This is a genomic window from Bradyrhizobium sp. CCBAU 45389 (assembly GCF_028128625.1).
GTDB lineage: Bacteria > Pseudomonadota > Alphaproteobacteria > Rhizobiales > Xanthobacteraceae > Bradyrhizobium > Bradyrhizobium liaoningense_B.
Map to the genome: position 1 here is coordinate 55,558 of NZ_LBIY01000085.1, position 56,092 is coordinate 111,649.

A 56,092-nucleotide genomic window follows, 5' to 3' on the forward strand; every position below is an offset into this window, starting at 1 on the left:
GCCGAGGTCAAGCGCGACAAGCCGCAGCTTCCCGACGTCATTCCCGGCGGCTCGCCGCGCAATCCGATGGGCGTTGCCGCAATGACGCTGGCCGGCGGCGAATATGCCATCCACGGCACCAACGTGCCGGGCTCGGTCGGCGGCTTCGTCTCCTACGGCTGCATCCGCATGCTCAACGACGACATCACCGATCTCTACAGTCGCGTCTCGGTCGGCACCACGGTGGTCGTGACGCGCTGATCGTCAAAATCAAAGAGAATCGAAAAGGCCGCGTCGTTCGACGCGGTCTTTTTGTTACCAGAAGCGCCTGCTTCGCGCGCACCAGCCGTCGCGGTGCCCGCCATTGTAGCTCCGCACGTAACCGCCGGCGAGCAGCGCCGCCGAAACGTTGGCGGTTCGCCGGGTCGCGACGTCGGCGAGAACGCGCCCGTATTTGTCGGCGCCGAGATTGGTGAGCGTGACGTCGCCCTGGCCGAGCAGCCCACGCAGCGCGTCGGTCGCAGCTTCAGCCTTGGTCAACTCTTCCTGACAGGATGCCTTCATCTCGGGTGCATCGATGCCGCGCAGGCGAACGCGCACGACGAGATCGCGGCCGCCCTGCTGATGCACACGCGCAAGAAAGGTGTCGCCGTCGACGGTGCGGATGACATCGACCGGCTGACGTGCATCGGCGTTGGCGGATTGCTGCAGGATGATCTCGGCGTCTCGTGAGCGGCCGTCATCAGCATGCGGAATGGGCCAATTGGTTCCGTGCCGGAACGTAAGCACGATCGCAACCGCGACGCCGACCACGAACATCCACGGGAGCAAGCCGGAGAAGCGCCGGCCGAAAGGCGAGCCGCGGTAGGACGGCCGGTATGGATGGCTGGGATCGAAGCGCGGCATCCGCGCACGCTAGGGCTGAGTCGGCTGAACCGGCAAGAGAGTGGAGAACCGGCGCCTCAAAAGTCCGAGGCGATACCTTTGCGCTCCCAATCCCCGTAACGGGTGGGCTCGGGTCCCTTCGGTCCCTGCAATTCCTTCGCCGCCGTTTCGGCATGAGCCGCAGCAGCAGCCTGCCGGCGCGCTTCGGCCTCGGCCAACGCGCGCTGGGCGGCCGGCGAGAGCGGCTTGCGCTCGGGAAGGGGAGGCTGGTCACTCATGGTCCGGCGCTTCTAGCGCAGGACGAGGCGCAACGCGACGTCCAATATCGCATTCCTGAAATCAGGCCCGGAGGGCTGAAAAAACCGAAAGCGATTCTTACATTTGGCATATTCGCGTGCCACAGATCGAACTCTCTAGGCATGCGCCCATAGCGGCGGAACTGCCGCTCGCTCAGAACCTTGCTTCCGCATGCCATCTCAACGTTTCGCCCCTCCGTCCGAAGTGCCTGGTCTCGCGGCGCGGCGGATTGCCGCCGACATCGTCGACGGCGTCCTGCACAAGCACCGCACGCTTGACGACCAGCTCGACGGCGGTGGCGCCCATCCCGGACTGAAGACGCTGGCCGACCGCGACCGCGCGCTGATGCGCCGACTGGTTGCGACCGTGCTGCGCCGGCTCGGCACGCTCGGCCATGTGCTGTCCCGCCTGCTCGACAAGGGCATTCCTTCCGACGCGCCGCGCGCGCAAAGCGCGCTGCTGATCGGCGCCGCCCAGATCCTCTGGATGGACGTGCCCGATCACGCCGCCGTCGATCTCTCCGTCCGCCTCGTGCAATCCGACCGGCGCGCCGCCCGCTATGCCGGCCTCGTCAACGCCGTGCTGCGCCGCTGCGCGCGCGAGGGCAAGGCGCTGGTCGACGAGGTCGCCACGCAATCGCTCGACTTGCCGCCCTGGCTGCTGGCGCGCTGGAGCGCGCATTACGGCGAGGCGACCACGAGGGACATGGCACTGGCGCTCGGCCATGAGCCGTCGCTCGATCTCACCGTCAAGTCGGACGCCGAACAATGGGCGAGCCGCCTGCATGGCGAGACGCTGCCGACCGGAACGGTGCGGATGCTGCTGCACGGCTCGGTGACCATGCTGCCCGGCTTCGCCGAGGGACAATGGTGGGTGCAGGATGCCGCCGCCGCGCTGCCGGCCCGGCTGTTCGGCGACATCAAGGGCAAGTCCATTGCCGATCTCTGCGCCGCGCCGGGCGGCAAGACCGCGCAACTGGCGCTATCGGGCGCGCATGTCACGGCGATCGACCGCTCGCCCGCCCGTGTGTCGCGGCTGCGCGAGAATCTGGCGCGGCTGTCGCTCCAGGCCGAGACCGTCGTCGCTGACGCCGTGGAGTGGGCCGGCCCGCCTGAAGGTTTCGACGGCATCCTGATCGACGCGCCCTGCACCTCGACCGGCACCATCCGCCGTCATCCCGATGTTGCCTGGCTCCGTCAGGAATCCGACATCGCCGCCCTGACCGCGCTCCAGCAGCGACTGCTGAAGAAATCCGTCTCGCTGCTCAAGCCGGGCGGCACGCTGGTCTACTGCACTTGTTCGCTGGAACCCGAGGAAGGCGAGCACGCCGTGGCTGCGCTGCTGGCCGCAGAGCCCGCGCTTCGCCGCGTCCCGATCGCGGCGTCGGAGGTCGCGGGCCTCGCCGAAATCATCACCGCAGATGGCGACCTGCGCACCCTGCCGAGCCATCTGCCGAACGCCGATCCCAAGCTCGGCGGGCTCGATGGATTCTTCGCAAGCCGGCTCGTTAAATCCTGATTTTGCACTGGTTTTTGCAATCCCGACGCCGATTCGCGCCGTTCAGGGTGGTGTCAGCCGGCCGATTTTGGGATTAATAAGGATTCGTCGGAATCCTCTCTCCCCCTTCAAGGCAAGGCGTGTCGGTCGCTCAACGCAGACGTATCTCGACGCTGGTCATGAACCGCTTCGCGCGGAACATGCTCGCGCGCGCGAGCGGCGGCTCGGTTGCGCTGTCGCGGGTCTGGCCTGGCCGTACCGACCGGCTGATCATCGCGCCGCATGACTTACGCACGGCGGATGCGACCCGCGCCGCCGAGATCTACGCCGGCCGCTTCGTCTTCGCCGGCAAGATCGTCAATTGCCACGGCCGCTCGATCTTCGATCTCGAGCCGCCGTCGGAGGATTGGGAGGTCGCGCTGCTCGGCTTCGGCTGGCTGCGCCACTTGCGCGCCGCCGACACCGCGCTGACGCGGGCCAATGCGCGCGCGCTGGTCGAGGACTGGATCGCCAACCCCGCCAACAAGCGCCGTCCCGTGGCGCGACGCGCCGACGTGCTGGCGCGGCGCGTGATCTCGCTGCTGTCGCAGGCGCCCCTGGTGCTCAACGACACCGACAACAAGTTCTACCGCCGCTATTTGCGCGCCCTCGCGCGCGAGATCCGCTTCCTGCGCTACACCATGGTCGACATCCCCGACGGGGTGCCGAAGCTGCAGGTGCTGATCGCGCTGTGCTATGCGGCGCTGTGCCTCGCCAACCAGGCGCGTCACATCCGGAGCGTTTCGAAAAAGCTCTCGGACGAATTGCAGCGGCAGATCCTGCCCGATGGCGGCCACATCTCGCGCAACCCGGGCGCGCTGATCGAGCTCCTGATCGACCTCTTGCCGCTGCGGCAGACTTTTGCTGCGCGCAACATCGCGCCACCGCCGGCGCTGCTCAACGCCATCGATCGCATGATGCCGATGCTGCGTTTCTTCCGCCACGGCGACGGCAATTTCGCGCTGTTCAACGGCATGAGCGCGACGCCGTCAGATTTGCTCGCGACGCTGCTCGCCTATGACGACACCCACGGCGCGCCGATGGCGAACATGCCGCACACCGGCTTCCAGCGCCTCGATGCCGGCCAGACGACGCTGATCATCGACACCGGTCCGCCGCCGCCGGCCGGCGTCAGCCACGACGCGCATGCGGGCTGCCTGTCGTTCGAATTGTCCTCCGGCATCAGCCGCATCGTCACCAATTGCGGCATGCCGACCACGGGCCGCGACAATTGGCGGCCGTTCGCGCGCGGCACCGCGGCGCATTCGACGCTGACCTATCACGACACATCCTCGTGCCAGTTCGTCGAGATGTCGGCGATGAAGCGCCTGCTGCATGGCTCGCCCGTCACCAGCGGCCCGGTCGAGGTCGAGAGCTATCGCGAGGTCGTGCAGAACGGCACGCTGCTCACGACCTCGCATGACGGCTATCTCTCCAAATTCGGTGCGATCCATCGCCGTGTGCTGATGATCGCCAATGACGGCGCGCGCATCGACGGCGAGGACACGCTGTCGCCGCCGCAGGGCGGACGCTTCAAGGGCGCCGATGCCGATTTCGCGCTGCGCTTCCATCTGCATCCGGCCGTGAAGGCGAGCCGGTTGTCGGATGCCCGCGGCGTCATGCTGGTGCTGCCGAACCGCGACGTCTGGACCTTCGAGGCATTGGACGACAAGGTCGACCTCGAGGACAGCGTGTTCCTGGCCGGCAATGACGGCCCGCGCCGCACCGCGCAGATCGTGATCCGCCAGGACGCGCGGCAGGCACCTTCGATCCGCTGGAGCTTCATCCGCTCTACCGCCTCGCCCGCAGTCACCAATGCCCGCCGCAACGCTCGCCGCGAGCCGGAACTTCCGCTGTAAACGCACGAATTCGGCCCCATCTCGTCGTTGTGAAAACGGCCAAAAGCTGCTATCGAGCCCTCGCTCGCGCGACTGGCGACCTTGGATGGAGCACCATCGGGAAGCGCGGGACACATCCGCCGCGCGCCTGGGCATAGACACTCCCTTAGCAGAGGATCTTGCTCATGACTGACCATCCCCGCCGCGTCACCCGCGCCCTTCTCTCCGTCTCCGACAAGACCGGCCTGATTGAGTTCGCCAAGGCGCTTGCCGCGCACGACGTCGAGCTGGTCTCGACCGGCGGCACCGCCAAGGCCATCGCCGCCGCCGGCCTCAAGGTGAAGGACGTCTCCGACCTCACCGGCTTCCCCGAGATGATGGACGGTCGCGTCAAGACGCTGCACCCAAAGGTGCATGGCGGCCTGCTCGCGATCCGCGACAACAAGGAGCATGCGGAGGCGATGAAGGCGCACGGCATCGCGCCGATCGACCTGCTCGTCGTCAATCTCTATCCGTTCGAGGCGACCGTCGACAAAGGCGCGGGCTTCGAGGATTGCATCGAGAACATCGACATCGGTGGCCCCGCGATGATCCGCGCCGCCGCAAAGAACCATGACGACGTCGCCGTCGTGGTCGAGGCCGAGGACTACAAGGCCGTACTCGACGAGCTCGCCGCCAACAAGGGCGCGACCACGCTGAAGCTGCGCCGGCGCCTCGCTGCGAAGGCCTACGCGCGCACCGCGGCCTACGATGCCGCGATCTCGAACTGGTTCAACCGGCAGCTCGAGATCGATGCGCCCGACTTCCGCGCCTTCGGCGGCAGACTGATCCAGTCGCTGCGCTACGGCGAGAACCCGCACCAGACCGCGGCGTTCTACGCGACGCCGGACAAGCGCCCGGGCGTCTCGACCGCGCGGCAGCTCCAGGGCAAGGAGCTCTCCTACAACAACATCAACGACACCGACGCGGCCTATGAGTGCATCGGCGAGTTCGACACCAAGCGCACCGCGGCCTGCGTCATCGTCAAGCATGCCAATCCGTGTGGCGTCGCGGAAGGCTCGAATCTTGTCGAGGCCTATCGCAGGGCGCTGGCCTGCGATTCCACCTCGGCGTTCGGCGGCATCATCGCGATGAACCGCGCGCTCGACGCCGACACCGCGCGCGAGATCACGAAGATCTTCACCGAGGTGATCATCGCGCCCGACGCCAGCGAGGAAGCGATCGCCATCATCGGCGGGAAGAAGAACCTGCGCCTGCTGCTCGCCGGCAGCCTGCCCGATCCGCGCGCGCCCGGCCTCACTGCCAAGACGGTCGCCGGCGGCCTGCTGGTGCAGAGCCGCGACAACGCCGTGGTCGACGACATGACCTTCAAGGTCGTGACCAAGCGTGCGCCGACGGATGCCGAGATGCGCGACCTGAAATTCGCGTTCCGGGTCGCAAAGCACGTCAAGTCAAACACCATCATCTACGCCAAGGATCTCGCCACCGTCGGGATCGGTGCGGGCCAGATGAGCCGGGTGGATTCGGCCCGGATCGCGGCGCGCAAGGCGCAGGATGCGGCAACTGAGCTGAAGCTCGCCGAGCCGCTCACCAAGGGTTCGGTCGTGGCATCGGATGCGTTCTTCCCCTTCGCCGACGGCATGCTCGCCTGCATCGAAGCCGGCGCCACCGCCGTGGTGCAGCCCGGCGGCTCCATGCGCGACGACGAGGTGATCAAGGCCGCCGACGAGCACGGCATCGCCATGGTGTTCACGGGCACGCGGCACTTCAGGCACTGAAGTTTGGTGCGCTGAACTCTCAACGGGGTCGTCCCGGCCTAGCGCGCAATTGCGCGCGGGGGCCGAGACCCATGCGCCGCAGCAATAGTTTTGCGAAGACTCGGAGTTACCAGCTCGTCCGGCAACCACTCCCTGTGGTTATGGGTCCCGGCCTACGCCGGGACGACAGCGGAGTTTTATCGCTCCCGCACCCGCATCAACAGACCCAACCCGGCGACGAAAAACACCACCAGCACGGCCATGCCGGCCTTCTGGCTCGCCGTCGCGGCGGTGATCATGCCGATCAGCAGCGGGCCGATGAAGGACGTGACCTTCCCGGTCAGCGCGAACAGGCCGAAGTACTGCGCGATGCGGTCCTTCGGCGCGAGGCGGATCAGCAGCGTGCGCGAGGCGGCCTGGAGCGGGCCGCCGGCGGCACCGATGAGACAACCCAGCACGAGATAGGCGCGCTCGGCCGCGCTCGAGAACAGGGGAGCGCCTGCCTGCGGCGGCGCCACCTTGACGAACAACACACTGTCCTTGTCGACCAGAAGGATCGCCGCCACCGACAGCAGCAGGACCAGCAGGCTGCCGGCAATCACGCGCTTCGGCCCGAGACGATCATCCAGCTTGCCGCCGAGCCATGCGCCGAACGTGCCAGCAATCGCGAGCATGATGCCGAAGGTGCCGATCTGGATCGTGTGCCAGCCGAACGTGCCGGCGGCATAGATGCCGCCGAACGCGAACAGCGACACCAGACCGTCGGTGTAGATCATGTTGGCAAGCAGGAACGCCGCGAGCGACTTCTGCTGCGGCAGACTTTTGATCGATTGCTTGAGCTCCAGCAGGCCCTCGCGCAGCGCCTCACGCACCGGCAGCTTCGCCGGATAGTCCGGCGTGAACAGGAACAGCGGCGTCACGAAGATGATGAACCACAGGCCGGTCAGTGGTCCGACGATGCGGTCGCCCTGATGCGTGACGGGATCGAGCCCGAACAGCGGCGTAAATCCGAGCAGCGTGCGTCCGGTCTCGGGATTGGCGGCGAGGAAGCCGAGCACGATGATCAGGCTGACGATGCCGCCGATGTAACCGGTGGCCCAGCCGGTGCCGGAGAGCCGGCCGATGCGCTCCGGCGGCACCAGGGTCGGCATCATCGCATTGTTGAAGACGGTGGCGAATTCCGCACCGACGCTGGCAAGCGCCACCGCCGTGAGCAGCGGCGGAATGACCGAGGGATCGCCGGGCTTGCCGATCCACAGCGTGCAGGACGCCAACACCAACAGCGTGCCGAACCCTGCAATCCAGGGCTTCCTGCGGCCGGACGCATCCGCGATGGCGCCGAGCACCGGCGACAGCAGCGCGATGGCGAGGCCCGCAGCCGCCATCGCAAAGCCCCACAGCGATTGGCCCGTGGCCGGATTCGGCGCAACGCTGGTCGCGAAATAGGGCGCGAACACGAAGGTCGTGATCAGCGTGAAATAGGGCTGCGCGGCCCAGTCGAAGAAGATCCAGCTGACGACAGCCGCGCGCGGCGGATAGGTCCGCTGCACGCCGGCCATGCGCACATCGGGGGCGATCGTCGTCATTCCGAAGTCCTCATCACGAACAGTTTTGTCTCTCTTAGCGCAAACGGTATAGCATTGAGGAGAGGCGTGTGAACCGGCCCGAGGCCACGGCGGAAATTTGATAATGTCGTCATACTGGACCCGGCGGACATTTGTCGCCTTCCTCGCCACTCTAGCGTTTGGTCTAGCACCTGCGACAGCGCAGGATGCCCGGCGGGCCTATGTTCCGCCGCCGCTCGATACGGTGCGCGCCGTTGCCGCCGAGCACGGCATGGTGGTGGCGCAGGAGAAGATCTCCGCGCAAGTCGGCGCCGACATCCTGCGACGGGGCGGCAATGCGGTCGATGCCGCGGTCGCGACCGGCTTTGCCATGGCGGTGACCTATCCGCGCGCCGGCAATATCGGCGGCGGCGGCTTCATGGTGATCCATTCCACTGGCCGCAACGAAGACATCGCGATCGACTATCGCGAGACCGCGCCGGCAGCGACCACGCCGCAGATCTTCCTCGGTCCCGACGGCAAGCCCGATGCCGCGAAGTCGCGCGATTCCGCGCTCGGCGTCGGCGTGCCCGGCACCGTCGCAGGCCTTGCGCTGGCATTGGAGAAATACGGCTCGGGCCAGTTCACGCTGGCGCAGCTGCTCGAGCCGGCGATCGTGCTCGCCCGCGACGGATTCGTCGTCAGCGACGACATCGCCGACAGCCTGCCGGGCTGGCACCGGCGCCTCGCGCGCTGGCCGTCCTCCGCGAAAATCTTTTCGCGTCCTGACGGCACGTCTCTCGTCGAAGGCGATCGGCTGGTGCAAAGCGATCTTGCCGAAACGCTGTCGGCCGTCGCCGCACAGGGACCACGCGGCTTCTACGAGGGCCCGGTCGCGGAGAAGCTCGCCAAGGCACTGTCCGATGCCGGCGGCATCATGACGACGGCCGACCTGAAGGCCTATCAGCCGGTAATCCGCACCCCGGTGCGCGGCAGCTATCGCGGCTACGACATCGTCTCGATGCCGCTGCCGTCCTCCGGCGGCGTGGTGCTGGTCGAGACGCTCAACATCCTCGAAGGCTTTCAACTCGGCGATCTGAAGCAGGGATCGCCGGCATCGCTGCATCTCCTGATCGAGGCCATGAAGCGCGCCTATGCGGATCGCGCGCGCTATCTCGGCGATCCCGCTTTCGTCAACGCGCCGATCGAGACCCTCACGTCAAAGGATTATGCGGGCAAGCTGCGCGCGGGCATCTCCACCGATCGCGCCACGCCGTCGAAGCAGCTGGCCTCCGCCGCCGAGGCGCCGCGTGAGGGCAGCAACACCACGCATTTTTCGGTCGTCGACAGCCGCGGCAACGCCGTCAGCAACACGTACACGCTGAACTTCAGCTACGGCGTCGGCCTCGTCGCCGAAGGCACCGGCGTGCTGCTCAACAACGAGCTCGACGATTTCACCGCGGCGGTCGGTGCTTCCAACGCCTACGGCCTCGTCGGCTACGAGCCCAATCTGCCCGGGCCCGGCAAGCGGCCGCTGTCCTCGATGTCGCCGACCATCGTTCTGAAGGACGGCAAGCCGGTACTGGTCACGGGTTCGCCCGGCGGTAGCCGCATCATCTCCACCGTGCTCCAGGTGGTCGTCAACGTCCTCGATTACAAAATGGACGTCGCCGCCGCCGTCACCGCGCCGCGGCTGCATCATCAATGGCTGCCGGACGAAGTGCGCATCGAGCGCGGCTTTCCCGACCAGGTCCTGTCCGAGCTGAAGACCATGGACCACGCCATCGTCGAGCCGATGGGACAGACGTCCGCCAATTCGATCCTCGTGACGCCGAACGGTCCTCTCGGCGCGCCCGATCCGCGCACGCGCGGTGCGGAAGCCGCGGGACAGTAGTCTCGTCGTTGCATCGGCGCGTTGTTTCCCGGGAGGTCGACGGGTCCGCGTGAACCCGAAATGTCGGTGAGATAACTACCGTCCCACCTGATACGGCCCGCCCTTCTCCAGCGCGCGCGCATAGGCCGGCCGCGCATGGATGCGCTCCAGGAACGCCATGGCCTTGGGGTGGCCCTGCTCGAGCCCGCCGCGCGCTTGGGCGGCTTCGAGCGGAAAGCTCATCTGGATGTCGGCGGCGGTGAACTCGCTGCCGGCGAACCACTCGCTCTTCGCAAGCTCGCCTTCCCAATAATCCATGTGCTGCTTGAGCTGCGGATTGACCAGCGCGGTCAGCGCCTGGTTGCAGACCTTGCGCACCAGCGGGCGCAACAGCGCCGGCGCCCGCTTCGGCATCAGCGTGAACAGCAGCTTCAGCAGCAGCGGCTGCATCGCCGAGCCCTCCGCATAGTGCAGCCAGTAGGTGAAGCGCAGCCGCTCCGGCGTGTTCGGCGGCGGGATCAGCCGGCCGTTGCCGTAGGTGGCGATGAGATATTCGATGATCGCACCTGATTCAGCGATGGTGTTGCCGTTGTCGGTGATGACAGGCGACTTGCCGAGCGGATGGATCGCGCGCAGCTCCTTCGGCGCGCGCATGTCCGGCTGGCGCTGATAGCGCACGATCTCGTAGGGCACGCCCAGCTCTTCGAGCAGCCACAGCACGCGCTGCGAGCGCGAATTGTTGAGGTGGTGAACGGTGAGCATCGTGAGGTCCCCAGGCTAGACGTGGTCGGTCGTCCCAGGCCGTTCGTGCCAGCCCGGGAACACAATGTCGAGCCATCCAGATGGATTTTTACCCGGGTATATTGACGCCTGGAATTTACCCGGGTATTAAAGCGCCCAGCATCGTCAAAATGGCAATGATTCCAATGCAAAAGATTTTCACCGCCTTCCAGGGCCCGCGTCGCCTGGTCTCAGGGCCGGCAGGAGAGGTCGCGCTGGTCGTCAAGCGGGTGGCGCAACGGCCGGACGAGCCCATCGTCATCTTCGAGGACGCCACGGGCCGATCGATCGACTTCGATCTGCGCGGCGGGGATCGCGAGGTGCTGGCACGCCTGGCGAAGCTTGTCCCGCCCCCTGTCGAGGAGACCGCAGAGCCGGCCGAGCCGCGCGGACGCGGCCGGCCGAAGCTCGGCGTGGTCGCGCGCGAGGTGACGCTGCTGCCGCGGCACTGGGAGTGGCTCGGCGCGCAGCCAGGCGGCGCCTCGGTCGCTTTGCGCAAGCTCGTCGACGAGGCACGTCGCGCCAGCGGCGACAAGGACCGCGAGCGGCAGGCACGCGATGCGGCCTATCACTTCATGTCGACCATGGCCGGCAATTTGCCGCAGTTCGAGGAAGCCTCGCGCGCGCTGTTCGCGGATGACAGGCGACGCTTCACCGGACTGATCGCGGACTGGCCCACCGACATCCGCGACCACATCGTCAAGCTCGCCTACAGCGACCGCGCCTAAGGCGCGGTCGCTGTTCCAACCCCATCGACGGCCGAGCCGCGCGCTTCGCGCGGCAACGGCTTCGCACGTCCTGATGAAAGGCCTATCCCATGTCTGCTCCAAAGCCGCTCTGGAAAACCTTCCTCCGCTTCCTCGCGCCACTGGTGCTCAGCAATGCGCTGCAATCGCTGTTCGGCACCGTCAGCAATGTCTATCTCGGCCAGATGATCGGCGTCGACGCGCTGGCGGCGGTGTCGGCGTTCTTCCCGGTGATGTTCTTCCTGTTCGCTTTCGTCATGGGCCTGAGCACCGGTGCCACCGTGCTGATCGGGCAAGCGTTTGGCGCGGGTGAGCACGACAAGATCAGAAGCGTGGTGGGCACGACGCTCACGGTCGGCCTGGTGCTCTCGATTGCGATTGCACTCGTCGGCGGCGTTTTCAGCCGGCAATTGATGACGCTACTTGCCACGCCCGCGAACATTCTGGACCAGGCCAGCGCCTACGCCCGTGTCGTGTTGCTCACCATGCCGCTCGGCTTCGTCTTCCTGCTGATGACCGCGATGATCCGCGGTGTCGGTGATGCGCTGACGCCACTCCTGGCGCTGGCGTTATCGACGACGATCGGCCTGATCCTGACGCCGATGCTGATCCGCGGCACGTTCGGATTGCCAGCCGTGGGCATCACCAGCCCGGCATGGGCGGCGGCGATCGCCAATGCGGCGACGCTGATCGTGCTCGCGGTTTATTTGCTGCAGAAGAAGCATGCGCTCGCACCGGACGCTGCATTGCTGGGTCATCTCCGGATCGACAGCGCCATGCTCGGCAAAATTCTCGGCATCGGGCTGCCGAGCGCGATCGGCATGGTGGTGATGGCGATCGCCGAACTGGTGCTGCTCGGCCTCGTCAACGGCTTCGGCTCGAATGCCACCGCAGCCTGTGGCGCCGTCAACCAGGTAATGGGCTATACGCAGTTCACGGCGATGTCGATTTCGATCGCGGTCTCGATCCTCGGCGCCCAGGCCGTCGGCGGCGGCGACAGGGCCCGGCTCGACAGTATCGTGCGCACCGGTCTTGCGTTCAACATCGTCCTGACCGGCGGCCTGGTGGCGCTGATCTATCTCGCGCCGCGCGCCGTGCTCGGCATCTTCATCACCGACGACGCCGTGCTGGATCTGGCGAAGGGATTGCTCCACGTCGCCCTGTGGAGCTCGGTGCCGTTCGGTCTGGCCACGGTGTTTTCGGGCGCGATGCGCGCTGGCGGTGTCGCCTTCACGCCGATGCTGCTGTCGATCTTCGCGATTGTCGCGATCGAGCTGCCGGCTGCGGTCATCCTCAGCCGCACCGTCGGCCTCGAGGGCGTGTGGGCCGCCTATCCCATCGTGTTCTGCGCCATGTTCCTTTTGCAGATGGGCTATTACTTCCTGGTGTGGCGCAAGCGGGCAATCCGGCGCCTGATCTGACCGCCAAAGTATTATGACCGTCATTAAACGATGGACCTGTGGCGCGGCCTGCGCCACAATGCCAAAAAAGCGCCTCCAGGGAGAACGAATTTGCCCCGCACAGCCCCGCAATTCCTGTTCGATTTCGGCAGCCCGAATGCCTATCTCAGCCATCTCGCGATCCCGGCGATCGAGCAGCGCATCGGCGTCAAGTTCGAGTATGTACCGATCCTGCTCGGCGGCATCTTCAAATCGACCAACAACAAGTCGCCGGCCGAGACGCTCGCCGGCATCAAGAACAAGCGCGAATTCCAGCAGGTCGAAACCGAGCGCTTCATCAAGCGCTTCAAGGTCCAGCCCTATGTCTTCAATCCGCACTTTCCCGTCAACACGCTGAACCTGATGCGCACCGCGATCGCGGCGCAGCTCGAGGGCGTGTTCGAGAAATATGTCGAGGCCGCCTTCCACCACATGTGGCGCGAGCCGAAGAAGATGGACGACACTGAAGTTGCGATGAAGGCGTTGGCCTCGTCCGGCCTCGATGCGCAAAAACTGTTTGCCCGCGCTCAGGAACCGGAAGTGAAGGCGCGACTAATCAAGAACACCGAGGAGGCGGTCGCCCGCGGCGCCTTCGGCTCGCCGACTTTCTTCGTCGGCAACGAGATGTTCTTCGGCAAGGAGCAGCTGCGCGAGGTCGAGGAGATGGTCTCGGGGACTTGATTTTCGTATTGTGGACGAACCGGGCAATCATCTCCGGTGTCGTCCTGGCTTTCGCTAGGACGACGGCAAAGAAGAAACAACAAGGACAATCCCATGCGTATTCTCGTGGTCGGCGCCGGCGCCATCGGCGGCTATTTTGGTGGCAGGCTGTTGCAGGCCGGCCGCGATGTCACCTTCCTGGTCCGGCCGCGCCGCGCCGGCGAGCTGGCGAGTGCAGGCCTCGTCATCAAGAGCCCGAATGGCGACGTGACCCTGAAAAATCCGCCGACCGTTCAAGCCGACGCGCTCAAAGACAAGTTCGACGTCGTGCTGCTCAGCTGCAAGGCGTTCGACCTCGATGATGCCATCAAATCGTTTGCTCCGGCGGTCGGCCCTGATACGTCGATCATTCCGATGCTCAACGGCATGAAGCATCTCGACATCCTCGATGCCAAATTCGGCAAGGAGCGGGTGCTCGGCGGGCTCTGCGCCATCGCCGCGACGCTGAACGAGAAGCGCGAGGTGGTGCAGCTCCAGCCGATGCAGTCGCTCAATTACGGCGAACGCGACGGCAAGCTGTCGGATCGCGTCAAGGCGATCGACGAGGCCTTCAAGAACGGCATCGTTGGTGCCACCGCCAGCCAGAACATCATGCAGGACATGTGGGAGAAGTGGGTGTTCCTCTCTTCGCTCGCCGCAAGCACCAGCCTGATGCGCACCTCCGTCGGCAACATCCTTGCCGCTCCCGGCGGCCGCGACTTCCTGCTCGGCATGCTCGATGAGACCAGCGCCATCGCCACCGCGTCCGGCTACCCGCCGGGTGGCCCGTTCTTCGAGCGCGTGAAGGGCAACATCACCACCGAGGGCTCACCGATGACGGCCTCGATGTTCCGCGACATCAAGGCCGGCCTGCCGGTCGAGGCCGATCACGTCATCGGCGACCTCATCGCCCGCGCCGATGCCGCCAAGGTGCCGGTGCCGAAGCTGCGCATCGCGTACACGCATCTGAAGGCGTATGAGAAGCAGCGGGCGGGGTAGCTGCACACTCCGCTGTCGTCCCGGCGAAGGCCGGGACCCCATAACCCCGGGGGGTGGTTTGGTCGAAGACTGATAGTTGTTCAGTTTTTGCGGTACTCATACTTCCACTCACCGATAGATCACGCGGTATGGGTCCCGGCCTTCGCCGGGACGACAGTGGAGATTGCGGCTACACCCAGCGCTACTTTAGATGCGCCAGATAATGCGAGACCGCGGTGATTTCCTCGTCGCTCATGTGATAGGCGACATCGGCCATCGCGGCGACGCCGCCGCCGACGCGCGCGCCAGCCTTGTAGTCGTGCAGCGCCTTGATGAGATATTCCTCGCGCTGGCCGGCGAGCCGCGCCACGGCCTTGGTGCCGGCAAAGCTGTCGGTGTGGCATGAGGCGCAGCGGCGGCCGACGGCAACCTGCGCGCCCTTTTTCGACAGGTCCGGGTCGTTGTCCTCCGCTGCCTTCGGCGGCGTCATTTGCGAGAAATAGGCGCCGAAACTGCGGATGTCCTCGTTGGTGATCTCTTCCACGATCGGCTGCATCTGGTCGTTCTTGCGCGAACCGGCGCGGAAGAACACCAGCTGCCACTGGATGAACTGATCGGGCTGGCCGGCCAGCGAGGGAATGTTCTCCGTCTGCGAAATGCCGTTCTCGCCGTGACAGCCGGAGCAGACGGCGGCCTTGTCCTTGATCGCTGAATTGTCGGCGGCGCCGACTGGAAGGGCGCCGAGCGTCAGGAGCGCAATCGCGCTGATTGCGTGCGAGGTGAACTGCCGGCGCATGGGGAATTCCGATCTGTCGGGTACGTCATCCCGGGGCGCACCGCTTGGCGCGCGCCCGGACTCCATAACCACCAATCGGGGTTATGGGTTCCGGACTTGCGCGCAAGTCGCGCGCAATCCGGAACGACGGCGTGTGACGTTGAAATGAATGAGGCTGCGGCCATGGCGCGGTCGCAGCCTCCGTTTCGTCTTCCGCTACTTCTTGCTGTAGCTGATACGATAGATCGCGCCGGCCCAGTCGTCGGCGACGAGGATCGAGCCGTCCTTGGCGAGGATGATGTCGTTGGGACGGCCGAGATAGCCCTGGTCACCCTCGAGCCAGCCGGAGGCGAACACCTCCTGCTTGGCGTTCTTGCCGTCGGGCCCGACGATCACGCGCATGATGCGGGCGCCCTGGTACTTGTGCCTGTTCCAGGAGCCGTGCTCGGCGATCAGGATGTTGTTCTTGTACTCGGCGGGGAATTGGTCGCCGGTATAGAACTTCATGCCGAGCGGAGCGACATGCGCGCCGAGATTCAGCACCGGCGGCGTGAACTCGGAGCATTTGTGGCCCATCGCGAACTTCGGATCGGGCAGGTCACCCTGGTGGCAATAGGGATAGCCAAAATGCTCGCCGATCTTGCTGATCATGTTCAGCTTGTCTGAGGGCAGATCGTCGCTGACCCAGTCGCGTGCATTCTCGGTGAACCAGAACTTGCCGGTGCGCGGATCGACGTCGCCGCCGACCGAGTTGCGAACGCCGAGCGCCCAGATCTCGGCGTTGCCGGTCTTGGGATCGACGCGCCGGATCTGCGACACGCTGGTCGGGGGAATGCCGACATTGAAGGGCGGGCCGAACGGAAGGAAGAACCAGCCTTCCTTGTCGACCGCGATGTACTTCCAACCATGCGCGGCATAGGACGGCATGTCGTCATAGACGACCTTGCCGTCGCCGAGCTTATCGAGATTGGCCTCGGCGTTGTCGTAGCGGATCAGCTTGTCGACCGCGATGACGTAGAGCGCGCCGTCCTTGAAGGCGAGACCGGTGGGCATGTTCAGCCCCTTGAGGATGGTCTTGACCTCCTTCTTTCCGTTGTTGTCCTTGATGGCATAGACGTTGCCGAGGCCGAACGAGCCGACGAACAACGTGCCCTTGTCACCCCAGGCCATCTGCCGCGCGGCGAGAACGCCGGGCGCATAGACCTCGATCTTGAAGCCTGCCGGCAGCTTGATCTTCTTCATCATCGCCGCGAGCTCGGCCTCCGACGCGCCCGTCGGCGGACCCGAGGGCGGCGCGAGGCCTTTCTGCGCCTCGGTCTCGTCGCCGAGGAACCAGTCGTCCGGCGGATGGGTCCAGAATTCCTTGGTGCCGGATTCGTATTTCTTCAGTACCCGGTTTTTGTCCTGTTGCTGCGCATTGACAACGCTGGTCCCGGCAAGAAGGGCAACCGCTGCAAGCGCCAACACGGATCGATGGAACATCGATGTCATCGCGTCACTCCCCTAAGGCAGCCGTCAGGGCTGCACGTTCTTGTTTTGCTGTTTGAGTAGGCGAAGTTCGGAGTCTGTCAGGACGACAGACTTAAAAAGGTTAGCACATCTGCGAGCGGTGAGAAGCGCATCGCGTGTGCTGCGGTTGCGCTCAATAAAAATTGAGACGGATTTGCTGCCGGCGCCAGCCGCAGCAACGACAACGATCTCGCTGCAACGCGGAATCAGAATGACGCGCGGCTCAATTTGGAGGCAGCGGGAAGGGCCCACATTAAAAAATGCGAAAACAACCCCATGCACAGTAGAACGGCGGAGGCCGCGGCGCGCCCGGTGAACCCGGACAGACGCTTGATGCGTCGAGCAAAACTACGAACGCGGCGCTTACGAGGCGACTGGGTAGGGCCCGTCGTCAAACACCGCCTCATGATAGCCTTTCGACCCGACGTCGCGCGCCAGCGTGCTGCGGAAATCCTGACCCGCACGCAGGCACTGCAGCACATGCGCGAAGTCGAATTCCGGCCGCCAGCCCAGCTCGCGCCGGGCGCGCGCGTTGACATAGACGCGGTCGATCTGCGGAAACAGGCGCCAGCCGCGCGCCGCGTAGAGCTGCGCACAATCCGGATGGAGCGCGCGCACGACGCTTGCCGCGTCATCCGCCAGCGCCGCGAGATGATGCGGCTCGAACGGGCTCGTGGCCGAGACGATGTAACGAGCAAAACCGATCTTTGACGCGCGCTCGACGGCGAGCAGATGGGCGCTCACGGCGTCCGCTATATCCAGCCGGCGATAGAGCAGCTCGTTGGCCTGCGCGTTGTCCAGCGGATAGGCCGACCGCATCGCCGGATCGTCATCGTCCTCCGGAAAGAAGCGCGAGGTCCGCAACACGACGACCGGCAGGCCGCGCTCGCGAAAGAACAGCTCGCACAGCGTCTCCGCCATCAGCTTGGTCGTGCCGTAGATGTTCTTCGGGACGGACGGCAGGTCCTCGGTAACCCACACCGCCGCCTGCCCCGCTTCGGGGCGCAGCTGCGAGCCGAACGCGCTGGTGGTGCTGGTGAAGATGAAGCTCTTCACACCGGCGGCCGCAGCCGCCTCGAGCAGGTTGAGCGTGCCGGTGACGTTGGTGTCGACGAAGTCTTGCCTGGCGTGGGTCGCCACATGCGGCTTGTGCAGCGTCGCGGTGTGGATCACGGCCGCGACGCCGGCCATCTGCTCGCGCACGAACGCGGGATCGACGATCGAGCCGACGGCATCGGTGAAGGGCGAGGGCTTCAGATCGATCCCGCGCGCTGGCGAACCCTGCGCCTGGAGCGTCCGCAAAAGGGCCTCCCCGAGGTGCCCAGCGCTGCCCGTAACCAGAATTGTCATTGCAAACCCAATACAGCCGCCAGCGGCGCGGAAAACCACGGCCCGGTCTGGTTTGGCTGGATGCTCTGGGAAAAATTGGAGCGGGCGAAGGGGCTCGAACCCTCGACCCCGACCTTGGCAAGGTCGTGCTCTACCACTGAGCTACACCCGCATCCTGTGTCGGTCGCGTGACGCGCCGGCAACGGCTGTCGTATGCCAAAAGCGGGAGGGGAATGCAACAGCTACCGGCGGCATAGATACGCAATTGCGGGCCCTAAATGGAGCCCGAATGCGGCCGAATCGCCCGAAAACGGCCCGGAACCGCCGAATCGGCCCCGGTGGATTGAAATTCGGCCTATTCGGCCCAATTTAGGAGCCGACAACAAGCATCGGCGTTGGCGACGTGCTAAAGAGCCGCCATTCCAGACATCAGACGAGGGGATCCCGTGACGATCATCGACCAGGGTAACGGAGCGGCGGGCCCGGCTGCGGCCGATCTGATCAAGGACACCACCACCCAGACCTTCGTGAAGGACGTCATCGAGGAATCGAAGCGCCAGCCGGTGCTGATCGACTTCTGGGCGGAGTGGTGCGGCCCCTGCAAGCAGCTCACCCCCGTACTGGAGAAGGCGGTCAAGGCGGCCAAGGGCAAGGTCAAGCTGGTCAAGATGAACATCGACCAGCACCCGGCGATCCCGGGCCAGATGGGCATCCAGTCGATCCCGGCCGTGATCGCCTTCGTCAACGGCCAGCCGGCCGACGGCTTCATGGGCGCGGTCCCTGAGAGCCAGCTCAACGCCTTCATCGAAAAGCTGACCAAGGGCGTCACCGCTCCGGGCGAGGTCAATGTCGCAGAGATCGTGCAGGAAGCCGATGCCGTGCTCGCCGAGGGCGACGCCGCGGCCGCCGCGCAGATCTATGCCGAGGCGCTGCAGCATGATTCGACCAACATCGCGGCCCTGGCCGGCCTTGCCAAATGCTATGCCGTCTCCGGCGCGATGGAGCAGGCCAAGCAGACGCTGGCCATGGTACCGGAATCCAAGCGCAACGATCCCGCTGTGAAGGCCGTGCAGACGACGATCGATCTCGCCGAGCAGGCGGAGCAGCTCGGGCCCGTGGCCGAGCTGGAACAGAAAGTCGCCGCAAACCCGCTCGATCATCAGGCCAGGTTCGACCTCGCGACCGCGCTCAACGCGCAGGGTAACCGCGCGGCCGCCACCGACCAGCTGCTCGAGATCATCAAGCGCGACCGCAAGTGGAACGACGACGGCGCCCGCAAGCAGCTCGTGCAGTTCTTCGAGGCCTGGGGCGGCACGGATGATGCAACGGTCGAGGGACGAAAGCGCCTGTCGACGATCCTGTTTTCGTAAGGACAGCGTACAAGCGTCAGCGGGGACCAGATGCCGATCAACATCGAATATCGCGGACCCGCCGACCTTCCCGAAATCATTCCGGTGTTTCCGCTGCCGGGCGCGCTGCTATTGCCGCGCGGCCAGATGCCGCTCAACATCTTCGAGCCGCGCTATCTCGCGATGGTCGACGATTGCTTCCGCGACGGCCATCGCCTGATCGGCATGATCCAGCCCGACGTGGCGCACTCGCCGAAGAATTCCGACAAGCCCGCGCTGTTCCGCGTCGGCTGCGTCGGCCGCATCACCCAGCTCGCCGAATCCGGCGACGGCCGCTACATCCTCGAGCTCACCGGCGTCTCCCGCTTCAAGGTGGTCGAGGAGCTCGAGGTGCTCACCGCCTACCGGCAGTGCAAGGTGGATTTCTTTACCTTCGTCGACGACTTCACGGCCCGCATGGGCGAGGACGAGGTCGATCGGGAGGCGCTGCTGTCGGTGCTCGCGGACTTCCTGAAGGCCAACAATCTCAAGGTCGACTGGGAGGGCGTCGAGAGCGCGCCCAACGAGGCGCTCGTCAACGCGCTGGCGATGATGTCGCCTTACGGCCCCGCCGAAAAGCAGGCCATGCTGGAGGCGCCGGACCTGAAGACCCGCGCCGAGATCCTGATCGCGGTCACCGAGATGGACCTCGCCAAGAAGCGCACCAGCGGCGATCCGCCGCTGCAGTGAGGGCCTGAAGCATGATCCGGAAAAGTGCGAAGCGGTTTTCCGGAAAGATCATGCGCAAACAACAACCTAAAGCGCGATGACGATTCATCCCAATCTCATCGCGCTTTAACGGCTCACGCAGCGCGGATGGCTGCCTCATCCCGCCGCAGCAATCTGGCGACGTCGGATGCAGGCATCGGCCGGCTGAAATAATAGCCCTGTGTTTCGACGCACCCTTCCTCGCGGAGGATGTCGAGCTGCTCCTTGGTTTCGACGCCTTCGGCGGTCGTCGTCTTGCCGAGGCTGACTGCGAAACGAACCACCGCGCGCGCGAGATGGCGCGCGTCTGCCCGCGGGCTGGATAGTTCGGCGACGAAACTGCGGTCGATCTTGACCTTGTCGAACGGGAATCTCTGCAGAAAGCTCAACGATGAATAGCCGGTGCCGAAATCGTCCAGGGCAATTCGCACGCCGAGCTCGCGCAGCTGAGCGAGCACCGCAAAGACGGCCTCGCTGTCATGCATGATCACCGTCTCGGTGACCTCGAGCTCGAGCCTGTGCGGCGCGAGCCCTGAACTCGCCAGCGCGCCGACAATGACCGGGACGAGCTCCTTGCTCCTGAATTGGGCGGGAGACAGGTTGATCGCGATCCTGGCATGCGCGGGCCATGTGGCAGCCTCCGCGCAGGCGGTCCTCAAGACCCATTCTCCCAGCGGCACGATCAAGCCGGTCTCCTCCGCAAGCGGGATGAATTCGCCCGGCAGGACCAGGCCTCGCTGCGGGTGATGCCAGCGCAGCAAGGCCTCGAAGCCGCAGGTCTCGCCGCTCGCGGCGCTGAGGAACGGCTGGTAGTGAAGCTCGAATTGACGCCCCGCGAGCGCATCCCGCATGTCGCGCTCCAAATTGCGTCGCGCATGCATGAGCTCGTCGAGCTCCGGCTCGAAGAAGCGGAATGCACCGCGTCCGCCGCTCTTGGCCGAGTAGAGGGCGAGATCCGCGCTCTTCAGGATCACGTCGGAATCGTTGCCGTCGCGCGGCGCGATGGCAATGCCGATGCTGGTGCCTACCGTGACCCGGTGATCGCCGAGATCGAAAGGTTGGCAAAGCGCCTTTCTGATGTTCTCGGCAAGGGCGGCGGCCTCCACGGCCGGGTTGGTCACGTAATCGATCACCGCGAACTCGTCGCCGCCGAGACGCGCAATCAACGCGGTTTCCGTGACGCATTCGCGCAGACGCGCGGAGACGGCGCGCAGCAGCGCATCGCCCGCCGGATGTCCAAGCGTGTCGTTGACTTCCTTGAAGCGGTCGAGGTCGAGCATGAGCACGGCCAGATCGAGGCCGCCGTTGCGCGTCACCGCAATCGCATGCTCCATCCGTTCCCTGAGCAGCACGCGATTTGGCAGATCGGTGAGCGCGTCGTGTTGCGCCATATGGGTGATCTTGGCCTCGGACCGGCGCTGCTCGGTCACGTCGAGATGCGTGGCCACCCATCCGCCGCCGGCCATCGGCTGCCGCGTCACGCAGATCAGCCGGCCATCGGCGAACTCGTCGATCCTGCTCGAGACGGCATCGAACGGCAGGGCCGCCAGTTTCGAGATGAATTGCTCGGCGGCGCCCTCGCTGGAATCGCCCTTGAGAATGCCCTTCACGATACGATGCCTGATGATGTCGGTATGCGATGTCCCCGTCCTCAGCAGCTCCGGCGGCAGCTGATAGAGCCGGGCATAACGCTCGTTGCAGACGACAAGCCGCTTGTCGGCATCGAACATGCAAAGGCCTTCAACCATGTGATTGATCGCCGTGTCCAGCCTCAGCGTCTGATCCTGGAGTTCCTGCTGCGAGTCTTCGAGCTGCTGCCGGGCGACCGAAAGCTGGCTGATGATCTCCTCGAACCTGGCGGTTCTGCTTGCCATGCGACGATCGGCCACCACGCCGATCAGGCTCATCCCCAGCACGGAAAGTGCGACACCGGCGATGGCAAGCGCGAGGAAAGCCGGGGAAAGCGAAAGACTATCCGTCGCGAGGGTGGGATCCGGCGTGATCTGTACGGCACCCATGGCCGTGAAGTGATGCGACACGATGGCGAGTGTGAGCAGGACGGCTGCTGCCAGCGTGCCCCGATAGCCCTGGTAGGTCAGGGCAACCGCCAGCGCGGCGTAGCCGAGACACATGCCCAAAATGATCGAGACGAATACGAGGTCCACCGACCAGGCGACCCGGCCAGGCACTTCAAGGGCCCACATTCCCAGATAGTGCATGCTGGCAATGCCGCCTCCGACGATGACACCCCCTGCCATCGCGCCCCAGCGGCCGGACGTGCCGACCGCAACACCGAAGCCGACCGAGGTCAAAAGCATTGCCACGGCGAGTGAAAACGCAGTCAGCAGGAGGCCATAGCCGGTCGTGACGCCGGGCTCATAAGCAAGCATCGCGACGAAATGCGTCGCCCAGATTCCGTATCCGATGGCTGCGCCGGCAATCGCGATCCAGATCCACCGCCTTCTCGCGCGCGTCGCGATCGCACGATGAAAGATACTGGCCGCGACGATGCTCGCGACGAAGCAGACCAGGCCTGCGAGGACAACGAGCCGCCAATCGTGCTCAGCCGTCAGACAGGAAAAAACGCGGAACATGCAATCTGGCTCCACCGTCAATAGTGTCGATGGTGTACGCGCTAAACGTTCATCGCGTTAATTTTGTGCAACGCCCGATTGCATACTTACCGGCGCGTTAACGCTTCCTGCTCAATTCGATTTGTCGACCGCGCCCAGGCGGACGGAAGAAAGCGTGCAGCGAGACGCTAGTGGTGACCACGGATGCGCTTGCGGCCGGTGATCATTGCGCGGATCAGGTTCTCGCGCTGAAGCAGTCCCATCAGGAGCACGCCAAGCACGTGCAGCACGACCAGCACGATGACCGCGTCCGATGAATAATGGTGGGTGTCCTCGACCCACCAGAGGCCGAAAAAGGTCACGGTCACCGACATCGCGCCCGTGATCGCCGAGACGGCGGTCGCCAGCAGCAGCGCCACCAGCATCAACGTGCCGGCGGGATTGAGACCGATATAGCGGCCGGTGATGCCGCGGCGCAAATTCCAGAGATAGCGCGGCCCGGCACGCAGCCGGACGCCGACCATGCGGAAGCGGGAGTAGCGACTGCCCCAAAAACCCCAGACCAGGCGGAAGGCGAGAAGCCCAAGCACGGTATAGCCGACGATGCGATGCAGCCGGTCATAGACGGTGGGCGTGAACCACGCGGCCAGGATGCTGGCCGCGAAAGCCCAGTGCCAGAGGCGCAGCGGCAGATCCCAGACCGCGACCGTCCGCGAAGCGGTTCGATCCGCGGGGGCCCTGTCGGACACCCCGCGCGCTTCTGGCACCGCTTCTTCGATCAAGCTGGGACCACCCTCAAGCCTCACTCTGCGCGGACGATCTCGCGCAGCTCAACTGGCAAGTTTTACTTGGCAGCCTTACTTGGCAATCGTGTGCTTCAGGCTGAGATCTTCCGGGCTGTAGAACAGCTCGTAGAGCTTGCCTTCCTTGACGCCGTACACTTCGTAGCACGAGCCTTCGATCTTGGAGCGCCGCACTTCGTAGCCCAGCGCCTTGGCCTTGGCTTCGGCTTCGCTGGCCGGCTTCCACGACGCCTTGTCGAGCTTGGTGCAATCCTTGAAACCGTCGGCCATGGCCGTCGATCCCGCGCCAATCCCGATCGTCAGTGCAATGGCAACAACACGAATGACCTTCACGAACTTCTCCTCCTCTGTCGTGGGCGCTGCGCGGAGCCGCGAGCGGGACCGAAGGAAGCAAAGGAGGAGGTGAAGTCAATCGGGTTCGGGCATGGATCGCTTTAGATAAGTTCTAACATTGTCCAAAAGCTGAGTGCTCTCCGTGCGCAGTGCGCATTTGACCCACCTCTGCGGCCTAACGCCTCACGCCGCAGGATAGTTGCGTCGCAGCCAATCCGCCCACGAGAGCTGTCCGCGAACACCTCGGCTGACGGCGAAGCCCATGCCGCGCGCCCTCGCGTCCGACAGGTTCATCGGCAGGATTTTTTGACGCCATCCCCGGGCGTCCTGATACCGGCGGGCCAACGAGACGAGCTCGAGATCTTCGGGACCACCAATCTCGACACGCTCGCCACGCATTCCGTCGAAGGTGCAGGCCACGACGTGTTTGGCGACGTCCGACGTGTCGACCGGGTTGAACAGTGTCGTCGGCACCGGCCACATCGGAAGCCAGCTGAGGCCCGCGAGCAGCCGGTCGAGAAGATAGTAGAACGGCATCGCGCGAACGACGGACCAGGACAGTGCTGACGCACGCACCAGCCGTTCCCCGGCGAGCTTGACCCGCGCGTAGGGCAGGGTTGCCTCATCGAGGCCGACGATCGAGACGTGGAGAAAGTGCCGCACCCTGGCCTCACTGCAGCATGACAACAGCCTTTCGGTGCCCTCGACGTCCACGGCGGAGGGCGACGTGAAGAAGTCCGTCGGACGAATGCCGCCGCGCCGCGCGATCGGCGACCAGGTTGCCGCATTGATCACCGTATCGACATCGTGCAGCGCGTCCCGCAACCCGGCGCCCGTCGCGAGGTCGCCGATCGCCCATTCAACATCCGATCGCGGGCCCGGCGCGCGCGCAAACACCCGAACCTGACGTCCGTCGTGAACGAGGCGATCGACGATATCCCGGCCAAGATGGCCTGTACCCCCGGTGACGAGTGTCAGCGTCATGCCTCAACTCTCATTCGACGCTCAATAGCCCGCAACCGCCAGCACGACGACCGCACTGAGCATCATCCAGCCGAAGTGCCGGCCGCGCGTAGCCCATGCGTTGGCGATAGCGGAGAGACCGAACACACAGGCCATGGTGACGACGATCCAGTGGCGTGCCGGCTCCGAGCCCATCCAGGGCGTCGCGATCAGGAGCACGCCACCGCCAATCCAGGCGACGGTCGAGGCCTGCCAGACCAGGCGGATCAGGGTGCGCAGCCGTTCCGGCTCGATGCGGGCGCGGACAAACACCCTGGCCTCGCCGAGGTAGCCGTGGATGAGAGCCACCACGATGGTCAGCAGGCCGGCGCATTGGAGCAGGAGATCACGCATCAACGCCTCCATACAGTTATGTATGGTCAACTAAGCGCTCGCCTGCCGCTTGTCAATACACTAGTGTATGGTCGAATTTGGAACGCGACATGACGGAACAGCTCTCCGCCGACGACTGGATCAAGGAAGGCCTGAAGGCGCTTGCCAAAAGCGGTTTCACGGCGCTGAAGGCCGATCCGCTGGCAAAAGCCATGGGGGTTTCGCGCGGCAGCTTCTATTGGCATTTTGCCGATCTCGGCGCGTTCCACGCCGCGGTGCTGAAGCGCTGGCGCGAGATCGCGGCCGAGCAGATCATCGCCGACGTCGAGGCGGCCGGCGACGAGCCGCTGCAGGCGCTGCTGCGCAGATCCTTCGGCGCGCGGCTCGACCTCGAACGCGCGGTGCGCAACTGGGCAGCCTTCGATGCGACAGCGCAAGGAGCGGTGCGCGCCATCGACCGCCGCAGGCTCGACTATATCGAGCAGCTGCTGGGAAAACGCGGGCTTACCCCGATGGCGGCGACGGCCCGCGCGCAGATCCTCTATTGGACGTTTCTCGGCTTTGCCCTGTCCGGGGCGCCGGTGCCGGCGGCGCGGCTTCAGGGCATGCTCGACGAGCTCCTGGCGATGGTCTCCGCCTGAGCAGCTGCCATGGGCGGACGCGAATTTCTGTGGTAGAGGCAAGCAATTGCCGGAGACAAAGATGAACGCGCCTACCGAACGCCCCGAAGCCAGCGTCGATCCCAAACTGCTGGAGATTCTGGTCTGCCCGCTGACCAAGGGCCCGCTGGAGTTCGATTCCGCCAAGCAGGAGCTGATCTCGCGCAGCGCCAAGCTCGCCTATCCGATCCGCGACGGCATCCCGATCATGCTGCCGGAAGAGGCCCGCAAGATCGATTGAGGACGCGTCGCCCGTCGCTCGTCGCCACATCCTCGGTGTCGTCCTGGCGAAAGCCAGGACCCATAACCACCGAATTGCATTGCTGCACGAGCCGGCAACTCCGAGTCTTCGCAAAACTATTGCTGCGGAGTATGGGTCCCGGATCTGCGCGCGCTTGAGGCGCGCTTGTCCGGGACGACAAGGAGAGAGTGAGGCGCGAGCGTTCTCTAAACTTACGCCTTACAACGCCTCGCCCTTCAGCAGCCTTGGCACTTCGCCCGTCAGTCCGGCGGCCTGGCGGATGAAGAGGTTCTTCAGCGGCGGGGCGCGGTCGACGAGGCCGAGGCCGATGTCGCGGACCGTGCGCAGCAAGGTCGACTGGTTGGAGAACAGGAAGTTCAGCGAGTTGGTGGCAACGCCCATCGCCATGGTGTCGAAGCGGCGCCAGCGCTGGTAGCGTTCGAGCACGTCGGCGCCGCCGAGATCCATGCCGAGCCGCGCGGCATCGACGACGACTTCGGCCAGCGCGGCAACATCCTTCAGCCCCATGTTGAGGCCCTGGCCCGCGATCGGATGGATCACGTGCGCGGCATCGCCGACCAGCGCGAGGCGCTCGGCGATGAAGGAGCGCGCGACGAAATAGGACAGCGGAAACGCGCGCGGCTTGTCGAGCGCCTTCACCTCGCCGAGATGCAGGCCGAAGCGCTGCTCGAGCTCGCCGTGGAAGTCCTCGTCGCTGAGCGCGACGATGCGCACGGCCTCGGCCCGGCGCTCGGTCCACACCAGCGATGAGCGCTTGCCCGAGAGCGGCAGGATCGCGAAGGGACCTGCGGGCAAAAAGTGCTCCTCGGCGCGACCTTCGTGATCGCGCTCGTGGCCGACGGTGACGACGATGCCGGACTGATCATACTCCCAGCCGTGCGTAACGATGCCGGCACGCTCGCGCAGTCTCGACCGCGCGCCGTCGGCGGCGACCAAGAGGCTCGCCGCGATCACGCTGCCGTCGCCGAGCGAGACTTCGATGCCCTCGGCGCGCGCGTCGTAAGACGACACCGTGGTGGCGCGAAGATCGATGCCCTCGGCCTCGGCGCGCACCACCAGCGCATCGATCAGGCGGCGGTTCTCGACCATGTGGGCAAAGGGTTCGCCCGGCGCGACGTCGCCGGCGAAGTTCAGGAACACCGGACGCGTGGCGTCCTCCAGCTTCGAATCGGTGACGACCATGTCGAGGATCGGCTGCGCCTCGCCCCTGACGTCGTCCCAGGTGCCGATCGCCTCGAACAGGCGACGGCAGGCGGCGACGATCGCGGTGGCGCGCGGATCCCGGCTCGGCCGCGTGCCGAGCGCGGGATCGGCGACGATGACGGGGATCTCGGGACCCAGTCCCTGGCGCAACGCCAGCGCCAGCGCGAGGCCCGCAAACGCGCCGCCGCCAATGACAATGCTTCCCTGTACCGACATACCAAGCTTCCCGGTCAATTCTCGGTCTTGCTAGCAGACTTGAGCTGGGCGAAACAGTGCGGTGAAACAAGGGCGGAACGGCCCAAATGTGCCATTCCGGAGCATCCGCCCCGGAACGACGGCAAGAAGGTTCATTCCATGTCCAAAAGCCTGTTCGACCTCATTTCGATCCTCGACCTCGAACAGCTCGAGGTGAACCTGTTTCGCGGCAACAGCCCGAAGACGGACTGGCAGCGGGTGTTCGGCGGCCAGGTGATCGGGCAGGCGATGGTCGCGGCCTGCCGCACCGTCGAGGGGCGGCTGCCGCATTCGCTGCATTGCTATTTCATTCTGCCGGGCGATCCGAAGGTCCCGATCATCTACCAGGTCGAGCGCCTGCGCGACGGCAAGAGCTATTCGACCCGCCGCGTCACCGCGATCCAGCACGGCAACGCGATCTTCTCGATCATGGTGTCGTTCCACGCCGAGGAGGAAAGCGCCTTCGATCACCAGGACAAGATGCCCGATGTGCCGCCGCCGGAGAAGCTGACGGCGGAGGAAGTCGCGAAGCAACCGATCTTCAAGGAGATGCCGGAGTTCATCCGCCGTTACTACGAGATGGATCGTCCGATCGAATTGCGTCCCGTCGAGATCGGCCGCTATTTCGGCCAGAAGGTCGACGACGGTCGCATCCATATCTGGATCCGCACGGCTGCCAAACTTCCCGACGATCCCGCGCTGCATCTGTGCGCGCTGGCCTATGCATCGGACTTCTCGCTGCTCGACGCGATCATGGCGCGCTACGGCCGCACGCTGTTCGACAAGGACATGATGCCGGCTAGCCTCGATCACGCGATGTGGTTCCACCGCCCGTTCCGCGCCGACGAATGGCTGCTCTACGCCCAGGATTCGCCGAACGCGCGCGGCGGCCGCGGCCTGTCGCGCGGCCTCATCTTCAAGCCCGACGGCACGCTGGTGGCGTCAGTGGCGCAGGAAGGCTCGGTGCGCGAACGCAAGGCATGATCCCGAGACGTGGGAAGCGGTTCTCGGACGAGATCATGCTCGAGCAAAGAGCCTGATCGGCGTCAGCCGCCCTGCAGGCCCGTTGCCTTGATCACCGGCCCCCATTTCAGGCGCTCCTTCGTCTCGAACCGGGCAAGGTCAGCCGGTGTTCCACCGGCCGGATCGAGTCCCAGCTCGTGTAGCCGCTTCTTGGTCTCGGGCAGGGCCAGCGCCTTGGCGAACTCGCCGTTCAGAAGCTCGATGACCGCCTGCGGCGTGGCGCGTGGCGCGTAGAAGGCATTCCATCCCGCCATCTCGAAATCAGGCACGCCCTGCTCGGCGACGGGTTTTACGCCCGGCAAAAGCTCACTCGGCTTCAGTACGGTAATGCCGAGCGCCTTCAGCTTGCCGTCGTCGATCTGGGTGCGCACCGCCGTGACCGTATCGATGATCAGCGGAACCTGTCCGCCGAGCACGTCGGTCATCGCGGTCGCCGAGCCCTTGTAGGGAACACCGAACATCGGCGCGCCGGTCACATCCTTGAGAAACTCGAAGATGACGCGCGCCGTCGTGCTCGGCAAAGCGATGTCGATCCGGTCGGGCTTCGCCTTGGCAGCCGTGATCAGATCCGCCACGTTGTTTGCGGCGAACGACGGGCTGGCTGTGATCACCAGCGGCAGCTTGCCGACCAGGATGATCGGCGCAAAATCCTTGGCAGGCGCGAACCCCATCGACGGATACATGAACTCGTTCATGGTCTGGGTGGCGTTGGTGCCCATCAACAGCGTGTAGCCGTCGGGCTCCGAATGCGCGGCCTGCTCGGCCCCGATATTGCCGCCGGCGCCCGGCTTGTTCTCGACATAGAAGCGCTGGCCGAGCGTGCGCGACAGATGATCGGCGAGGTATCGCGCGACGACGTCGGTGCCCTGACCGGCCTGATAGGGAACGATGATCTTGACGGGCCTCGTCGGATAGGTCTGCGCGAGGCTTGCGCAACTCCATAGCAGGGCCAGCAATCCCACGGCCCATCTCGCGGATCTCAGCATGCTCGTTTCCTCTCGTTATGATTATTTTGGTCGTCTTCTTGTTGGTGGTCTTATCGTGTCGCAGGGTCCTTCCGTTGCGGAATGACGATTCCGGCCTCGATCAGGCTGTCGATCGTACCCTCATCGAAGCCGGCATCCGCCAGAATTTCGCGCGCATGCTCGCCAAAGCGGGGCGGCCGTCGCGTGGCGCTGCCCGGCGTCTCTCGCAGCTTCACGGGAATGCCGGGCGCGCGATGGCCCTCGCTCTCGACCAGCATGTCGCGATGGGCGACATGGGCTTGCGCGAACGCCTGCGGCACGGTGTTGACGGCGCCGGCGGGAACGCCGGCCTGCATCAGGTCGCGGCAGAGCGCCTCCGATTTGAAGCCGGCCAGCGTGCGCTCCAGTTCAGTGCGTAGCGCTGCGACGTGGGTGAGCCGATCGGCGTTGGTGCGAAAGCGCGGATCATCCAGCAGGTCGCCGCGCCTGACTTTCTGGCAGAAGCGGCGGAACTGGCCGTCATTGAGGATGCCGAGGAAGATCTCGCCGTCGGCGGCCGCGAATTTGTCGTAAGGGGCGATGTTGGGATGGGCGCTGCCGAGCCGACCGGGAACGTTGCCCGAGCAGATCCAGTTTGCCGCGTGCGGCACCAGCAGGCCGAGCGCGGTGTCGAACAGCGTCACCTCGACGCGCTGCCCCAGTCCGGTCCGTTCGCGCGCCGCGAGCGCAAGCAAGACACCCGTGAGCGCATTGTAGCCCGTGACGTAATCGACGATGGGAACGCCGACCCGCGTCGGGCCCGAGCCCTGCGTGCCGTTGATGCTCATCAGGCCGCACATGGCCTGCAGCACCGCGTCATAACCGGGGAGGCCGCCGAGCGGCCCGTCGGCGCCGAAGCCCGAGATGGCGCAATAGATCAGTCGCGGAAAGCGCTCGGAGAGATGGGCCTCGTAGCCGAGCCCCCAGCGCTCCATGGTGCCGGGCAGGAAATTCTCCACCAGCACATCGGCATCCTTCAACAAGCCTTCGAGCACCGCGCGCCCCAGGGCGCGCGACAAGTCGAGCGCCATGCCGCGCTTGCCGCGATTGACGGCGCCGAAATACGCCGCCTGTCCCGCCGCATCGAAGGGCGGTCCGAGGCCGCGCGTCTCATCGCCCGATGGCGGCTCGATCTTGACGACATCGGCGCCATGATCGGCCAGCATCTGCGTGCACAGCGGCCCCGCCAGCACGCGCGAGAGATCGACGACCTTGAGGCCGGTCACCGCTCCGCGCGTGAGATCAGGTGCGGGCATGCTCATGCGCCCAGTTGGTTGCTGTCAGCTACGGCTCGGCAATTGCACGATGCCGGTTCCGAGCACGGAGAGTTCGTCGTCCTGGTTGCGCGCTTCCTGCTCGATCTCGACGAGATGACGGCCGTTCTCGATGAATTTGCGCTTCACCTTGCCCTTGATGAACAGGATGTCGCCCTCGGGATTGTGCCGGCGGATCTTGCAGGTCGCGCGGCGCAGGAAGCCGTCGTCGCCCATCCAGTTGGTGAGGTGATGGGTCAGCCAGGAGCAGCGCTCCGGACCGTAATCATAGGCGCCGGGCGCGCCGACCTCGAGCGCGAACTCCTCTTCCCAGTGCACGCGCTCGGGGCAATCGGGAATATTGAAGCGGTTCGGAATGCCGAGGCCGCGATGGGCATCCTGCAGCTTCCACGCGAGCTTGTTGGCGCGGATGTAGAGACCGCCCCAGCCTTGCGCATAGGCGATGAAGCCCGTGACGGTCATCGGTCCCTTCAGCATCACCGGCAGCGCCTCGCCTTCGGTGACGTCCTGCCAGTAGCGCGGACGCGAGCCCTGGATCCGCTCGTCGGCATAATGCTTGTAGGCCGCGGCGAGCTCCTCGTCGCTGTAGCGGCGCGGTTCACGGGCCCTGACTTCCTTGTATTTGGTGCCCTGCTCGCGCGCGTGGTCGCGCTCGGTGCGGAAGCACCAGCTGTCCGCCTCGGCGACGAGGTCGCCCTGCTGGTTGAAGAAATCGACGTGATAGGTCTGCTGGATGGCGCGGCCGGCAAAGCGCGTCTGATGCTCGACGAGGTCCTTCAGTTTGGCCTCGGTCGAAATCACGTCGTTGCGCCTGACGGCCTTGTGCCAGGTCCAGTCCGCGCCCGACCACATGGCGTGGACGCCGGGCATCCCGCCGACATAGCCCGACACGATGCGACTGGTCGAGAACAGGAAGCTCGGCAGCGCGATGATGCCGCCGTAAGCGGACTTGGCAGCGTAGTCGGGGTCGCACCACAGCGGATTGTCGTCGCCGATGCCGTGCGCGTAATGACGGATGTTGTCGCGCGTCGCCTCATAGCACCAGGGCTCGGCGGTCACGCCGATGGTCACGCCGATGCGCTTGCGCAGATCGTCGAGGCCCTCTTCGGTGATTTTCGGAAACCTGCTTTCGGTCTTGTCCAGCATGTGACGTTCCTCTCTTTAATTCGTCGCTTCTGATTGTTTGGCGGCCTGCTCGCGGTCGCGCAGCACCTTGCGGTTGACCTTGCCGGCCGGCGTCTTCGGCAGCTCCGCGACGAAGCTGACGAGACGCGGATATTCGTGATGGCTGAGGCGCTGGCGCACGACGTCCTGGATCTCGTGCTCGAACGACGTATCGCCGGGACGGTCGGTGACGACGAACGCCTTCACCACCTGCCCGCGCAGCGGATCGGGGACGCCGATGGCCGCGGCCTCGCGCACTTCCGGATGCTTGAGGATCGCGTCCTCGATCTCGACGGCGCTCATGGTCCAGCCGGCGGAGATGATGACGTCATCGGCGCGGCCGCCGTGATAGAAGTAGCCGTCGTCGTCGATGCGTCCGAGGTCCTTGGTCGCGATCCACTCGCCGCGACGCCAGACCTTCAGCTCGCCGGTCACGCCGGGCGCGCAGGGCTTGCCTTCGGCGTCGTGCACCTCGACGCGTCCGCCGGGGATCGGCTTGCCGAGGGATCCCGGCTTGACGACGAAGTCGTGCGCGCCGGGATAGCTCACCAGGATCACGCCGATCTCGGTGGTGCCATACATGCTGCAGACCTGGTGGCCGAAGGTGTCGTGCGCGAAGGTCGCCGTCTCGCTGTCGATCGGCTCGCCGGTGAACGACAATTTCTCCAGCGCGTAGCGATAGCGCGGTGCGGCGCCGGAATTGCGCATCATGCGGTAGTGAGTGGCGGCCGCAGACATGTTGGTGAAGCGGTGCCGTTCGAGCGCCGCCAGCAGCCGCTCCGGATTGAACTTGCCGGCATAGGCCCCGATGGTGATGCCGAGTGCGAGCGGCGCCAGCGTACCGTGCCAGAGTCCATGTCCCCAGGCCGGCGATGACGGGCAGATGAAGCGGTCGCCGGGACGCAGCCCGGTGCCGTACAGCGCCGCCACCATCAGCGTGACGATCGAGCGATGGGTGTGCTTGACCGCTTCGGGCAATTCGCGCGTCGTGCCGGACGTATATTGATACAGGGCCATGTCGTCGGCCGTCGTCTCAGGGGTAAAGTGCGGCGCGAAGCGCTGCAGGCCGTTCAGGAACGCGTCATCGGCGACCACGACCTCGGTGCCGATCCCGGCGAGCAGCGGCGCTTTCTCCGCGTTGGTCACGATCAGCCGCGGCTTGCAATCGTTGACGCGCAGCTTGACGCCGTCGGGTCCGAACAGCGTGAACAGCGGCACGGCGATGGCGCCGGCCTTCATGGTGCCGAACACCGCCACGTAGAACGCACGCGACGGCTCGAGCATGACCGCGACGCGATCGCCGGGCTTGATCCCGCGGCTCACCAGATCATGTGCGAAGCGCGAGGAGGCTTCCGCGAGCTCGGCAAAGCCCAGCACCTCGTCCGGCCCGTCGGCGCGGACGACGATCACGGCCGGATCGGAGCGACCGGCGTGCCGGTCGATGCACTCATGCGCGATGTTCAGCTGCGCGCGATTGCCGTCGAACAATTCCCAGAGCTTCTCCGGAGAGAAGATCGTCTGCGCGGCGGCGTAGCTCGTGAAGTCGGTCAGCTTGGTCATGACCGGCAAGATACCGACGACGCGCCAATTGTCAAATAGCGTTATTAATTGTATATGTACAATTTGCGTGAATCACGCCGGAGCTTGCGGCGCGTGCCCGCGCGAGGCGAAAGATCAGCGCTGCGTTAGCGCTGACTCGATGAGTTGGTGTTGTTGCACTCCAGCCGCTGTTGTACCGATACGATCATGCCGAATGCCAAATCACCCCGTGTCCGCGCCGTGCCCGCGGTCACGCGCGCCGTCGCCATCCTCCGCCTGCTCAGCCGCAGTCCTGCGCCGCAGAGTCTCAAGGCGATTGCGGAAACTCTCGACCTGGTGCCGAGCACCGCGTTGCACATCGTGCGCGCGCTGCTCGCGGAGGATCTGCTGCAGGTCGATCCGCAGACCAAACGCTACAGCCTCGGCGTCGGCATGCTGCCGCTGGCGCGCGCCGTGCTCGAGAATGCCGATTTTCCCAGCCTGATGCGGCCGAAGCTCGAGGAGCTCTCAGGCCGCTACGGCGTCACCGCGATCGGCGTCGAAGTGCCGGATCTCGACAACATGATCGTCGTCGCGCTGGCGCGCAGCCAGGCGCCGGTGCGGCTCCACGTCGACATCGGCAGCCGTTTTCCGGCGCTGATCAGCGCCACGGGGCGTTGCGTCGCCGCCTTCAGCGGCCAGCCGGAGAAGGAGATCGAGAAGCGCTTTCGCCTGCTGCGCTGGCACAACGCGCCGACCTTCGAGGCCTGGCGCAAGGAGGTCGATCAGGTGCGCAAGCAGGGCTTTAGCATCGACCGCGGCAATTACATTGCCGGCGTGACGATCGTCGCCGTGCCCGTCCTCAACGCGAAGGGAACGATCTCGCACACCATCGCGGCCGTCGGCCTCGGCAGCCAGCTGGACCGCGCGACCTCGCTGGCGCTCGCGCGCGACATGCGTGTTGTCGCCGAAGCCATCGCCCCACAACTGGCAATTCACGCCTGATACATCGGCGCGGAAAGCCTGATCGCCATAAGCGCGGTAAATCGCGCTTATGGCTTACCGGACCATCCTTAGAGCGAGCCGCGCGGAGCGAGTTCGGTCTGCGATGCAAACCAGTTCATGATCCAGCGATACACCCACGGGATCGGAATGATGAGGCTGCACAGGATCGCAGCCACGATGCCGCGCCAGAGGATGTCGAGACCGCTGCCCTTGAACACGATCTCGCGCCGCGTGCCTTCGATGCTGCGGCAGAACCAGCGCATCTGGGCCGCAGCCACCCAGGCCCAGCCGATGATGGTGATGATCGAGATCGCGAACAGCAGATTCCAGCCAATATAGGCCCAGACCGAACCGGTGAAGCTGAGACCGAGCGGCTGCCCGTTGGAAGCGAGGTTCGCGACCATCCATTTGATCAGCAGCCAGTAGAGCACGATCTGGACGATGAACAGCAGATTGCTCAGCAACTGGCTGCCGACGAAGCCGAGCGCGATCGCCAGAACGATGAAGCCAAAAACCCAGGGCACCAGCGTCATCGCGCTGCCGGTGAAGCTGAGATTGGGCCGCCCGGGGACCTTGATGCAGGGTACGATCCATTTCGTGTACCAGACGAACAGCCACGGCACCGGAATGACAAAGCACGAGCCGATCACGAGCACGAGCGTGCGCCAGGTGAACTCGAGGATGCCGAAATCGACAGCGAGTGATCCGCCGCTGGCCGCGCCAGCGTAACCACCGGCGCCCATCGCCGGGGGCCCGCCGCCTGGAACCATCGGCGGCGCGCCGCCGCCGACCAGGCCGGGAATTTCGGCCGCCTTCTGCCAGCCGGCCATGCCCTCGGTCCACACCAGCGTGTCCGGGCGGACGACGCCCTGGGCGATCAGATCGCGGAACTGTCCTTCCGGAAAGGGCCCCTGCTGCTTGCCCTCGGATGCGTAGAACCAACTCGCCATGAAACGTCCCCCTCGAACATACTTATGTACCGGCCAAGGCGCTTAGGTTCACCGCTTCGGTTCACCGCATCCATGCCAAAAATGCATTGTGAAGGATGAACGGATGCCCTGTACAGAGGCGGCCGTTCACATGGCCTCCCTTGGCCAAACGTTTTTCCGCTTCAATCTGCAACTTTTTTGTGCCATTTGCCCGTAAAGATGCCAGATTGACGCGGCGCCGGGGACATACGGCGCGGCGCATCCCGGGGAATAGGCCTGACCATGAAACTCGTCGTCGCGATCATCAAACCCTTCAAGCTCGATGAGGTCCGCCAGGCCCTGACGGCGATCGGCGTCCACGGCATGACCGTGACCGAGGTGAAGGGCTATGGCCGCCAGAAGGGCCATACCGAGATCTATCGCGGCGCCGAATATGTCGTGAACTTCCTGCCGAAGCTGCGCATCGAGATCGCGGTCGCCTCCGACGTCGCCGACAAGGCGGTCGCCGTCATCACCTCGACGGCCCGCACCGGCCAGATCGGCGACGGCAAGATCTTCGTCACGCCGATCGACCACGCGCTGCGCATCCGCACCGGCGAGACCGACAGCGACGCGCTCTGAATTAGACACGACTGCTTCGATCGCACCGGGCAGCGACGCCACAGCGTGCGACGTAATTTCTATGCTGGGGGAAACAACATGGCGGGATTGTTGCGCCGTGCAGCCGCTTTGGCTGCGCCGATCGGATTCGCGTTGGTCATGGCCGCGCCGGCGCACGCCGCCGCCTCCGAGATCAACACCGCCGACACCGCCTGGATGATCGTCGCCACCGCGCTGGTGCTGATGATGACGATCCCGGGTCTGGCGCTGTTCTATTCAGGCATGGTGCGCAAGAAGAACGTGCTCGCCACCATGGCGCAGAGCCTCGCCGCGGTGACGATGATCTCCATTCTCTGGGTCGCGTTCGGCTATTCGCTCTGCTTCGTCGGCGACGGGCCGTGGATCGGCACGCTCGACCGCTGGTTCCTCGCCGGCATGACGCTCGACAGCGTCAACCCGGCGGCGAAGACGATCCCGGAAGCGCTGTTCATGCTGTACCAGATGACGTTTGCGATCATCACGGTGGCGCTGGTCGCGGGCTCCGTCGCCGACCGCATGCGGTTCTCCGCCTATCTGCTGTTCTCCGTCGCCTGGTTCATCTTCGTCTACATTCCGCTGGCGCATTGGGTCTGGGGCGGCGGCTTCCTCGCCAGCATGGGCGTGATGGATTTCGCCGGCGGCCTCGTCGTGCATCTGTCGGCCGGCACCGCCGGCCTCGTCGCCGCGAAGGTGATGGGGCGACGTCATGGCTATGGCACCGAGAACCTCTCGCCGTTCGACCTCTCGCTCGCCGTGATGGGCACCGGCCTGCTGTGGGTCGGCTGGTTCGGCTTCAACGGCGGCTCGGCGGGCGCCGCCAATTCGCGCGCGGTGATGGCGATCATCGCCACCCATCTCGCCGCCTGCTCCGGTGCGCTGACCTGGGGCGCGATCGAATGGTCGACGCGGCGCAAGCCCTCCGTGCTCGGCATGATCTCCGGCGCGGTCGCCGGTCTCGGCACCATCACGCCGGCCTCCGGATTCGTGGCGCCCTGGCACGGCATCGTCATCGGCGTGATCGCCGGTGCGGTCTGCTACTGGGCCTGCACCTGGCTGAAGCACCGTTTCAACTACGACGATTCCCTCGACGTGTTTGGCGTCCACGGCATCGGCGGCCTGACCGGCACCCTGCTCGCCGGCGTGTTCGCCACCAGCGCGATCGGCGGCACCGCCGGCCTGCTGGAGGGCCATCCGCAACAGCTCCTGATCCAGCTCTACGGGGTCGCCGTCACCTTCGTCTGGGCCGCGGGCGTGAGCTTCGTCCTGCTCAAGCTGGTCGGCCTGTTCGTGCCCTTGCGCGTATCCCGTGAGCACGAGCTCGAGGGATTGGATATTTCGCAGCACGGCGAAGCCCTGCAATAGGCTTCCGCGCTACGTAATTACCTTCCGGCTGCCCGACGCGTGAGCAACATTGTGTCGGCAGCCTGTCGTGCCTGCGTTTTGAGCAGACGTGACCAGCTTTTGAGCGCGACGTAATAGCGCACTGCACTGCAATACGCGCCAACCGCGAAAACACCCGTTTTCATAGTCCGTTAGGCAAGCCGCCTGATCTGGCACGGCATTTGATTCTAGGGGTCCGGCTGTGCCCGCGTAGTGAAACTTCTCCCTCGTGGCGAACCAGTCGAGAAACGCCCGGCCACGTCCGGACCGGGCCCAAGCGGGGATAGGACCCATGAAAATTGTTATGGCGATTATCAAGCCATTCAAGCTGGAAGAAGTCCGTGACGCCCTGACCGCCATCGGCGTTCACGGTCTCACGGTGACGGAAGTCAAGGGGTATGGCCGCCAGAAGGGCCATACGGAAATCTATCGCGGCGCCGAATATGCCGTGAGCTTCCTGCCCAAGATCAAGATCGAGGTCGCTGTCGCCTCCGACCAGGTCGACAAGACCATCGACGCCATCACGTCCGCTGCGAAAACCGGACAGATCGGCGACGGCAAGATCTTCGTCATCAATCTCGACCATGCGGTTCGCATCCGCACCGGCGAGGCCGATGCCGCGGCCCTCTGATTTCGCGCTCAACCTTATCCAATCAGGAGTAAACAATATGACGTTCAAGCGTCCCTATGGCGCGGGAATGGCGGCTCTCGCAGTCGGCCTGTTCGCTGCGACCGCAGCCTATGCCGAGCCAACGGTCAACAAGGGAGACAACGCCTGGATGCTGACATCGACAGTGCTGGTGCTGTTGATGACGATCCCCGGCCTCGCGCTGTTCTACGGCGGCCTCGTCCGTTCCAAGAACATGCTCTCCGTCCTGATGCAGGTGTTCTACACCGTCTGCGTCGTCACCGTGATCTGGGCCGTGTACGGCTACAGCCTCGCCTTCACCGGCGGTTCCGACTTCATCGGCGGCTTCTCCAAGGCCTTCATGATGGGCGTCACCACCGATTCGAAGGCCGCGACCTTCTCGGTCGACGCCAACATCTCGGAGCTCATCTACATGTGCTTCCAGATGACCTTCGCGGCGATCACGCCCGCCCTCATCGTCGGTGCCTTCGCCGAGCGCATGAAGTTCTCGGCGATCGCTCTCTTCATCCCGCTCTGGGTCACGCTGATCTACTTCCCGATCGCGCACATGGTCTGGTACTGGCCCGGCCCGGACGCGATCCAGGATGCGGCCAAGGCTCTCGCTGCGGCGGGTGATGCGGCGGCGAAGACCGCGGCGCAGGCCAAGCTCGACGAGATCAACGCCGACGCCGGCTGGATCTTCAAGATGGGCGCAATCGACTTCGCGGGCGGCACCGTGGTGCATATCAACGCCGGCATCGCAGGCCTCGTCGGCGCCCTCCTGATCGGCAAGCGCGTCGGCTACGGCAAGGAGCTGATGGCTCCGCACTCGCTGACCATGTCGATGATCGGCGCCTCGCTGCTCTGGGTCGGCTGGTTCGGCTTCAACGCCGGCTCCAACCTCGAAGCCAACGGCGGCGCTGCGCTCGCCATGACCAACTCCTTCGTCGCCACCGCGGCCGCCGCGCTGTCGTGGATGTTCGCGGAGTGGATCGTGAAGGGTCACCCGTCGGTGCTCGGCGTCATCTCCGGCGCTGTCGCGGGTCTCGTGGCCGTCACGCCTGCCGCCGGCTTCGCTGGCGTGATGGGCGCGATCGTCCTCGGCCTGATCGTCGGCGTTGTCTGCCTGTTCTTCTGCACCGTCGTGAAGAACGCGATCGGTTACGATGACAGCCTCGACGTGTTCGGCGTGCACTGCATCGGCGGCATCGTCGGCGCCATCGGCACCGGCATTCTCGTCAACCCTGCCCTCGGCGGCGCCGGCATCATCGACTACACCGCGATCCCGCCGAAGGTTGCCGATTACGACTTCACCGTGCAGGTGCTGGCCCAGCTCAAGGCTGTCGGCACCACGCTGGTGTGGTCGGGCGTCGGTTCGGCGATCCTCTACAAGGTCGTCGATGTGATCGTTGGCCTCCGCGCCAATGTCGAGAGCGAGCGTGAAGGCCTCGACATCACCGAGCACACCGAGCGCGCCTACAACATGTAACTCTCTCCTCCCGGGCGCGGTCTCCTCGGGGACCGCGTCCACAACTACGGTTTGGGCACATACCCGGCAATGCCCCGACCGTTGAGGGGCTCCAGCGCAAGTTGGAGCCCCTTTCTTTTTGCAAATTTTCTTTTTGACCAGGTGCCGAAGAAAAAGATTGCCATTCCAGATTGCCGGCGCAGAAATATCGACCTCAAGAACAACAAACGGGAGGTCGTCATGCGTTTGGAAGGCGGATGCTATTGCGGCGAAGTGCGCTATGTGGCCGAGGGCGACCCGATGATGCAGGCGCAGTGTCACTGTCGCGAGTGCCAGTACATCTCGGGCGGCGCGCCCAACACCTTCATCGCAATGCCGGCAGCCGGCTTCAGCTACATCGCCGGTCAGCCCAAGCAGTTCATGCGCAAGGACCTCGAACGCGCCGTGACGCGCGAATTCTGCCCTGAATGCGGCACGCATCTGGTGACCAAGGTTCCGGGCCTGCCCGCCGCGATAGTGAAGGTCGGCACGCTGGACGAGCCAAAGCAGTTCCAGCCGCAAATGGCGATCTACACCTGCGACATGCAGGAGTTCCACGCGATTCCCGCCGGCATGAAGACATTCGAGAAGCTGCCGGGACGCTGAAGCCGCGATGACGGTGCAATCCCTCTCCCGCAAGCGGGAGAGGTGAGAGCCGCCATGCATCCCGTTGTTATCCGGTCCCATTTTTCCCGCTCTGGACGGCGGCGGCGACCGATGGTTAATCGCGTCTTAACCTCGCCCTATCTATGGTGAACTGAACCGTTTTCCCGCCGGCGATCCATGCGTCCGGCTGTTCCAAGAGTGCTGGCGTCCAGAATGGCTATGACCGCTTCATCCCGTACGCCGCAGGCCAGTGGAAGCTCCGATTCCGCACGCTCGCCCTTCGTCCGGCTGAACGAGCTGCTGGCCCCGCATCAGCCGGGCAAACCCTTGATTTCGCTTGCGGTCGGCGAGCCCCAGCATCCCGTGCCCGACTTCGTCGGCCCGGTGCTGGCCAAGCACATCGCCGATTTCGGCCGCTACCCGATGAACCAGGGCACCGAGCCGTTCCGGAACGCTGCTGGCGCCTGGCTGTCGTCGCGCTTCAAGCTGCCGCGGCCGCTCGACCCCAAGTCCGAGATTCTCGTCCTCAATGGCAGCCGCGAAGGGCTGTTCATCGCCGCGATCGCAGCCGCGCGCTATGTCGGCCCGCGTCCCGGCAAGCCCGCCATCCTGATGCCGAACCCATTCTATCCGGTCTACGGCGCCGGCGCCCTCGCAGCGGCCTGCGAGCCGATCTATCTGCCGACCACGGTCGAGAACGGATTCCTGCCCGATCTCGACGCGATCGACGAGGCGACGCTGGCGCGCACCGTTGCGTTCTATCTGGCGTCGCCCGCCAATCCGCAGGGCTCGGTCGCCAAGCCCGACTATTTCAGGCGATTGAAGCAGCTCGCCGATCGCTACGGCTTCATGATCCTCAGCGACGAGTGCTATTCGGAAATCTATACCCGCGAAGCCCCCGGCAGTGCGCTGGAATGCGCCGGCCCCGATTTCACCCGCGTGGCTGCGTTCCAGTCGTTGTCCAAGCGCTCGAACCTTCCCGGCCTGCGCGTCGGCTTCGCCGCCGGCGACAAGAAGTTCATCGGCATGTTCCTGGAGCTGCGCAACATCGCAGCACCCCAGGTACCGGTGCCGCTGCAGCACGTCGCGACCTTTGCCTACGGCGACGAAGCGCATGTCGAGGAGAACCGCAGGCTCTACCGGATCAAGTTCGATCTCGCCGACCAGATCATCGGCAACCGCTACGGCTATCGCCGGCCCGATGGCGGCTTCTGCGTCTGGCTGAACACCTCCGGGATCGGCGACGATGTGTCGGTGACGCTGAGGCTCTTCAAGGAAGCAGGCGTGCGCGTGGTGCCCGGCAGCTTTCTGGCGCGACAGCAGCCCGACGGATTCAATCCCGGCGCAGGCTATATCCGCCTCGCGCTGGTGCAGGATGGTGAAACGACGGCGCAGGCGCTGCACCGTCTGGTCGAGACTCTGGGTTAGGCGGGGCCCGTGAGCATGTCGGCAATCGAACGTGTCATTCCACTGGTCGGCCATCTGCCGCCCTCGATCCGCGAGGGGCTGGCGCGTCGCATGCGCGAGCTCACCGGGCTCGGCCTGATCGCGCTGTCGGGCGTCGCCTCGGCGGCGCTGATGACCTGGTCGGTGCAGGATCCCAGTCTCAGCCACGCGACCTCGCGGCCGATCCGCAACATCCTCGGCTATGCCGGCGCCATCGGCGCCGACCTTGCGATGCAGATCCTCGGGCTCGGCGCGATCATGCTGGTACTGACCGTCGCGGTCTGGGGCTGGCGCATGATGACGCATCGCCCGTTCGACCGCGAGGCGCTGCGGCTCGGCTCCTGGATCCTCTGCACCGTGATCGCGGCGGGCTTCGCCAGCTGCTGGCCACACGGCGGCGCCTGGCCGCTGCCGACCGGCCTCGGCGGCGTGGTCGGCGATGCCCTGGTGCGCGCGCCCGCGGTGATTTTCGGGCCGCCCGGCACGATCTATCGCATGATCCTCGGCACGATCCTGTTCGCCGCGATGGCCGCGACGTTCCTGATCGCCTGCGGCCTCGGCGCACGCGCGCACGATGAAGAGCTCGCCGAGATCGAGGACGACGACAAGCCGCTGGACGAGGACGAGGAGAGCGATCGCGGCTCGGTGTCGCTGGGCTGGCTGTTCCATGCGCTGATGAGCACCAAGGCGCGGCTGATCTGGCTGCTGGGCGCTGCCTACCGCTCGCTGGTCTCGAGCGGACCGAAGACCAAGGCCGTCGCGTTCAGCCGCCGGGAACCGAATCTCGGCGGCGGCCGCGCCGCGCCCTCGATCTCGCCGCAGGCCGAAGACGAGGATTACGAGGACGAGCACGAAGAAGAAGTGGAAGACGAGGAGGAGGAAGAGGAGGAGCCCGCCGCGCGCGCCCCGAAGAAGAAGGCTGCACCGAAGGCCGCTTCCAAAAAATCCTCCGACAAGTTCGATCTTCCCTCCGTCTCCATGTTGGCAGCGCCGAAGGCCGGCGACCGCCAGCCGCTCAGCAAGGCTGAGCTGGAGACCAATTCGCGCTCGCTCGAAGGCGTGCTGCAGGATTTCGGCGTGCGCGGCGAGATCGTGAAGGCCAATCCGGGCCCTGTGGTCACGCTGTACGAGCTCGAGCCGGCGCCCGGCATCAAGTCATCGCGCGTGATCGGCCTTGCCGACGACATCGCCCGCTCGATGAGCGCGCTGTCGGCGCGCGTCGCCGTCGTCCCCGGCCGCAACGCCATCGGCATCGAATTGCCGAACGCGCATCGCGAAAAGGTTTACCTGCGCGAACTGCTGGTGGCGAAAGAGGCGACCGACACGGTGGCAAAACTGCCGCTCTGCCTCGGCAAGACCATCGGCGGCGACCCCGTCATCATCGACCTCGCCCGCACGCCGCACATGCTGATCGCCGGTACCACCGGCTCGGGCAAGTCGGTCGCGATCAACACCATGATCCTCAGCCTGGTCTACCGGCTGCGGCCCGATCAGTGCCGGCTGATCATGGTCGACCCGAAGATGCTCGAACTCTCCGTCTATGACGGCATCCCCCATCTGCTCACGCCCGTCGTGACCGACCCGAAGAAGGCGGTGGTCGCGCTGAAATGGGCCGTGCGCGAGATGGAAGAGCGCTACAAGAACATGGCCAAGCTCGGTGTGCGCAACATCGACGGCTACAACACGCGCCTGCTCGAACTGAAGGCCAAGGGCGAGGAGCCGACGCGCACGGTGCATACCGGCTTCGACAAGGAGACCGGCAAGGCGATCTACGAGGAAGAGAAGCTCTCGCTCGACCCGCTGCCCTATATCGTCATCATCGTCGACGAAATGGCCGATCTGATGATGGTCGCCGGCAAGGACATCGAAGGCGCGGTGCAGCGCCTCGCGCAGATGGCGCGCGCCGCCGGCCTGCACGTGATCCTGGCGACGCAGCGCCCGTCGGTCGACGTCATCACCGGCACGATCAAGGCCAACTTCCCGACCCGCATCGCCTTCCAGGTCACGTCCAAGATCGACAGCCGCACCATCCTCGGCGAGATGGGCGCCGAGCAGCTGCTCGGCCAGGGCGACATGCTCTACATGGCCGGCGGCGGCCGCATCAGCCGCGTGCACGGGCCGTTCGCTTCGGACGAGGAAGTCGAGAAGGTGGTGCGTCACCTCAAGACGCAGGGCCAGCCGGAATACCTCGAAGCGGTCACCGCCGAAGAGCCGACCGAGGACGAGGATGGCGCGGTGTTCGACGCCACCGGCATGGGTGCCGATGGCGGCGGCGACCTGTTTGCGCAGGCCGTTGCGATCGTCAAACGCGACCGCAAGGCCTCGACCAGCTACATCCAGCGCCGCCTGCAAATCGGCTATAACCGGGCCGCATCGCTGATGGAGCGCATGGAACTGGAAGGCATCGTCGGTCCCGCCAACCACGCCGGCAAGCGCGAGATTCTGGTCGAGGAAGAAGACAGCCATATGTGAGGCGAGGAGCCTCAAATTATCATTTCACGCGAAATCGTTATCTGCTTTTGCCCGAAATCACGCTAAAAAGGCGCCCAGCCATACAGGACGACGCGTTGATCAGACATAAGGACATTCGATTCGCTGCCACCATCGCTGCGCAAGGCGCGCGCGTGGCCGGCGTTCTTCTCGTCACCGCCGCGATGGTGACGGCGTCGTCGTTCGCGCAGACCGTGCCGGTGCCGAAGCCCGCGCCGAAGGGGCGCGACGGCGGCACCTCCGCCGGTGGGCCGGCGGTCACCGGCGCGACGCAGGCGCCGCCGAACCCGGTCATCCCGGACCCGCGCCGCAACGTGCCGAGCAGCATCTTCCAGACCTTCGATGCCAACCAGAAGGCGCAGGCGGCCAAGGTCAGCGCCTATCTGTCGTCGCTGCAGACGCTGGTCGGGAATTTCGTCCAGGTCGGCCCCGACGGCAGCAAGACGCAGGGCGATTTCTACATCCAGAAGCCCGGCAAGGTGCGCTTCGAATATGACGCGCCGAGCCCGATCGACATCATCGCCGACGGTTCGTCCCTGGTGGTGCGCGACCGCAAGCTTGCGACCCAGGACGTCTATCCGCTGTCGCAGACGCCGCTGCGCTTCCTGTTGTCCGATCGCATCGACCTGATGAAGGACACCAATGTCGTCAACGTCTCGGCCGACGACCTCTTCGTCAGCGTCACCATCGAGGAGAAGCAGGCGCTCGTCGGCACCAGCCGGCTCTTGCTGATGTTCGGCGCCAAGGACGGCCAGCTCAAGCAGTGGACCGTCACCGACCCGCAGGGCTACGACACCACGATCGCGGTCTACAATCTGGATTCGAGCAAGAGGCTCGACCCCGGCATGTTCAAGATCGATTTCACAAACTACGGCCAGTCGCCGGGCTGATGGTTCGTAGGGTGGGTTAGCCCGCGGCTGCGCGAAGCGCAGTCCGCCGGCGTAACCCACCTCTTCTGTTTCCGCGGATACGAACAGTGGTGGGTTACGCTGCGCTAACCCACCCTACGATTCCACGCCTGTGGACAAGCATTTTCCCCGCGCCAATCCATGCTAAGACGCATTCCCCATGCGTCTTTCCCTGACAACCTGGAACATCAATTCGGTGCGGCTACGCATCGACCTCGTCGCGAAATTCCTCAAGAGCGCGCGACCGGAGGTGCTGTGCCTGCAGGAGACCAAATGCATCGACGACGCCTTTCCGCTGAAGCGCTTCAAGCGGCTCGGCTATGAGCATGTCGCGCTGAACGGGCAGAAGGGCTATCACGGCGTCGCCATCGTCTCGAAGATTCCGTTCGAGTCGAAGGACATCCGCACCTTCTGCGACAAGGTGGATTCGCGGCACATCTCGGTGTCGTTCGGCGAGAAGGCGGGCATCGCAAAGCCCTTGGTGCTGCATAATTTCTACGTGCCCGCGGGCGGCGACATTCCCGATCCCGCGCTGAACGAGAAATTCGACCACAAGCTCCGCTTCCTCGACGAGATGACAGCGTGCGAGCCGCTGCATCCGCGCGGTGAGGATCGCCATGTCCTGGTCGGCGATCTCAACGTCGCCCCGCACGAGAACGACGTGTGGTCGCACAAGCAGCTGCTGAAAGTGGTCTCGCACACGCCTGTCGAAACCGAGAAGCTGAAGGCCGCGCTTGCAGCCGGCGAGTGGGTCGATGTCGCGCGCGACCGCATCCCGATGTCGGAAAAGGTCTATACGTGGTGGAGCTACCGCTCCGCCGACTGGACCGTCGGCGACCGCGGCCGCAGACTCGACCACATCTGGGTCTCGCGCGCGCTGAAGGACGCGGTCAGCGATTTCAGGATTCTGCGCGATGCGCGCAGCTGGGAGCGTCCGTCGGACCACGTGCCTGTCACGGTGACGCTGGAGGTGTGAAGTCCCGTAGCCCGGATGGAGCGCAGCGCACTCCGGGACGGTCTTTCCGGCAGGCGAGATTCCCGGATTGCGCTTCGCTCCATCCGGGCTACGAAGCTGAGACCACTCAGTTCGTCAGCTTCGCACCTGCCATCAGGATATCGCTGGCGATCTGGCTCGAGCGCACCGCGAATTCGTCGCGCAGGCGCACAGCGGCGGCGGGATCGCTTTCGAGCACGCGCTGGAACAGGCTGCGCGCAACGCGGATGACGGAGGAATGCTCCAGCGCGATCGCGCTCGACGGCCGCTTCATCGGCACCACCAGCGCAAGCTCGCCGATCAGCGCGCCGGGACCGGCGATCATCTCGGCACCGGCGCCGTCCTCGACCCGGAACGCACCGCGCTGGACCACGTAGCCGGCATCGGCGTCGTCACCGAGAGTGAACAGGACGTCGCCGCGGACGAAGTCACGCTGCTCGGAGCCGATCGCCAGCATGCGCAACGAGGCGTCTCCCAACAGGCGCAATGTCGGGACACGCTCGAGAAGCGCTACGTCGTCGTCGATTGACATTCAGGTCCGAGGCTCAAAGGCACGCCATCTAAAACGATTCGCGCGCCCCCAAAGCGTATCACGGCACCAGCTTGTAGCCACCGGCTTCCGTGACCAGGATCTCCGGGTTGGCGGCGTCCTTCTCGATCTTCTGGCGGAGGCGGTAGATGTGGGTTTCCAGCGTGTGGGTGGTGACCCCGGAATTGTAGCCCCAGACTTCCTGCAGCAGGGTCTCGCGCGAGACCGGCATCTGGCCGGCGCGGTAGAGGAAGCGGAGGATCGCGGTTTCCTTCTCGGTGAGCCGGACCTTGCGCGCATTGGCCGCGGTCAGCATCTTCGAGCCTGGGCGGAAGGAGTAGGGGCCGACCGAGAACACAGCGTCCTCGCTGGCCTCGTGCTGGCGGAGCTGGGCGCGGATGCGGGCCAGCAGCACCGCGAAGCGGAACGGTTTCGCGACATAGTCGTTGGCGCCGGATTCCAGACCCAGGATCGTATCGGAATCGGTGTCATGCCCGGTCAGCATGATGATCGGCGCCTTGAAGCCACCCTTGCGCAAGCTACGGACAACTTCGCGGCCATCGGTGTCGGGCAGGCCGACATCCATCAGAACGAGATCGGGAGAATTGGCCTTCGCGGCGCTCGCGCCCTTGGCGCCGGTATCGACGGCGGAGGCTTCGAATTCTTCGTGCAGCGATAATTGCTCCACCAACGTATCGCGCAGATCGGTATCGTCATCCACGATCAGGATCTTGCGGGCATTGGCCATGGGGTATCATCCTTTTGGAGTCCGGCTCGGCGCGCATGCATGCCGCGCCCGGCCGCGAGGGGAAGTTTAAGAGGGTCGCCGTTATTATTGTTGTTCGTGTTGAAGTAGTGGGCTGTTACCGATTCTCAAGCCAGAAGCACTCTAACCCAGAATAGCAGGGCGCTTTGATGAATGTCCTGTAATGAATTCGACATCGCACGTTCACATGAAAAACAACGTTGCTTCAGCTACTTACACCCGAAATCGGAGCTCCGGACCGCTGTCGGCGATCCGCGTTAAGCCTGCTGCCGGGAATCCGCGCCGGGGCTGGCTGACCGCCGGACCGCTGACGATACCGGTGGCGCTGGGGCGGGGCGGCATCCTCGCCAACAAGCGCGAGGGCGACGGCGGTACTCCGAGGGGTAGCTTCCGTCCCCGGCGCCTGTGGTGGCGTGGCGACCGGCACAGCCGCCCGCAGACTTTCCTGCCGGCGCGGATCATCACCGGCGCGGACGCCTGGTGCGAGGATCCCAACGACCGTCACTACAACCAGGGAATCCGGCTCGGCGAGGGGCAGGGCGGTGATCGGCTCAAGCGGGCCGACCACCTCTATGACTTCATCATCGAAATCGACCACAACACGCGCCCGCGCATCGCCGGACGCGGCAGCGCCGTGTTCCTGCATCTGGCCCGCGACAATTTCGGCCCGACAGCGGGCTGCGTCTCCATGACCAAATCCGCGATGCTGCAATTGCTGCGGCGGCTGGGACCAAGAACAAGAATCATCATCGGGTGAGGGCACATGCTCGAGAAAGATCAGATCGCCGCCGCATCGCGCGTCCTCTTTGAACATTGGCGCGACGGCACCAAGCTCGATGCGCTCGAGGCGCGCTTGCGACCGCAGAGCCGCGCGGAGGGCTATGCCATTCAGGCCGGGTTAGAGGCGCTGTCGCGTGGAAAATTGTTCGGCTGGAAGATCGCGGCAACGAGCGTATCAGGACAGAAGCACATCAACGTCTCCGGACCGCTGGCCGGGCGCATCATGAGCGACACCGTGATCGCCGACGGCGGCACCGCATCGATGAAGGGCAACGCGATGCGCGTCGGCGAGCCGGAATTCGCCTTCCGCATGGGGCGCGATCTGCCGCCGCGCGCGACGCCGTATACTGTCGACGAAGTGCTCGCTGCAGTCGGCAGCTTCCATCCCGCGATCGAGATTCCGGATTCGCGCTTTGTCGATTTCGCCAGCGCCGGCGAAGCGCAGCTCATCGCCGACAATGCCTGCGCGCATCTGTTCGTGCTGGGCGCAACGACATCAGCGGATTGGCGCGCGATGGATCTCGTCGAGGAGCGGCCGCAGATCACGCTACGCGGCGAGCGCTATGTCGGCCACGGCAAGAACGTGCTCGGCGATCCCCGCGTTGCGCTCGCCTGGCTCGCCAACGAACTGCGCGGGCTCGACATCACGTTGCGGGCAGGGGAGGTGGTGACCACGGGTACGTGCCATCCGCCGCTGCCGATCCAGGCCGGCGATCAGTTCGCGGTGGATTTTGGCGTGCTCGGAAAGGTGTCGGTGGGGTTTGTGTAAAAGCCTCACCCACCGCCGTCGTCCCGGCGAAGGCCGGGACCCATAACCCCAAGGAGTAGTTTGGCGAAGACCAGAAGTGACCGGACTTTCGCCGGTACGAACACTGCTCGTCACCGAGAGATCACGCGGTATGGGTCCCGGCCTTCGCCGGGACGACAACCACTACCGATGCCCGAAGATCGCGCTGCCCACGCGGACATGCGTGGCGCCCAACATGATCGCGGTCGCGAAATCCGCGCTCATGCCCATCGAGAGATTCTTCAAGCCGTTGCGCTCCGCGATCTTGGCAGTCAGCGCGAAATGCGCAGCCGGCGGCTCGTCGACCGGCGGGATGCACATCAGTCCGGAGATCGTCAGCCCATAGGTGTCGCGGCAGCTCGCGAGGAAGGCATCGGCCTCGCCCGGCGCGACACCGGCCTTCTGCGGCTCCTCGCCAGTGTTGATCTGGACGAAGAGAAGCGGGTGCTTTTTTTGGGATTCGATTTCCTTGGCTAACGCCTGGCAAATGCTCGGGCGGTCGACCGAATGGATGGCGTCGAACAGCGCGACCGCCTCTTTCGCCTTGTTGGATTGCAGCGGCCCGATCAGATGCAACGCGATGTCGGGGTAAACAGACGTTAACGCCGGCCACTTGCCTTTGGCCTCCTGCACCCGATTCTCGCCGAATACGCGCTGTCCGGCGGCGATAACCGGGGTAATTGCATCCGCGGCGAAAGTCTTGGAGACCGCGATCAGCGTGACGGAGGCGCGATCACGCCGCGCATCCCTGCAGGCGCGTGCAATTTCGGCTTCGACCGAAGCGAGTGCGTTTGGTGAATGGCCGGTTATCGGCGCGGCGCTTTTTTCTGTCATGACGTTGGATTGGCCGTGATCTTACGGAGGTAAGTCCAATTTTACCGAGTTCAAGAAAGAGTTTTTGAACCCTTCGCTTTACCTTAGCCCGCGGGGTGGGCAGCGAAGATGGCAAACGTCAGTTTCAACCGCAAACGAGCGAAACTCAAGCAGGTTCTCGGAATCCGGGCCCGGCTTGCGTTGCTTGCCGTGATTCTGGTTGCGCCCCTGATGCTCGAGCGCATTCGTTCGCTCGAGGATGCGCGCACGCGGCAGATCGCGCAGGCCGCAGCCGAATTCACCACCGTCGCACGGCACAGCGCCGATGCGCAGCGCGAGGTGATCTCGTCGGTCGAGACCATCCTGAAATCGGAAGCCTTCATCCGCGCCTCCGCCGGCGGCATCAGCAAGAGCTGCGACGTGCTGCGCGCGAGCCTGCCCTCCAATCTTCCCTGGATCCGCACGCTGCTGATCGCGGGCCAGGACGGCCGCATCCAGTGCGCCACCAACAACATGTATGTCGGGCTCGACCTCAGTGACCGGCCCTACTTCCAGCAGGCGCAGGAAACCGGCCGCTTCGTGCTGAGCGACTTCATCCTGTCGCGGCCGGTGCCGTCGCCGACCGTGATGGCGGTCTACCCCGTGTCGGCGTTCAGCGGCGTACCCGATGCCGTCGTGCTCGCCACCGTCAACCTCGACTGGATGTCGAAGGTCATGAACAATCTCGGCGGCCGCGCCGGTATCACCGCCGTGCTGGTCGACAGCGCGGGCACCGTGCTGGCCGCGCCCGCCGACCAGCACAGTGCGGTCGGCCGTCCGCTCGACAACATGCCACTGATGTCCGCGATTGCCGACAGGGCGCTGCGCTCGGACCAGGACGAAGGCTCGCTGTCCTTCCTCGCCGCCGACGGCTCCCGCCGCGCGGTCAGCTACATCCGCATCGCCGGCACCAACGCTCGTCTGATCGCCAGCATCGACGAGGACAAGGTGTCCGCGGCGGTGAGCCGCGACATCCGCACCGCCTATCTCCAGCTCGCTTTCGTCGTCGTGTTCGTGCTGCTCGGCGCGCTGATCGCCGCCGAGAAGCTCGTGATCAAGCCGATCGAGATGCTCGCCGACATGGCCAAGCGCCTCGGCGAGGGGGATCTCTCCGCGCGCGCGGCGCGCAACCGCCTGCCGGCCGAGTTCGTGCCGCTGGCCCGCGCGTTCAACGCGATGGCCGCGCAGCTCAGCCAGCGCGAGCGCGAGCTGATCGCGAGCAACGACCGCCTCACCGTGATGGCCTCGATCGACATGCTGTCGGGCCTCGCCAACCGCCGCGGCTTCCAGAGCCGGCTCGACTTCGAATGGATGCGCGCGCAGCAATATGGCAGCGATCTCGCACTGCTGATGATCGACGTCGACCATTTCAAGCTGTTCAACGACACCTACGGCCATCTCGAAGGCGATTCCTGCCTGACGCGGCTCGGCGAGTCGCTTTCGGGCATTGCCGCCGACACGATGGGCTTTGCCGCGCGCTATGGCGGCGAGGAATTCTGTTTGCTGCTGCCGAACACGGATGTGAACCGCGCCGTCGAGATCGGCGAGCAGGTGCGCGCGGCCGTGCTGAAGCTGTGCCTGCCGCACATCACCTCCGCCCACATGATCGTCACCGTCTCGATCGGCGTTGCCGCGACGAGGCCCAACGAGGCCTTGCGCCCCGGCGACCTCATCGAAGCCGCCGACGCCGCGCTCTACGCCGCAAAACACCGCGGCCGCAACAACGTCGTCGAGCACGGCGTGCAGGCGATCGAGACCGGCGGCGGCGCCATGATGATGGCGGCCAGCGCCTAGCCCGCGCGGACAACTCTACCGGTTGACTTTGGCTCGCCCCGCTTACGGGGAGAGGTCGAATTGCACCCGGCGATGGAGGCGGCATAATCGTCGTCGGGATCGTCGAAGCTGGCGTCCGTCGCAAGGATTTCGGGGTCCCTGGCCAGCCGCAACCTCGCATCGACCCCTTAATCACACCCCAATGGCGGCCTCGGTCGTTATGCGGAGCAGCGGCGCAGGTTCCGAAGGTGAGGCAACCCATTGACCCCCCGAGGGCTTCTATGGCCTAGTCCGCCGTCTTTAGACGGCCGAACCCAAGAAAAAACCAACGATTCCATGACCTCCGAACGCTATAACGCCCGCGATTCCGAACCGCGCTGGCAGGCTGCCTGGGACCAGCAGGCGATCTTCGTCTCGAAGAACGACGATTCGCGGCCGAAATACTATGTGCTCGAGATGTTCCCCTACCCGTCCGGGCGCATCCATATCGGCCATGTCCGGAATTATACGCTCGGCGACGTGCTGGCCCGCTTCATGCGCGCCAAGGGCTTCAACGTGCTGCATCCGATGGGCTGGGACGCGTTCGGCCTGCCGGCCGAGAACGCCGCCATCGAGCGCAAGGTCGCGCCGAAGGCCTGGACCTACGACAACATCGCCGCGATGAAGAAGCAGCTCCGCTCGATCGGGCTGTCGCTGGACTGGAGCCGCGAATTCGCGACCTGCGATCCCAGCTACTACAAGCATCAGCAGAAGATGTTCCTGGACATGCTCGCAGCCGGCCTCGCCGAGCGCGAGAAGCGCAAGCTCAACTGGGATCCGGTCGACATGACCGTGCTCGCCAACGAGCAGGTGATCGACGGCCGCGGCTGGCGCTCCGGTGCGATCGTCGAGCAACGCGAGATGAGCCAGTGGGTCTTCAAGATCACGAAGTACTCGCAGGAGCTGCTGTCGGCGCTGGACGGGCTGGACCGCTGGCCCGACAAGGTGCGGCTGATGCAGCGCAACTGGATCGGCCGCTCCGAGGGCCTCTTGATCCGATTCGCGCTGGATGCGGCGACGACGCCCGCCGGCGAGAGCGAGCTGAAGATTTTCACGACGCGCCCGGACACGCTGTTCGGCGCAAAATTCATGGCGATCTCGGCGGATCATCCGCTGGCACAAGCGGCTGCCGCGAAGAACCCGAAGCTTGCGGAGTTCATCGCCGACATCAAGAAGATCGGGACAGCGCAGTCGATCATCGACACCGCGGAGAAGCAGGGCTTCGACACCGGTATCCGCGCGGTGCATCCGTTCGATCCGAGCTGGAAGCTGCCGGTCTATGTCGCCAATTTCGTGCTGATGGAATACGGCACCGGCGCGATCTTCGGCTGCCCCGCGCACGACCAGCGCGACCTCGATTTCGTCAACAAGTACGCGCTCGGCAATATTCCGGTGGTGTGCCCCGAGGGCCAAGATCCGAAGTCGTTCGTCATCACCGACACCGCCTATGACGGTGACGGCCGCATGATCAATTCGCGCTTCCTCGACGGCATGACGATCGATCAGGCCAAGGAAGAGGTGGCGAAGCGTCTCGAGACCGAGCTGCGCGGCAACGCGCCGGTCGGCGAGCGCCAGGTGAATTTCCGTCTGCGCGATTGGGGCATTTCGCGCCAGCGCTACTGGGGCTGCCCGATCCCGGTCATCCATTGCCCGAAGTGCGATGTGGTCCCGGTGCCGGATGCCGACCTGCCAGTGGTGCTGCCGGAGGATGTGAGCTTCGACAAGCCCGGCAACGCGCTCGACCATCACCCGACCTGGAAGCACGTCACCTGCCCCAAATGCGGCGGCAAGGCTCAGCGCGAAACCGACACCATGGACACCTTCGTGGATTCGTCCTGGTATTTTGCGCGCTTCACCGATCCCTGGAACGAGAATTCGCCGACGACGCCCGCCGTCGCCAACCGCATGCTGCCGGTCGACCAGTATATCGGCGGTGTCGAGCACGCGATCCTGCATCTGCTCTACAGCCGCTTCTTCACCCGCGCCATGAAGGCCACCGGGCATATCGCGCTGGATGAGCCCTTCGCCGGCATGTTCACGCAGGGCATGGTGGTGCACGAGACCTACCAGAAGGCCGACGGCACCTGGGTGCAGCCGGCCGAGGTGAAGATCGAGGTCGGCGGCAACGGGCGGCGCGCGACGCTGCTCAGCACCGGCGAGGACGTCGCGATCGGTCCGATCGAGAAGATGTCGAAGTCGAAGAAGAATACGGTCGACCCCGACGACATCATCGCGACCTACGGCGCCGACGTCGCCCGCTGGTTCATGCTGTCGGACTCCCCGCCCGACCGCGACGTGATCTGGAGCGACGAGCGCGTCCAGGGCGCCTCGCGCTTCGTGCAGCGGCTGTGGCGGCTGGTGAACGACGCGGTGGAACTCGGCAAGGCAGCCCCCGCGGCCCGGCCGGCTTCGTTCGGCGAGGATGCGCTCCTCCTGCGCAAGGCGGCCCACGGCGCGCTGGACAAGGTGACCACCGGCGTCGAGCGGCTGCACTTCAACGTCTGCCTCGCCCATATCCGTGAATTCACGAATGCGTTCTCGGAAGTGCTGCAGCGTCCCGGGCAGCCGGCGGCAGACCTTGCCTGGGCGATCCGCGAGGCCAGCCAGATCCTGGTCCAGCTGTTCTCCCCGATGATGCCGCACCTGGCCGAGGAGTGCTGGCAGGTTCTGGGGCACTCCGGGCTGGTTTCGGAGGCCAATTGGCCCCAAATCGAACGCGATTTGCTGGTTGAAGACAGCGCGACCCTGGTGGTTCAGGTCAACGGCAAGAAACGGGGTGAGGTCACAGTTGCAACAGCGGCCCAGAATCCGGAAATCGAGGCTGCCGTTTTGGCCCTCGATGCGGTAAAGCTGGCCTTGGACGGCAAGCCCGTCCGCAAGGTGATCATCGTCCCCAAGAGGATTGTGAATGTTGTCGGCTAGGATCCGCATCGCAGCCCGCCTGCTGGCAGTCGCCGCACTGGCGGCGCTGACGGCTGGCTGCTTCCAGCCGATGTATGCCGACCGTGGTGACGGCACCCCCGGCCTGCGCGAGAAGCTGATGGGGGTCGAGCTGCCGCCGATCAGCAAGCCCAATGCCTCCCGCGAGGCCCGCGTCGGCGTCGAGGTCCGCAATGCCCTGGCCTTCAAGCTCTACGGTTCGGCGACGGGCATGCCGCCGACCCACCGCCTGGACATCCGCTTCGCCTCCAGCCGCTCGTCCCTGATCGTCGATCCCAACACGGGTCTGCCGAACACCGAGAACTACGGCATCGACTGCCAGTACAATCTGATCGAGATCGTCAGCGGCAAGTCGGTCATGACCGGCACCACGTTCTCGCGCGTCTCCTACGACATGCCCGGCTCCTACCAGCGGTTCTCGCGCAACCGCGCCGTTCGCGATGCCGAGGATCGTGCCGCCAACGAGATCGCAGAGAACATCAACACCCGGCTCGCCGCGTTCTTCACCGCGGGCACCTGATTCCGTTCCGTCATTCCGGAGCACGCGAAGCGTGAATCCGGAATCTCGATCCCCAACCTCTGGATTCCGGGTTCTCGCTTTGCGAGCCCCGGAATGACGATCTAGGCCGATGGTCGCACTGCGCGGAAAAGAGATCGACGCCTTCCTCGCCCGCCCCGATGCCGGCCGCCCCATTATCCTGCTCTACGGACCCGACGCCGGGCTCGTGCGCGAGCGCGCCGACGCGCTGATCGCCTCGGCGGTCGACGATCCCAACGATCCCTTCTCGCTGGTGAAGCTCGACGGCGACGAACTCTCCGCCGAGCCGTCGCGGCTCGTCGACGAAGCCATGACGGTGCCGCTGTTCGGCGGCCGCCGCGCCATCCGCGTTCGCGCCGGCTCGCGCAGCTTTGCCGGCGGCATCGACACTTTGGCCGAGATGAGCGTGAAGGATTGCCGCATCGTGATCGAGGCCGGCGAGCTGCGGCCGGAATCGCCGCTGCGCAAGGCCTGCGAGAAGGCCAAGACGGCGGTCGCGATCGGCTGCTATCCCGACACCGAGCGCGACCTCGCTAAGCTGATGGAGGACGAGCTCCGCATCGCGAATCTCCGCATCGCGCAGGATGCCCGCGCGGCACTGATGTCGTTCCTCGGCGGTGACCGCCAGGCCTCCCGCAACGAGCTGCGCAAGCTCACGCTCTATGCCCATGGCAAAGGCGAGATCACGCTGGATGACGTGATGTCCGTGGTCGCCGACGCATCCGAGCTGAAGCTCGATCCGATCGTCGACGGCGCCTTCGCCGGGCGACCCGACATCGTTGAGACCGAGTTTGCAAAAGCCATGATCGCCGGCACCTATCCGGGCGTGATCATCTCGGCCGCACAGCGCCAGGCCGCGTGGCTGCACAAATCCGCGCTCGCGATCGCCGACGGCCAGCCTGCCTCTGCCGTGCTCGACGGCGGCTATCCGCGGCTGCACTTTTCACGAAAGCCCATGGTCGAAACCGCGCTGCGCAATTTCAGCGTGGCGCGCCTCGCCGCCATCATCGAGCAGCTCGCAACCGCCGCGCTCGAAACCCGCAAGCAATCGACGCTAGCCGCCGCCATCGCCCAGCGCACGCTGATGGCGATCGCGGCGAATGCGAAGCGG

At 65.1% G+C, this 56,092-nt stretch carries 51 protein-coding genes, 1 tRNA gene and 1 riboswitch (2 of these 53 running past the window's edge); of the genes, 30 read left to right on the top strand and 22 right to left on the bottom strand.

All coding sequences use genetic code 11. The annotated features are described in order from the left end of the window. Positions 1-240, top strand: the final stretch of a protein-coding gene (locus XH79_RS15405) for a L,D-transpeptidase (protein ID WP_212346190.1). The gene continues 276 nt to the left of window position 1, outside the view; only the last 240 of its 516 coding nucleotides appear in the window; its start codon lies off the left edge, out of view; its stop codon occupies positions 238-240. Positions 241-294: 54 nt separating this feature from the next. Here the strand turns inward: XH79_RS15405 and XH79_RS15410 are convergent, their stop codons facing one another. Together XH79_RS15410 and XH79_RS15415 are read right to left on the bottom strand one after the other, a co-directional pair. Continuing rightward, positions 295-885 (bottom strand): thermonuclease family protein, encoded by a 591-nt coding sequence (locus XH79_RS15410; protein WP_271582167.1) that lies wholly within the window; start codon positions 883-885, stop codon positions 295-297. 56 nt (positions 886-941) lie between these two features. Beyond that, positions 942-1,142 (bottom strand): DUF1674 domain-containing protein, encoded by a 201-nt coding sequence (locus XH79_RS15415; protein WP_271582168.1) that lies wholly within the window; start codon positions 1,140-1,142, stop codon positions 942-944. 190 nt (positions 1,143-1,332) lie between these two features. Here XH79_RS15415 and XH79_RS15420 point away from each other — a divergent pair, with 190 nt between their 5' ends. The 3 genes from XH79_RS15420 to purH all read left to right on the top strand — a co-directional run bounded on the left by XH79_RS15420 (position 1,333) and on the right by purH (position 6,313). Then, on the top strand, positions 1,333-2,679 hold the full coding sequence (locus XH79_RS15420) for an RsmB/NOP family class I SAM-dependent RNA methyltransferase (protein ID WP_271582169.1): 1,347 nt from the start codon (positions 1,333-1,335) through the stop codon (positions 2,677-2,679). Positions 2,680-2,837: 158 nt separating this feature from the next. After that, the gene (locus tag XH79_RS15425) at positions 2,838-4,556 is read left to right on the top strand and encodes a heparinase II/III family protein (protein ID WP_271582170.1); all 1,719 of its coding nucleotides are present in this window, start codon (positions 2,838-2,840) and stop codon (positions 4,554-4,556) included. A gap of 58 nt (positions 4,557-4,614) precedes the next feature. Then, a riboswitch (ZMP/ZTP riboswitch) is annotated at positions 4,615-4,696 on the top strand. Between the two features lie 24 nt (positions 4,697-4,720). After that, positions 4,721-6,313, top strand: a complete 1,593-nt coding sequence (gene purH, locus XH79_RS15430; RefSeq protein WP_271582171.1) for a bifunctional phosphoribosylaminoimidazolecarboxamide formyltransferase/IMP cyclohydrolase — start codon at positions 4,721-4,723, stop codon at positions 6,311-6,313. Between the two features lie 176 nt (positions 6,314-6,489). On the opposite strand, the gene XH79_RS15435 is transcribed toward purH, so the two are convergent. Beyond that, positions 6,490-7,878, bottom strand: coding sequence for an MFS transporter (locus XH79_RS15435; protein ID WP_271582172.1), 1,389 nt, complete (start codon positions 7,876-7,878; stop codon positions 6,490-6,492). A gap of 103 nt (positions 7,879-7,981) precedes the next feature. On the opposite strand from XH79_RS15435, the gene ggt reads away from it, so the two are divergent. Further along, positions 7,982-9,730 (top strand): gamma-glutamyltransferase, encoded by a 1,749-nt coding sequence (gene ggt, locus XH79_RS15440; protein WP_271582173.1) that lies wholly within the window; start codon positions 7,982-7,984, stop codon positions 9,728-9,730. 75 nt (positions 9,731-9,805) lie between these two features. On the opposite strand, the gene XH79_RS15445 is transcribed toward ggt, so the two are convergent. Continuing rightward, positions 9,806-10,471 (bottom strand): glutathione S-transferase family protein, encoded by a 666-nt coding sequence (locus tag XH79_RS15445; protein WP_211405171.1) that lies wholly within the window; start codon positions 10,469-10,471, stop codon positions 9,806-9,808. 149 nt (positions 10,472-10,620) lie between these two features. Here XH79_RS15445 and XH79_RS15450 point away from each other — a divergent pair, with 149 nt between their 5' ends. From XH79_RS15450 to panE, 4 genes are all read left to right on the top strand, one after another. Beyond that, on the top strand, positions 10,621-11,217 hold the full coding sequence (locus XH79_RS15450; RefSeq protein WP_271582174.1) for a DUF2239 family protein: 597 nt from the start codon (positions 10,621-10,623) through the stop codon (positions 11,215-11,217). An 89-nt stretch (positions 11,218-11,306) separates the two neighbouring features. Beyond that, positions 11,307-12,656 (top strand): MATE family efflux transporter, encoded by a 1,350-nt coding sequence (locus XH79_RS15455; RefSeq protein ID WP_271582175.1) that lies wholly within the window; start codon positions 11,307-11,309, stop codon positions 12,654-12,656. A gap of 90 nt (positions 12,657-12,746) precedes the next feature. Continuing rightward, the gene (locus tag XH79_RS15460; RefSeq protein ID WP_212346159.1) at positions 12,747-13,355 is read left to right on the top strand and encodes a 2-hydroxychromene-2-carboxylate isomerase; all 609 of its coding nucleotides are present in this window, start codon (positions 12,747-12,749) and stop codon (positions 13,353-13,355) included. 93 nt (positions 13,356-13,448) lie between these two features. Beyond that, complete coding sequence (panE, locus tag XH79_RS15465; RefSeq protein WP_271582176.1) at positions 13,449-14,372, top strand: 2-dehydropantoate 2-reductase; 924 nt, start codon at positions 13,449-13,451, stop codon at positions 14,370-14,372. A 181-nt stretch (positions 14,373-14,553) separates the two neighbouring features. On the opposite strand, the gene XH79_RS15470 is transcribed toward panE, so the two are convergent. The 4 genes from XH79_RS15470 to XH79_RS15485 form a co-directional block, all read right to left on the bottom strand. Continuing rightward, entirely contained in the window at positions 14,554-15,147 is a 594-nt protein-coding gene (locus XH79_RS15470; protein ID WP_271582177.1) for a c-type cytochrome, read from the bottom strand. A 195-nt stretch (positions 15,148-15,342) separates the two neighbouring features. Further along, positions 15,343-16,617: a PQQ-dependent sugar dehydrogenase gene (locus XH79_RS15475; protein ID WP_271582178.1), complete on the bottom strand. Its 1,275-nt coding sequence runs from the start codon at positions 16,615-16,617 to the stop codon at positions 15,343-15,345. A 381-nt stretch (positions 16,618-16,998) separates the two neighbouring features. Beyond that, positions 16,999-17,985 carry an NAD-dependent epimerase/dehydratase family protein gene (locus tag XH79_RS15480; protein ID WP_271582179.1) on the bottom strand — a complete coding sequence of 329 codons (987 nt, stop codon included), beginning with the start codon at positions 17,983-17,985 and terminating at the stop codon, positions 16,999-17,001. Positions 17,986-18,061: 76 nt separating this feature from the next. Beyond that, a tRNA-Gly gene (locus XH79_RS15485) sits at positions 18,062-18,136 on the bottom strand. Positions 18,137-18,410: 274 nt separating this feature from the next. On the opposite strand from XH79_RS15485, the gene trxA reads away from it, so the two are divergent. Beyond that, positions 18,411-19,334, top strand: a complete 924-nt coding sequence (gene trxA, locus XH79_RS15490; protein ID WP_211405164.1) for a thioredoxin — start codon at positions 18,411-18,413, stop codon at positions 19,332-19,334. Between the two features lie 30 nt (positions 19,335-19,364). Then, entirely contained in the window at positions 19,365-20,042 is a 678-nt protein-coding gene (locus tag XH79_RS15495) for an LON peptidase substrate-binding domain-containing protein (protein ID WP_212346147.1), read from the top strand. A gap of 113 nt (positions 20,043-20,155) precedes the next feature. Here XH79_RS15495 and XH79_RS15500 read toward each other — a convergent pair whose 3' ends face one another. From XH79_RS15500 to XH79_RS15520, 5 genes are all read right to left on the bottom strand, one after another. Next, positions 20,156-22,654: a bifunctional diguanylate cyclase/phosphodiesterase gene (locus XH79_RS15500; protein ID WP_271582180.1), complete on the bottom strand. Its 2,499-nt coding sequence runs from the start codon at positions 22,652-22,654 to the stop codon at positions 20,156-20,158. A 167-nt stretch (positions 22,655-22,821) separates the two neighbouring features. Beyond that, positions 22,822-23,415 carry a cytochrome b/b6 domain-containing protein gene (locus XH79_RS15505; RefSeq protein WP_271582181.1) on the bottom strand — a complete coding sequence of 198 codons (594 nt, stop codon included), beginning with the start codon at positions 23,413-23,415 and terminating at the stop codon, positions 22,822-22,824. 75 nt (positions 23,416-23,490) lie between these two features. Beyond that, entirely contained in the window at positions 23,491-23,769 is a 279-nt protein-coding gene (locus XH79_RS15510) for a PepSY domain-containing protein (protein WP_100233301.1), read from the bottom strand. Positions 23,770-23,952: 183 nt separating this feature from the next. Then, positions 23,953-24,753 carry an SDR family oxidoreductase gene (locus XH79_RS15515; protein ID WP_271582182.1) on the bottom strand — a complete coding sequence of 267 codons (801 nt, stop codon included), beginning with the start codon at positions 24,751-24,753 and terminating at the stop codon, positions 23,953-23,955. 21 nt (positions 24,754-24,774) lie between these two features. Continuing rightward, the gene (locus XH79_RS15520; protein ID WP_212346138.1) at positions 24,775-25,125 is read right to left on the bottom strand and encodes a hypothetical protein; all 351 of its coding nucleotides are present in this window, start codon (positions 25,123-25,125) and stop codon (positions 24,775-24,777) included. A gap of 89 nt (positions 25,126-25,214) precedes the next feature. On the opposite strand from XH79_RS15520, the gene XH79_RS15525 reads away from it, so the two are divergent. Together XH79_RS15525 and XH79_RS15530 are read left to right on the top strand one after the other, a co-directional pair. Further along, positions 25,215-25,745 carry a TetR/AcrR family transcriptional regulator gene (locus XH79_RS15525; RefSeq protein ID WP_271582183.1) on the top strand — a complete coding sequence of 177 codons (531 nt, stop codon included), beginning with the start codon at positions 25,215-25,217 and terminating at the stop codon, positions 25,743-25,745. A gap of 61 nt (positions 25,746-25,806) precedes the next feature. Then, positions 25,807-26,004: a Trm112 family protein gene (locus tag XH79_RS15530; protein ID WP_007598651.1), complete on the top strand. Its 198-nt coding sequence runs from the start codon at positions 25,807-25,809 to the stop codon at positions 26,002-26,004. Between the two features lie 219 nt (positions 26,005-26,223). Here the strand turns inward: XH79_RS15530 and XH79_RS15535 are convergent, their stop codons facing one another. Further along, positions 26,224-27,444 (bottom strand): ubiquinone biosynthesis hydroxylase, encoded by a 1,221-nt coding sequence (locus tag XH79_RS15535; protein ID WP_271582184.1) that lies wholly within the window; start codon positions 27,442-27,444, stop codon positions 26,224-26,226. A 138-nt stretch (positions 27,445-27,582) separates the two neighbouring features. Between XH79_RS15535 and tesB the strand changes: the two genes are divergently transcribed. After that, a complete protein-coding gene (gene tesB / locus XH79_RS15540) occupies positions 27,583-28,446 on the top strand; it encodes an acyl-CoA thioesterase II (RefSeq protein ID WP_212346131.1) in 864 nt (287 codons plus the stop codon). A 62-nt stretch (positions 28,447-28,508) separates the two neighbouring features. Here the strand turns inward: tesB and XH79_RS15545 are convergent, their stop codons facing one another. From XH79_RS15545 to XH79_RS15560, 4 genes are read right to left on the bottom strand one after another with little or no spacing between them, the layout of a single operon-like run. Beyond that, positions 28,509-29,471: a Bug family tripartite tricarboxylate transporter substrate binding protein gene (locus XH79_RS15545; RefSeq protein ID WP_212346129.1), complete on the bottom strand. Its 963-nt coding sequence runs from the start codon at positions 29,469-29,471 to the stop codon at positions 28,509-28,511. A 50-nt stretch (positions 29,472-29,521) separates the two neighbouring features. Next, the gene (locus tag XH79_RS15550; protein WP_271582185.1) at positions 29,522-30,745 is read right to left on the bottom strand and encodes a CaiB/BaiF CoA transferase family protein; all 1,224 of its coding nucleotides are present in this window, start codon (positions 30,743-30,745) and stop codon (positions 29,522-29,524) included. Positions 30,746-30,769: 24 nt separating this feature from the next. Beyond that, on the bottom strand, positions 30,770-31,909 hold the full coding sequence (locus XH79_RS15555) for an FAS1-like dehydratase domain-containing protein (RefSeq protein ID WP_212346125.1): 1,140 nt from the start codon (positions 31,907-31,909) through the stop codon (positions 30,770-30,772). Positions 31,910-31,924: 15 nt separating this feature from the next. Next, positions 31,925-33,487, bottom strand: a complete 1,563-nt coding sequence (locus XH79_RS15560) for an acyl-CoA synthetase (RefSeq protein WP_271582186.1) — start codon at positions 33,485-33,487, stop codon at positions 31,925-31,927. Positions 33,488-33,673: 186 nt separating this feature from the next. On the opposite strand from XH79_RS15560, the gene XH79_RS15565 reads away from it, so the two are divergent. Further along, positions 33,674-34,450: an IclR family transcriptional regulator gene (locus XH79_RS15565; RefSeq protein ID WP_271582187.1), complete on the top strand. Its 777-nt coding sequence runs from the start codon at positions 33,674-33,676 to the stop codon at positions 34,448-34,450. A 68-nt stretch (positions 34,451-34,518) separates the two neighbouring features. Here XH79_RS15565 and XH79_RS15570 read toward each other — a convergent pair whose 3' ends face one another. Beyond that, the gene (locus XH79_RS15570) at positions 34,519-35,400 is read right to left on the bottom strand and encodes a DUF4339 domain-containing protein (protein WP_271582188.1); all 882 of its coding nucleotides are present in this window, start codon (positions 35,398-35,400) and stop codon (positions 34,519-34,521) included. Between the two features lie 261 nt (positions 35,401-35,661). Between XH79_RS15570 and XH79_RS15575 the strand changes: the two genes are divergently transcribed. The 9 genes from XH79_RS15575 to XH79_RS15615 all read left to right on the top strand — a co-directional run bounded on the left by XH79_RS15575 (position 35,662) and on the right by XH79_RS15615 (position 45,959). Next, positions 35,662-36,000: a P-II family nitrogen regulator gene (locus XH79_RS15575; protein ID WP_018323564.1), complete on the top strand. Its 339-nt coding sequence runs from the start codon at positions 35,662-35,664 to the stop codon at positions 35,998-36,000. 78 nt (positions 36,001-36,078) lie between these two features. Further along, the gene (locus tag XH79_RS15580) at positions 36,079-37,380 is read left to right on the top strand and encodes an ammonium transporter (protein ID WP_212346113.1); all 1,302 of its coding nucleotides are present in this window, start codon (positions 36,079-36,081) and stop codon (positions 37,378-37,380) included. Positions 37,381-37,690: 310 nt separating this feature from the next. After that, entirely contained in the window at positions 37,691-38,029 is a 339-nt protein-coding gene (locus tag XH79_RS15585) for a P-II family nitrogen regulator (RefSeq protein ID WP_008142813.1), read from the top strand. Between the two features lie 37 nt (positions 38,030-38,066). Continuing rightward, complete coding sequence (locus XH79_RS15590) at positions 38,067-39,515, top strand: ammonium transporter (RefSeq protein ID WP_212346111.1); 1,449 nt, start codon at positions 38,067-38,069, stop codon at positions 39,513-39,515. 219 nt (positions 39,516-39,734) lie between these two features. Next, the gene (locus XH79_RS15595) at positions 39,735-40,139 is read left to right on the top strand and encodes a GFA family protein (RefSeq protein ID WP_333938874.1); all 405 of its coding nucleotides are present in this window, start codon (positions 39,735-39,737) and stop codon (positions 40,137-40,139) included. A 213-nt stretch (positions 40,140-40,352) separates the two neighbouring features. Continuing rightward, on the top strand, positions 40,353-41,567 hold the full coding sequence (locus XH79_RS15600) for an aminotransferase class I/II-fold pyridoxal phosphate-dependent enzyme (RefSeq protein ID WP_271582190.1): 1,215 nt from the start codon (positions 40,353-40,355) through the stop codon (positions 41,565-41,567). Positions 41,568-41,576: 9 nt separating this feature from the next. Further along, on the top strand, positions 41,577-44,057 hold the full coding sequence (locus XH79_RS15605) for a DNA translocase FtsK (RefSeq protein WP_271582191.1): 2,481 nt from the start codon (positions 41,577-41,579) through the stop codon (positions 44,055-44,057). A 152-nt stretch (positions 44,058-44,209) separates the two neighbouring features. Continuing rightward, positions 44,210-44,965: an outer membrane lipoprotein carrier protein LolA gene (locus XH79_RS15610; protein ID WP_212346622.1), complete on the top strand. Its 756-nt coding sequence runs from the start codon at positions 44,210-44,212 to the stop codon at positions 44,963-44,965. A gap of 178 nt (positions 44,966-45,143) precedes the next feature. Then, positions 45,144-45,959: an exodeoxyribonuclease III gene (locus tag XH79_RS15615; RefSeq protein ID WP_271582192.1), complete on the top strand. Its 816-nt coding sequence runs from the start codon at positions 45,144-45,146 to the stop codon at positions 45,957-45,959. A gap of 106 nt (positions 45,960-46,065) precedes the next feature. On the opposite strand, the gene XH79_RS15620 is transcribed toward XH79_RS15615, so the two are convergent. Further along, a complete protein-coding gene (locus XH79_RS15620; RefSeq protein ID WP_271582193.1) occupies positions 46,066-46,509 on the bottom strand; it encodes a cyclic nucleotide-binding domain-containing protein in 444 nt (147 codons plus the stop codon). A 58-nt stretch (positions 46,510-46,567) separates the two neighbouring features. After that, entirely contained in the window at positions 46,568-47,254 is a 687-nt protein-coding gene (locus XH79_RS15625; RefSeq protein WP_008142830.1) for a response regulator transcription factor, read from the bottom strand. A 205-nt stretch (positions 47,255-47,459) separates the two neighbouring features. Between XH79_RS15625 and XH79_RS15630 the strand changes: the two genes are divergently transcribed. After that, positions 47,460-48,029 (top strand): L,D-transpeptidase family protein, encoded by a 570-nt coding sequence (locus XH79_RS15630; protein ID WP_271582194.1) that lies wholly within the window; start codon positions 47,460-47,462, stop codon positions 48,027-48,029. 6 nt (positions 48,030-48,035) lie between these two features. After that, entirely contained in the window at positions 48,036-48,821 is a 786-nt protein-coding gene (locus XH79_RS15635; RefSeq protein ID WP_271582195.1) for a 2-keto-4-pentenoate hydratase, read from the top strand. A gap of 162 nt (positions 48,822-48,983) precedes the next feature. Here XH79_RS15635 and XH79_RS15640 read toward each other — a convergent pair whose 3' ends face one another. Continuing rightward, a complete protein-coding gene (locus XH79_RS15640) occupies positions 48,984-49,673 on the bottom strand; it encodes a YggS family pyridoxal phosphate-dependent enzyme (protein ID WP_271582196.1) in 690 nt (229 codons plus the stop codon). 108 nt (positions 49,674-49,781) lie between these two features. Here XH79_RS15640 and XH79_RS15645 point away from each other — a divergent pair, with 108 nt between their 5' ends. The 4 genes from XH79_RS15645 to holA form a co-directional block, all read left to right on the top strand. Next, complete coding sequence (locus tag XH79_RS15645) at positions 49,782-51,485, top strand: diguanylate cyclase domain-containing protein (protein ID WP_271582197.1); 1,704 nt, start codon at positions 49,782-49,784, stop codon at positions 51,483-51,485. A 315-nt stretch (positions 51,486-51,800) separates the two neighbouring features. Next, positions 51,801-54,425 (top strand): leucine--tRNA ligase, encoded by a 2,625-nt coding sequence (leuS, locus tag XH79_RS15650; RefSeq protein ID WP_271582198.1) that lies wholly within the window; start codon positions 51,801-51,803, stop codon positions 54,423-54,425. Next, the gene (locus XH79_RS15655) at positions 54,412-54,963 is read left to right on the top strand and encodes an LPS assembly lipoprotein LptE (RefSeq protein WP_212346081.1); all 552 of its coding nucleotides are present in this window, start codon (positions 54,412-54,414) and stop codon (positions 54,961-54,963) included. The genes leuS and XH79_RS15655 overlap by 14 nt, the downstream gene beginning before the upstream one ends. 109 nt (positions 54,964-55,072) lie before the next feature. Next, positions 55,073-56,092, top strand: the 5' portion of a protein-coding gene (holA, locus tag XH79_RS15660; RefSeq protein WP_212346079.1) for a DNA polymerase III subunit delta. It continues 9 nt past the right edge of the window; 1,020 of the gene's 1,029 nt are visible here — the first part of the coding sequence; its start codon is at positions 55,073-55,075; the stop codon falls past the right edge of the window.

Excerpts from the sequence above, each read along its gene's own strand:
- XH79_RS15565 (WP_271582187.1), top strand. The coding sequence starts at position 33,674 with ATGCCGAATGCCAAATCACCCCGTGTCCGCGCCGTGCCCGCGGTCACG.
- XH79_RS15635 (WP_271582195.1), top strand. The coding sequence starts at position 48,036 with ATGCTCGAGAAAGATCAGATCGCCGCCGCATCGCGCGTCCTCTTTGAA.
- XH79_RS15595 (WP_333938874.1), top strand. The coding sequence starts at position 39,735 with ATGCGTTTGGAAGGCGGATGCTATTGCGGCGAAGTGCGCTATGTGGCC.
- ggt (WP_271582173.1), top strand. The coding sequence starts at position 7,982 with ATGTCGTCATACTGGACCCGGCGGACATTTGTCGCCTTCCTCGCCACT.
- XH79_RS15530 (WP_007598651.1), top strand. The coding sequence starts at position 25,807 with ATGAACGCGCCTACCGAACGCCCCGAAGCCAGCGTCGATCCCAAACTG.
- XH79_RS15495 (WP_212346147.1), top strand. The coding sequence starts at position 19,365 with ATGCCGATCAACATCGAATATCGCGGACCCGCCGACCTTCCCGAAATC.
- XH79_RS15570 (WP_271582188.1), bottom strand. The coding sequence starts at position 35,400 with ATGGCGAGTTGGTTCTACGCATCCGAGGGCAAGCAGCAGGGGCCCTTT.
- XH79_RS15620 (WP_271582193.1), bottom strand. The coding sequence starts at position 46,509 with ATGTCAATCGACGACGACGTAGCGCTTCTCGAGCGTGTCCCGACATTG.
- XH79_RS15445 (WP_211405171.1), bottom strand. The coding sequence starts at position 10,471 with ATGCTCACCGTTCACCACCTCAACAATTCGCGCTCGCAGCGCGTGCTG.
- XH79_RS15515 (WP_271582182.1), bottom strand. The coding sequence starts at position 24,753 with ATGACGCTGACACTCGTCACCGGGGGTACAGGCCATCTTGGCCGGGAT.
- XH79_RS15550 (WP_271582185.1), bottom strand. The coding sequence starts at position 30,745 with ATGCCCGCACCTGATCTCACGCGCGGAGCGGTGACCGGCCTCAAGGTC.
- XH79_RS15585 (WP_008142813.1), top strand. The coding sequence starts at position 37,691 with ATGAAAATTGTTATGGCGATTATCAAGCCATTCAAGCTGGAAGAAGTC.
- XH79_RS15480 (WP_271582179.1), bottom strand. The coding sequence starts at position 17,985 with ATGACAATTCTGGTTACGGGCAGCGCTGGGCACCTCGGGGAGGCCCTT.
- XH79_RS15645 (WP_271582197.1), top strand. The coding sequence starts at position 49,782 with ATGGCAAACGTCAGTTTCAACCGCAAACGAGCGAAACTCAAGCAGGTT.
- XH79_RS15425 (WP_271582170.1), top strand. The coding sequence starts at position 2,838 with ATGAACCGCTTCGCGCGGAACATGCTCGCGCGCGCGAGCGGCGGCTCG.
- XH79_RS15545 (WP_212346129.1), bottom strand. The coding sequence starts at position 29,471 with ATGCTGAGATCCGCGAGATGGGCCGTGGGATTGCTGGCCCTGCTATGG.
- XH79_RS15455 (WP_271582175.1), top strand. The coding sequence starts at position 11,307 with ATGTCTGCTCCAAAGCCGCTCTGGAAAACCTTCCTCCGCTTCCTCGCG.
- panE (WP_271582176.1), top strand. The coding sequence starts at position 13,449 with ATGCGTATTCTCGTGGTCGGCGCCGGCGCCATCGGCGGCTATTTTGGT.
- XH79_RS15560 (WP_271582186.1), bottom strand. The coding sequence starts at position 33,487 with ATGACCAAGCTGACCGACTTCACGAGCTACGCCGCCGCGCAGACGATC.
- XH79_RS15470 (WP_271582177.1), bottom strand. The coding sequence starts at position 15,147 with ATGCGCCGGCAGTTCACCTCGCACGCAATCAGCGCGATTGCGCTCCTG.
- XH79_RS15590 (WP_212346111.1), top strand. The coding sequence starts at position 38,067 with ATGACGTTCAAGCGTCCCTATGGCGCGGGAATGGCGGCTCTCGCAGTC.
- XH79_RS15575 (WP_018323564.1), top strand. The coding sequence starts at position 35,662 with ATGAAACTCGTCGTCGCGATCATCAAACCCTTCAAGCTCGATGAGGTC.
- leuS (WP_271582198.1), top strand. The coding sequence starts at position 51,801 with ATGACCTCCGAACGCTATAACGCCCGCGATTCCGAACCGCGCTGGCAG.
- XH79_RS15600 (WP_271582190.1), top strand. The coding sequence starts at position 40,353 with ATGGCTATGACCGCTTCATCCCGTACGCCGCAGGCCAGTGGAAGCTCC.
- XH79_RS15525 (WP_271582183.1), top strand. The coding sequence starts at position 25,215 with ATGACGGAACAGCTCTCCGCCGACGACTGGATCAAGGAAGGCCTGAAG.
- purH (WP_271582171.1), top strand. The coding sequence starts at position 4,721 with ATGACTGACCATCCCCGCCGCGTCACCCGCGCCCTTCTCTCCGTCTCC.
- XH79_RS15520 (WP_212346138.1), bottom strand. The coding sequence starts at position 25,125 with ATGCGTGATCTCCTGCTCCAATGCGCCGGCCTGCTGACCATCGTGGTG.
- XH79_RS15475 (WP_271582178.1), bottom strand. The coding sequence starts at position 16,617 with ATGACATCGATGTTCCATCGATCCGTGTTGGCGCTTGCAGCGGTTGCC.
- XH79_RS15435 (WP_271582172.1), bottom strand. The coding sequence starts at position 7,878 with ATGACGACGATCGCCCCCGATGTGCGCATGGCCGGCGTGCAGCGGACC.
- XH79_RS15615 (WP_271582192.1), top strand. The coding sequence starts at position 45,144 with ATGCGTCTTTCCCTGACAACCTGGAACATCAATTCGGTGCGGCTACGC.
- XH79_RS15450 (WP_271582174.1), top strand. The coding sequence starts at position 10,621 with ATGGCAATGATTCCAATGCAAAAGATTTTCACCGCCTTCCAGGGCCCG.
- XH79_RS15630 (WP_271582194.1), top strand. The coding sequence starts at position 47,460 with ATGAAAAACAACGTTGCTTCAGCTACTTACACCCGAAATCGGAGCTCC.
- XH79_RS15500 (WP_271582180.1), bottom strand. The coding sequence starts at position 22,654 with ATGTTCCGCGTTTTTTCCTGTCTGACGGCTGAGCACGATTGGCGGCTC.
- XH79_RS15420 (WP_271582169.1), top strand. The coding sequence starts at position 1,333 with ATGCCATCTCAACGTTTCGCCCCTCCGTCCGAAGTGCCTGGTCTCGCG.
- XH79_RS15625 (WP_008142830.1), bottom strand. The coding sequence starts at position 47,254 with ATGGCCAATGCCCGCAAGATCCTGATCGTGGATGACGATACCGATCTG.
- XH79_RS15555 (WP_212346125.1), bottom strand. The coding sequence starts at position 31,909 with ATGCTGGACAAGACCGAAAGCAGGTTTCCGAAAATCACCGAAGAGGGC.
- XH79_RS15580 (WP_212346113.1), top strand. The coding sequence starts at position 36,079 with ATGGCGGGATTGTTGCGCCGTGCAGCCGCTTTGGCTGCGCCGATCGGA.
- XH79_RS15535 (WP_271582184.1), bottom strand. The coding sequence starts at position 27,444 with ATGTCGGTACAGGGAAGCATTGTCATTGGCGGCGGCGCGTTTGCGGGC.
- XH79_RS15640 (WP_271582196.1), bottom strand. The coding sequence starts at position 49,673 with ATGACAGAAAAAAGCGCCGCGCCGATAACCGGCCATTCACCAAACGCA.
- XH79_RS15415 (WP_271582168.1), bottom strand. The coding sequence starts at position 1,142 with ATGAGTGACCAGCCTCCCCTTCCCGAGCGCAAGCCGCTCTCGCCGGCC.
- XH79_RS15655 (WP_212346081.1), top strand. The coding sequence starts at position 54,412 with ATGTTGTCGGCTAGGATCCGCATCGCAGCCCGCCTGCTGGCAGTCGCC.
- XH79_RS15410 (WP_271582167.1), bottom strand. The coding sequence starts at position 885 with ATGCCGCGCTTCGATCCCAGCCATCCATACCGGCCGTCCTACCGCGGC.
- tesB (WP_212346131.1), top strand. The coding sequence starts at position 27,583 with ATGTCCAAAAGCCTGTTCGACCTCATTTCGATCCTCGACCTCGAACAG.